This window comes from Halobacillus sp. B23F22_1, assembly GCF_043497005.1.
In the GTDB taxonomy this organism is placed as follows: domain Bacteria; phylum Bacillota; class Bacilli; order Bacillales; family Halobacillaceae; genus Halobacillus_A.
On sequence record NZ_JBIEKE010000003.1, the window covers coordinates 224905 to 282575 of the forward strand.

At 38.0% G+C, this 57671-nt stretch carries 57 protein-coding genes and 1 pseudogene (2 of these 58 only partly in view); 14 read left to right on the forward strand and 44 right to left on the reverse strand.

The window, feature by feature from the left end:
- Both ACGTNH_RS16265 and ACGTNH_RS16270 read right to left on the reverse strand, forming a co-directional pair.
- Positions 1 to 277 carry the beginning of an ABC transporter permease gene (locus tag ACGTNH_RS16265; protein ID WP_394588511.1) on the reverse strand. 629 nt of this gene lie to the left of the window's left edge, so the window shows 277 of its 906 coding nt (coding positions 1–277); the start codon lies at positions 275 to 277; its stop codon lies off the left edge, out of view.
- Positions 278 to 290: 13 nt separating this feature from the next.
- On the reverse strand, positions 291 to 1232 hold the full coding sequence (locus tag ACGTNH_RS16270) for an ABC transporter permease (RefSeq protein ID WP_394587987.1): 942 nt from the start codon (positions 1230 to 1232) through the stop codon (positions 291 to 293).
- A 311-nt stretch (positions 1233 to 1543) separates the two neighbouring features.
- On the opposite strand from ACGTNH_RS16270, the gene ACGTNH_RS16275 reads away from it, so the two are divergent.
- Positions 1544 to 2011, forward strand: a complete 468-nt coding sequence (locus ACGTNH_RS16275) for an Lrp/AsnC family transcriptional regulator (RefSeq protein ID WP_394587988.1) — start codon at positions 1544 to 1546, stop codon at positions 2009 to 2011.
- Positions 2012 to 2061: 50 nt separating this feature from the next.
- Here ACGTNH_RS16275 and ACGTNH_RS16280 read toward each other — a convergent pair whose 3' ends face one another.
- From ACGTNH_RS16280 to ACGTNH_RS16305, 6 genes are all read right to left on the reverse strand, one after another.
- Positions 2062 to 2517, reverse strand: a complete 456-nt coding sequence (locus ACGTNH_RS16280) for an NUDIX hydrolase (protein WP_394587989.1) — start codon at positions 2515 to 2517, stop codon at positions 2062 to 2064.
- Positions 2518 to 2544: 27 nt separating this feature from the next.
- Positions 2545 to 2979 (reverse strand): GNAT family N-acetyltransferase, encoded by a 435-nt coding sequence (locus ACGTNH_RS16285; RefSeq protein WP_394587990.1) that lies wholly within the window; start codon positions 2977 to 2979, stop codon positions 2545 to 2547.
- Positions 2980 to 3225: 246 nt separating this feature from the next.
- Positions 3226 to 3477, reverse strand: coding sequence for an HIT family protein (locus ACGTNH_RS16290; protein ID WP_394587991.1), 252 nt, complete (start codon positions 3475 to 3477; stop codon positions 3226 to 3228).
- Positions 3478 to 3618: 141 nt separating this feature from the next.
- A complete protein-coding gene (locus ACGTNH_RS16295; protein ID WP_394587992.1) occupies positions 3619 to 4050 on the reverse strand; it encodes a GNAT family N-acetyltransferase in 432 nt (143 codons plus the stop codon).
- Between the two features lie 279 nt (positions 4051 to 4329).
- Positions 4330 to 4611: a hypothetical protein gene (locus ACGTNH_RS16300; protein ID WP_394587993.1), complete on the reverse strand. Its 282-nt coding sequence runs from the start codon at positions 4609 to 4611 to the stop codon at positions 4330 to 4332.
- 159 nt (positions 4612 to 4770) lie between these two features.
- Positions 4771 to 5040, reverse strand: a complete 270-nt coding sequence (locus ACGTNH_RS16305) for a hypothetical protein (RefSeq protein ID WP_394587994.1) — start codon at positions 5038 to 5040, stop codon at positions 4771 to 4773.
- A 165-nt stretch (positions 5041 to 5205) separates the two neighbouring features.
- Here ACGTNH_RS16305 and ACGTNH_RS16310 point away from each other — a divergent pair, with 165 nt between their 5' ends.
- On the forward strand, positions 5206 to 6168 hold the full coding sequence (locus tag ACGTNH_RS16310) for a bile acid:sodium symporter family protein (protein WP_394587995.1): 963 nt from the start codon (positions 5206 to 5208) through the stop codon (positions 6166 to 6168).
- 193 nt (positions 6169 to 6361) lie between these two features.
- Here the strand turns inward: ACGTNH_RS16310 and ACGTNH_RS16315 are convergent, their stop codons facing one another.
- Positions 6362 to 7051 (reverse strand): YqcI/YcgG family protein, encoded by a 690-nt coding sequence (locus ACGTNH_RS16315; RefSeq protein ID WP_394588513.1) that lies wholly within the window; start codon positions 7049 to 7051, stop codon positions 6362 to 6364.
- A gap of 136 nt (positions 7052 to 7187) precedes the next feature.
- Positions 7188 to 8429, reverse strand: a complete 1242-nt coding sequence (locus ACGTNH_RS16320) for a dicarboxylate/amino acid:cation symporter (RefSeq protein WP_394587996.1) — start codon at positions 8427 to 8429, stop codon at positions 7188 to 7190.
- Positions 8430 to 9147: 718 nt separating this feature from the next.
- On the opposite strand from ACGTNH_RS16320, the gene ACGTNH_RS16325 reads away from it, so the two are divergent.
- Positions 9148 to 9633, forward strand: coding sequence for a DinB family protein (locus tag ACGTNH_RS16325; RefSeq protein ID WP_394587997.1), 486 nt, complete (start codon positions 9148 to 9150; stop codon positions 9631 to 9633).
- 135 nt (positions 9634 to 9768) lie between these two features.
- Here ACGTNH_RS16325 and hepT read toward each other — a convergent pair whose 3' ends face one another.
- The 7 genes from hepT to ACGTNH_RS16360 form a co-directional block, all read right to left on the reverse strand.
- Positions 9769 to 10173 carry a type VII toxin-antitoxin system HepT family RNase toxin gene (gene hepT, locus ACGTNH_RS16330; protein ID WP_394587998.1) on the reverse strand — a complete coding sequence of 135 codons (405 nt, stop codon included), beginning with the start codon at positions 10171 to 10173 and terminating at the stop codon, positions 9769 to 9771.
- Positions 10174 to 10175: 2 nt separating this feature from the next.
- The gene (mntA, locus tag ACGTNH_RS16335; protein WP_394587999.1) at positions 10176 to 10568 is read right to left on the reverse strand and encodes a type VII toxin-antitoxin system MntA family adenylyltransferase antitoxin; all 393 of its coding nucleotides are present in this window, start codon (positions 10566 to 10568) and stop codon (positions 10176 to 10178) included.
- Between the two features lie 287 nt (positions 10569 to 10855).
- A complete protein-coding gene (locus ACGTNH_RS16340; RefSeq protein ID WP_394588001.1) occupies positions 10856 to 11926 on the reverse strand; it encodes a C45 family autoproteolytic acyltransferase/hydrolase in 1071 nt (356 codons plus the stop codon).
- 298 nt (positions 11927 to 12224) lie between these two features.
- On the reverse strand, positions 12225 to 12962 hold the full coding sequence (locus ACGTNH_RS16345; RefSeq protein ID WP_394588002.1) for an amino acid ABC transporter ATP-binding protein: 738 nt from the start codon (positions 12960 to 12962) through the stop codon (positions 12225 to 12227).
- A 13-nt stretch (positions 12963 to 12975) separates the two neighbouring features.
- Positions 12976 to 13680, reverse strand: a complete 705-nt coding sequence (locus ACGTNH_RS16350; RefSeq protein ID WP_394588003.1) for an amino acid ABC transporter permease — start codon at positions 13678 to 13680, stop codon at positions 12976 to 12978.
- Positions 13658 to 14470 (reverse strand): amino acid ABC transporter substrate-binding protein, encoded by an 813-nt coding sequence (locus ACGTNH_RS16355; protein WP_394588004.1) that lies wholly within the window; start codon positions 14468 to 14470, stop codon positions 13658 to 13660. Before ACGTNH_RS16355 ends, ACGTNH_RS16350 begins: the two co-directional genes overlap by 23 nt.
- A 274-nt stretch (positions 14471 to 14744) precedes the next feature.
- Positions 14745 to 16121: a Glu/Leu/Phe/Val family dehydrogenase gene (locus ACGTNH_RS16360; RefSeq protein WP_394588005.1), complete on the reverse strand. Its 1377-nt coding sequence runs from the start codon at positions 16119 to 16121 to the stop codon at positions 14745 to 14747.
- Positions 16122 to 16382: 261 nt separating this feature from the next.
- On the opposite strand from ACGTNH_RS16360, the gene ACGTNH_RS16365 reads away from it, so the two are divergent.
- Positions 16383 to 17444 carry an NAD(P)/FAD-dependent oxidoreductase gene (locus tag ACGTNH_RS16365; protein ID WP_394588006.1) on the forward strand — a complete coding sequence of 354 codons (1062 nt, stop codon included), beginning with the start codon at positions 16383 to 16385 and terminating at the stop codon, positions 17442 to 17444.
- Between the two features lie 164 nt (positions 17445 to 17608).
- Here the strand turns inward: ACGTNH_RS16365 and ACGTNH_RS16370 are convergent, their stop codons facing one another.
- The 3 genes from ACGTNH_RS16370 to ACGTNH_RS16380 all read right to left on the reverse strand — a co-directional run bounded on the left by ACGTNH_RS16370 (position 17609) and on the right by ACGTNH_RS16380 (position 21029).
- The gene (locus ACGTNH_RS16370) at positions 17609 to 18295 is read right to left on the reverse strand and encodes a response regulator transcription factor (RefSeq protein ID WP_394588007.1); all 687 of its coding nucleotides are present in this window, start codon (positions 18293 to 18295) and stop codon (positions 17609 to 17611) included.
- On the reverse strand, positions 18292 to 19674 hold the full coding sequence (locus ACGTNH_RS16375; RefSeq protein WP_394588008.1) for a sensor histidine kinase: 1383 nt from the start codon (positions 19672 to 19674) through the stop codon (positions 18292 to 18294). Before ACGTNH_RS16375 ends, ACGTNH_RS16370 begins: the two co-directional genes overlap by 4 nt.
- A gap of 392 nt (positions 19675 to 20066) precedes the next feature.
- Positions 20067 to 21029: an ATP-grasp domain-containing protein gene (locus ACGTNH_RS16380; protein WP_394588009.1), complete on the reverse strand. Its 963-nt coding sequence runs from the start codon at positions 21027 to 21029 to the stop codon at positions 20067 to 20069.
- A 135-nt stretch (positions 21030 to 21164) separates the two neighbouring features.
- Between ACGTNH_RS16380 and ACGTNH_RS16385 the strand changes: the two genes are divergently transcribed.
- Entirely contained in the window at positions 21165 to 21944 is a 780-nt protein-coding gene (locus ACGTNH_RS16385; RefSeq protein WP_394588010.1) for a TatD family hydrolase, read from the forward strand.
- Positions 21945 to 21983: 39 nt separating this feature from the next.
- Here ACGTNH_RS16385 and ACGTNH_RS16390 read toward each other — a convergent pair whose 3' ends face one another.
- From ACGTNH_RS16390 to ACGTNH_RS16400, 3 genes are all read right to left on the reverse strand, one after another.
- Complete coding sequence (locus tag ACGTNH_RS16390) at positions 21984 to 22340, reverse strand: DUF2512 family protein (RefSeq protein WP_394588011.1); 357 nt, start codon at positions 22338 to 22340, stop codon at positions 21984 to 21986.
- A gap of 78 nt (positions 22341 to 22418) precedes the next feature.
- On the reverse strand, positions 22419 to 23669 hold the full coding sequence (cypC, locus tag ACGTNH_RS16395; RefSeq protein WP_394588012.1) for a CYP152 family fatty-acid peroxygenase CypC: 1251 nt from the start codon (positions 23667 to 23669) through the stop codon (positions 22419 to 22421).
- A 228-nt stretch (positions 23670 to 23897) separates the two neighbouring features.
- Positions 23898 to 24527: a flavodoxin family protein gene (locus tag ACGTNH_RS16400; RefSeq protein ID WP_394588013.1), complete on the reverse strand. Its 630-nt coding sequence runs from the start codon at positions 24525 to 24527 to the stop codon at positions 23898 to 23900.
- A 197-nt stretch (positions 24528 to 24724) separates the two neighbouring features.
- On the opposite strand from ACGTNH_RS16400, the gene ACGTNH_RS16405 reads away from it, so the two are divergent.
- Both ACGTNH_RS16405 and ACGTNH_RS16410 read left to right on the forward strand, forming a co-directional pair.
- Positions 24725 to 25834 carry an oxidoreductase gene (locus tag ACGTNH_RS16405; protein WP_394588014.1) on the forward strand — a complete coding sequence of 370 codons (1110 nt, stop codon included), beginning with the start codon at positions 24725 to 24727 and terminating at the stop codon, positions 25832 to 25834.
- A 492-nt stretch (positions 25835 to 26326) separates the two neighbouring features.
- On the forward strand, positions 26327 to 28366 hold the full coding sequence (locus ACGTNH_RS16410) for a bifunctional metallophosphatase/5'-nucleotidase (protein WP_394588015.1): 2040 nt from the start codon (positions 26327 to 26329) through the stop codon (positions 28364 to 28366).
- 69 nt (positions 28367 to 28435) lie between these two features.
- Here the strand turns inward: ACGTNH_RS16410 and ACGTNH_RS16415 are convergent, their stop codons facing one another.
- Positions 28436 to 29101, reverse strand: coding sequence for a VC0807 family protein (locus ACGTNH_RS16415; RefSeq protein WP_394588016.1), 666 nt, complete (start codon positions 29099 to 29101; stop codon positions 28436 to 28438).
- A gap of 72 nt (positions 29102 to 29173) precedes the next feature.
- Here ACGTNH_RS16415 and ACGTNH_RS16420 point away from each other — a divergent pair, with 72 nt between their 5' ends.
- The 4 genes from ACGTNH_RS16420 to ACGTNH_RS16435 all read left to right on the forward strand — a co-directional run bounded on the left by ACGTNH_RS16420 (position 29174) and on the right by ACGTNH_RS16435 (position 30356).
- Positions 29174 to 29362: a hypothetical protein gene (locus tag ACGTNH_RS16420; RefSeq protein WP_394588017.1), complete on the forward strand. Its 189-nt coding sequence runs from the start codon at positions 29174 to 29176 to the stop codon at positions 29360 to 29362.
- A gap of 118 nt (positions 29363 to 29480) precedes the next feature.
- On the forward strand, positions 29481 to 29993 hold the full coding sequence (locus tag ACGTNH_RS16425; RefSeq protein ID WP_394588018.1) for a sigma-70 family RNA polymerase sigma factor: 513 nt from the start codon (positions 29481 to 29483) through the stop codon (positions 29991 to 29993).
- Positions 29984 to 30136, forward strand: a complete 153-nt coding sequence (locus ACGTNH_RS16430; protein WP_394588019.1) for a YvrJ family protein — start codon at positions 29984 to 29986, stop codon at positions 30134 to 30136. The genes ACGTNH_RS16425 and ACGTNH_RS16430 overlap by 10 nt, the downstream gene beginning before the upstream one ends.
- Positions 30126 to 30356, forward strand: a complete 231-nt coding sequence (locus tag ACGTNH_RS16435; protein ID WP_394588020.1) for a helix-turn-helix domain-containing protein — start codon at positions 30126 to 30128, stop codon at positions 30354 to 30356. Before ACGTNH_RS16430 ends, ACGTNH_RS16435 begins: the two co-directional genes overlap by 11 nt.
- 72 nt (positions 30357 to 30428) lie before the next feature.
- Here ACGTNH_RS16435 and ACGTNH_RS16440 read toward each other — a convergent pair whose 3' ends face one another.
- The 3 genes from ACGTNH_RS16440 to ACGTNH_RS16450 form a co-directional block, all read right to left on the reverse strand.
- Positions 30429 to 31883 (reverse strand): carbon starvation CstA family protein, encoded by a 1455-nt coding sequence (locus tag ACGTNH_RS16440; RefSeq protein ID WP_394588021.1) that lies wholly within the window; start codon positions 31881 to 31883, stop codon positions 30429 to 30431.
- 300 nt (positions 31884 to 32183) lie between these two features.
- Positions 32184 to 32915: a hypothetical protein gene (locus tag ACGTNH_RS16445; protein ID WP_394588022.1), complete on the reverse strand. Its 732-nt coding sequence runs from the start codon at positions 32913 to 32915 to the stop codon at positions 32184 to 32186.
- 1 nt (position 32916) lies between these two features.
- On the reverse strand, positions 32917 to 33627 hold the full coding sequence (locus ACGTNH_RS16450) for a hypothetical protein (protein ID WP_394588023.1): 711 nt from the start codon (positions 33625 to 33627) through the stop codon (positions 32917 to 32919).
- Positions 33628 to 33712: 85 nt separating this feature from the next.
- On the opposite strand from ACGTNH_RS16450, the gene ACGTNH_RS16455 reads away from it, so the two are divergent.
- The 3 genes from ACGTNH_RS16455 (at position 33713) to ACGTNH_RS16465 (ending at position 36909) form a co-directional block, all read left to right on the forward strand.
- Positions 33713 to 34675 carry a nuclease-related domain-containing protein gene (locus tag ACGTNH_RS16455; RefSeq protein ID WP_394588024.1) on the forward strand — a complete coding sequence of 321 codons (963 nt, stop codon included), beginning with the start codon at positions 33713 to 33715 and terminating at the stop codon, positions 34673 to 34675.
- A gap of 341 nt (positions 34676 to 35016) precedes the next feature.
- Positions 35017 to 35823: an alpha/beta fold hydrolase gene (locus ACGTNH_RS16460; RefSeq protein ID WP_394588025.1), complete on the forward strand. Its 807-nt coding sequence runs from the start codon at positions 35017 to 35019 to the stop codon at positions 35821 to 35823.
- A 24-nt stretch (positions 35824 to 35847) separates the two neighbouring features.
- The gene (locus ACGTNH_RS16465) at positions 35848 to 36909 is read left to right on the forward strand and encodes an SDR family oxidoreductase (protein WP_394588026.1); all 1062 of its coding nucleotides are present in this window, start codon (positions 35848 to 35850) and stop codon (positions 36907 to 36909) included.
- A 37-nt stretch (positions 36910 to 36946) separates the two neighbouring features.
- On the opposite strand, the gene ACGTNH_RS16470 is transcribed toward ACGTNH_RS16465, so the two are convergent.
- The 17 genes and pseudogenes from ACGTNH_RS16470 to ACGTNH_RS16550 all read right to left on the reverse strand — a co-directional run.
- A complete protein-coding gene (locus tag ACGTNH_RS16470; protein ID WP_394588027.1) occupies positions 36947 to 38128 on the reverse strand; it encodes an MFS transporter in 1182 nt (393 codons plus the stop codon).
- 559 nt (positions 38129 to 38687) lie between these two features.
- On the reverse strand, positions 38688 to 39680 hold the full coding sequence (locus ACGTNH_RS16475) for a metallophosphoesterase (RefSeq protein ID WP_394588028.1): 993 nt from the start codon (positions 39678 to 39680) through the stop codon (positions 38688 to 38690).
- Between the two features lie 12 nt (positions 39681 to 39692).
- On the reverse strand, positions 39693 to 41483 hold the full coding sequence (locus tag ACGTNH_RS16480; protein WP_394588029.1) for an ABC transporter ATP-binding protein: 1791 nt from the start codon (positions 41481 to 41483) through the stop codon (positions 39693 to 39695).
- A gap of 18 nt (positions 41484 to 41501) precedes the next feature.
- On the reverse strand, positions 41502 to 42671 hold the full coding sequence (locus tag ACGTNH_RS16485) for a nucleotidyltransferase domain-containing protein (RefSeq protein ID WP_394588030.1): 1170 nt from the start codon (positions 42669 to 42671) through the stop codon (positions 41502 to 41504).
- Entirely contained in the window at positions 42646 to 43119 is a 474-nt protein-coding gene (locus tag ACGTNH_RS16490) for a lasso peptide biosynthesis B2 protein (protein ID WP_394588031.1), read from the reverse strand. The genes ACGTNH_RS16485 and ACGTNH_RS16490 overlap by 26 nt, the downstream gene beginning before the upstream one ends.
- A 24-nt stretch (positions 43120 to 43143) precedes the next feature.
- Positions 43144 to 43437 (reverse strand): lasso peptide biosynthesis PqqD family chaperone, encoded by a 294-nt coding sequence (locus tag ACGTNH_RS16495; RefSeq protein ID WP_394588032.1) that lies wholly within the window; start codon positions 43435 to 43437, stop codon positions 43144 to 43146.
- Complete coding sequence (locus ACGTNH_RS16500; protein WP_394588033.1) at positions 43388 to 44356, reverse strand: phosphoenolpyruvate carboxykinase (ATP); 969 nt, start codon at positions 44354 to 44356, stop codon at positions 43388 to 43390. Before ACGTNH_RS16500 ends, ACGTNH_RS16495 begins: the two co-directional genes overlap by 50 nt.
- Before the next feature lie 138 nt (positions 44357 to 44494).
- Positions 44495 to 44578: pseudogene (locus ACGTNH_RS16505) on the reverse strand (paeninodin family lasso peptide); the annotation flags it as partial.
- Positions 44572 to 46533 carry an asparagine synthase-related protein gene (locus tag ACGTNH_RS16510; protein WP_394588034.1) on the reverse strand — a complete coding sequence of 654 codons (1962 nt, stop codon included), beginning with the start codon at positions 46531 to 46533 and terminating at the stop codon, positions 44572 to 44574. The gene ACGTNH_RS16510 and the pseudogene ACGTNH_RS16505, both read right to left, overlap by 7 nt.
- A gap of 82 nt (positions 46534 to 46615) precedes the next feature.
- The gene (locus ACGTNH_RS16515) at positions 46616 to 46747 is read right to left on the reverse strand and encodes a paeninodin family lasso peptide (RefSeq protein ID WP_394588035.1); all 132 of its coding nucleotides are present in this window, start codon (positions 46745 to 46747) and stop codon (positions 46616 to 46618) included.
- Complete coding sequence (locus ACGTNH_RS16520; protein WP_394588036.1) at positions 46744 to 48696, reverse strand: asparagine synthase-related protein; 1953 nt, start codon at positions 48694 to 48696, stop codon at positions 46744 to 46746. Before ACGTNH_RS16520 ends, ACGTNH_RS16515 begins: the two co-directional genes overlap by 4 nt.
- Before the next feature lie 259 nt (positions 48697 to 48955).
- Entirely contained in the window at positions 48956 to 51556 is a 2601-nt protein-coding gene (locus ACGTNH_RS16525) for a hypothetical protein (protein ID WP_394588037.1), read from the reverse strand.
- A 15-nt stretch (positions 51557 to 51571) separates the two neighbouring features.
- On the reverse strand, positions 51572 to 52492 hold the full coding sequence (locus ACGTNH_RS16530; protein ID WP_394588038.1) for a fibronectin type III domain-containing protein: 921 nt from the start codon (positions 52490 to 52492) through the stop codon (positions 51572 to 51574).
- Positions 52493 to 52681: 189 nt separating this feature from the next.
- On the reverse strand, positions 52682 to 54460 hold the full coding sequence (locus ACGTNH_RS16535; RefSeq protein ID WP_394588039.1) for an ABC transporter ATP-binding protein: 1779 nt from the start codon (positions 54458 to 54460) through the stop codon (positions 52682 to 52684).
- A gap of 601 nt (positions 54461 to 55061) precedes the next feature.
- A complete protein-coding gene (locus tag ACGTNH_RS16540) occupies positions 55062 to 55499 on the reverse strand; it encodes a glycosyltransferase family 2 protein (RefSeq protein WP_394588040.1) in 438 nt (145 codons plus the stop codon).
- Positions 55500 to 55570: 71 nt separating this feature from the next.
- Entirely contained in the window at positions 55571 to 56704 is a 1134-nt protein-coding gene (locus ACGTNH_RS16545; protein WP_394588041.1) for a glycosyltransferase, read from the reverse strand.
- A gap of 40 nt (positions 56705 to 56744) precedes the next feature.
- On the reverse strand, positions 56745 to 57671 hold the 3' portion of the coding sequence (locus tag ACGTNH_RS16550; RefSeq protein ID WP_394588042.1) for a glycosyltransferase. 261 nt of this gene lie beyond the right edge of the window; only the last 927 of its 1188 coding nucleotides appear in the window; its start codon lies beyond the right edge, outside the window — the gene reads right to left on this strand; its stop codon occupies positions 56745 to 56747.

Sequence of the window (57671 nt, forward strand, 5' to 3'; positions counted from 1 at the left end):
GGGACCATACATCACGTCCGTAATTATCCGTACCTAACCAATGGCCCTCAGCTCCTATTCCAAGTTCACTGTTTGCTAAATTCTGTTCTCCTGGCCCATAGCCGGCAAACCAAGGAGCAAACACAGCTAGAGCGAGCTGAATAAAAATAATGATTAAGCCAAAAACGGCAAGCTTATTTATTAGTAGTCTTTTTGCTATTTTAATATATTCTTTATTTTTCTTCTTCTGCGTTTCAGTTGCCTCATCTTTACTTTGTAAAGCTTCAGAGCCAGACATCATCTCCCTCCTCCTAGTCATAGCTAATTCTTGGGTCTACCAGTGCGTAAATAATATCCACCAATAAATTGACAACTACAAATAATGCGGCAACTAATAGTACTGTTCCTTGAACAACAGGAAAATCACGGGCAGCAATAGCATCAATCATAAGTCTTCCTACTCCATTAATGGCGAAAACCTGCTCTGTGATTATCGTACCGCCAAGTAAAAAGCCAAAATTAAGACCAATGACTGTGATAACAGGAATCATTGCATTTCTAAGACCGTGAATCCAAATTACCGTTGTAGTCTTAGCTCCTTTGGCCCTTGCAGTTCTAATATAATCTGCCCTAATAACTTCTAACATGGCTGACCTGCTCATTCTAGCAATCATAGCTGCTGAAGCTGTACCTAATGTGATTGCAGGTAAAATCAACTGTCTAATTCCCTCAATTGTCCAGAAAGGAGCATTTAATCCGCCAACAGGCAGCCATTGAAGCTCCACAGCAAAAATTAAAATTAACATCGTTCCCAGCCAGAAATTTGGAATGGATACTCCTAACAAAGCAACTGTGGTACTAGAAACGTCAAACCAGGAATTTTGTTTAATAGCTGAAATAATTCCGGCCGGAACTCCAATTAAAACTGCTACAAACATACTGGCAATAGCCAGATTTAAAGTCTGAGGAAACCTCTCGACAATAGCACTAGAGACTTGCTGATTGTTTTGGAAGGAATAACCCAGATCACCTTGAACTACTCCTATTATGTAGTCGAAATATTGAACAAGTACTGGTTTATTTAAACCAAGCTCTTCACTAATTGCTTGAAGGTCTGATTCAGTTGCAGTAGGTCCTCCAATAATAGTTGCTGGATTACCAGGCGCTATATGCATACTCATAAATACTAAAAAAGAAATACCTATCAAGAGTAAGAGTAACTGCAAGAAACGATTCACTATTAATCCAAACATTTCATCCCCTCCTCTCGTATAAGATTCAACTTTTAATACATTTACTTTTCATTAATATAAGACCCCTAAACCTTCAATAGTTAACTAAAAATAAAAAATTAATTAACAAATGTTTTATTGTTCCTGATTATAAGTGAATATTCAAAAAAATTAAACCCTATTTTACAAAAAATATTATTTTTCATATTATTTAAAAAATAATGTCGATTTGAAACCTTAATTTCTTCGTGATAATATTTTTGTCATAAGCGAATTACAAAAATTGAATGACACACAGTAGAAACCTACTATTATAGATAGGTGGTCGTGATATGGAAAAGAGCCAAAATTTAAAAATTGATGAAACAGATAAAAAAATATTAGAGTTGTTAATTGAAGATGGAAGACTATCCTATGCAGAAATAGGTAAAGAACTGGAACTTTCCCGCGTAGCTGTCCGTTCCAGAGTAAATCAGTTAATAGAATGTGGAGTGATTGAAAAGTTCACTGCGGTAGTAAACAGTGAAAAAGTTGGTAAAGAAGTTTCCGCCTTCTTTGAAGTAGATTGCGAGCCTAGAGCTTTGGTAGAAGTTGCAGAAAACCTGGCAAACAACCCTTATGTAGCAAGCTGTTACCAAATGACAGGACCAAGTACGTTACATATGCACGTATTGGTCAGTGACTTTACTGAACTTGAATCTTTTATTAACAAAGAACTTTACGCTCTGCAAGGAATCACCCGAGTAGAAAGCCATATTTTACTGAGACGCTTTAAGAGTAGAAGTGGTTTAAAATTATAAAAAGGCAAGGTCTCAATTTGAGACCTTGCCTTTTTATATGGAACTACCCTTTATTTTACTTTTTTCAATACGTCCTGAATCATCTGACTGTGGCTGCCTATGATTCTTTTTGGAAGTAGATCCTCCGAGAAAAATTGGCATTGATAAGACTCTTCTTTACTTGCTATCAGGTGACCATGATATTCATCTGTATAGTACGCTGCAGTTACAGAGAAAAATTTATCTCCATTTTTAGCAACAGTAAAAAATTCTTGACCTGAATACACATCAATCAGCTGTAAGGTTTTAACTTGCAAATTTGTTTCTTCAAAGACTTCTCGCTTGGCTGTGTCCTCCGTAGATTCACCCAATTCCATAAGTCCCCCAGGCAGACCCCATACACCTTCAGGAAACGTACGCTGCTGGAGCAGTATTTGTTTCTGTTCATTGAAAATGACTACGACGGATCCCACAAGTATTAATGGACGATGCCCTACTAAACTCCTTAAATCTTCTACGTACCCCAAAAAAACGACCTTCCTTCTCCGCTGATGTTACAATGTTTTCTTTAGTGTATAAAAGTTTGTGCCAGGGAAATAGTCTTTGATTTCTCCTACCACTTTATAACCGTTAGCTACATAGAACTTTTTTGTTCTTTGTTCAAAGGTGGTCAGCATGGAGTAATCAGCGCCTCTTTTTCTCGCCATATTCTCTACAGTTCTCAGCAATTCTGTGCCGATTCCCTGCCCCCGATACTGCTCATAAACCCAACAATCATTAATTTCAAGCCAATTCCAGTACAGTTCAGAAGAAATTCCACCCATCCATTTTTGTTCTTCATTAGAGACCATCATATTAATGGGGTGAACTGATTCTTTATTTTTTGCTAAATAGTTCGGATACCCTTCCTTACACTGTTCCAGCTTTTGGTAAATATAATTAGAAAACTCCCCTCGCCCTTCCATATCAATTGTCACATTATAGTTCACTTTTTTTCTGTCACCTCTAGTTAAATGTAATAAAATAAATCATGTCGAATCCATGATGACTTCATAACCACAAAAGATATTTTAGCATAAACAGGAAATCTTTAGAACTTTTATCCAATTCAATTCATAAAAAAGCTTTACCATTTACCTATGAAGTTAGACGACTAGCCTTCTAAAAAAGTTTTAAGATTCATCAAAAAAATGGGTTTTTTCTCAATTTTCAATGAATAATTTTTAATAAGAAATTTATTTTTTCACTCTTTTATTTTCAGGCTGCTTCAACCAATACCGAATCCCTTTTCCAGCATAAGGCTTATCAGCAAATCTGGGAATAACATGCAGGTGAGCATGCGGAATCGATTGTCCTCCTACTTCTCCATTATTCCAACCCACACTATATCCTTCAGGAGAATGAAGGTGCTCTAACCTTTGTTTTACTTTTAAAAGTAAGTCCTGAGTGTCTTCCCACTCTTGCTTCGTCAAAGAAAACACATTCATTTTATGTGCCTTAGATTAATCCGCTTCCTATTAACACTTCCTGCTCTGAAGCTTTTTGAATAAAAAACAGGTTTCATTTTTTTCTATACTCGATTGTTCCTCATCATTGAATAAACCGCATAACATACACTCTTTCATTCTTTACCGCTTCAAATCTTTCTTAAATACAAAGCTAACGCGATCGTAGTTCATTTTTTGTTCGTAAAAACAATGAGCATTTTCACGTTGAAGACCCGATGATAGAGCAGCTTTTTCATAACCTTCTTCCTTCGCCCACTGGTGAACAAATGATAAGAGTTTTTCACCATACCCTAATGACCGTTTGTCTTCTCGGACCACTAAGTCACAAACCCAAACGAATCGACCATAATATAGAGTAATCATAGGTTTAAAACCAGTGACTGCCACAATCTCTTCCCCTTTAAACAACCCAAATAACCGGTACATGTCTTTTTCTTTCGCTTCTTTAACTAAAGCTACATATGCTTCTTCGTCTAGATGATTTCTTAACTGTTTCATAACAGGAAATGCATCCCTTATTTGTCGTTCCTGCTCCAACTCTCGAATTTCCATTATAGCTATTCCCCTTTAATTATGTAAAATCTTTTAAATTAACAAATAAGGCTTGATTAATCTCAAATTAACAATTTTTCATTATTTAACTTGAAACTTTCATCCCTCTTATTATATTGATTTCTATAAATTGTAAGTATCCCTGGCTCTTAATGCGTATCATTTTGAACTACATACCCTATGATCCAGTTGAATGACTGTTCATTCACCATGTGGGCAACTTTCCCGGAAAACATCTACTATTATTTTACAGGAAAGTTCAGTAAATTCAAGATAAGCTTATATCATCCCTATTATAAAGGCTAAAAAGATAGCAAAAGGAACAACAAAAGTAATTGTATTTATCGCTTGTAATATGCTTAATCCTCTACTCACAGCGGTTCGTCTTCTCTGCTGCCCCCTTATAAAATGAAAAGACAGAAATGATAAAAATGGAACAAAAAACCCCACTCCACCTTGCTTATGAGACAATGCTCCCGCGATTTCCAATAATAAAATGCTAAGTAAAACCATGTTCGTAAAAAATATGGCCATAGGGATAAGATACGAACGAATAATCAAGAAGCTCCCTCCTTCTTCTCTAAGTTGTAATTTTCTAATTGAAGTATGTACCATATTCCTCCTGGTTCTATTCACTTTATCACAGGTTTTAGAAGAATGACGATTACGATTCCTTTACAAAATATTAAAACCAACCTATGAGCTAGGTTGGTTTTAATTTTATTGAGGATTAATATATTTTTGATATCTCCGTTCATTTATCCACCACGTGATCACACCGAAGAAGACACCACCAATTACTGCAATAATAATCTTTTCTACAATGATAGAACTCGTAATTCCATCACCGAAAAAAGTGTCCATCATAAGTGAGAATAAAAGAAAAATTGTACCATACGCTACAATTCCATAATAACCAATGTACTTCATCTTTCCCATTTCGCGGGTTTTCTTCCATCGTTCATTTACTAATTTTTGTCTTTCATTCATTCTTACCCCTCCCTTTAAAATTCTCTCATGAACCTACAGAAAAATAAATATAAGGTTGTCAAAAGAGAGTGAACTTCTTTTCATTTTTTTCTATACATTACACCTTCCTTTTGTCTGAAAATAACGTATAATCTGAAATTATATTTACATCAAGGAGGTTACACAATGAGAACATTAGACAGAATTAGCAATTTTGTAGGAAGTACTTTTGCCATATGGGTGTTATTGTTTGCGGTCTTAGCCTTTATCTTCCCATCAGGCTTTACGTGGATCGCTCCTTATATCGTTCCTCTACTTGGAATCATTATGTTTGGAATGGGACTAACCTTAACAAAGGATGATTTCAAAGAAGTTTTCCGTCGTCCGAAAGATGTAGCGGTAGGAGTAGGTGCACAGTTTATTATCATGCCTCTGCTTGCATTTTTGCTCGTCACACTTTTACCCGTTTCTCCCGAAGTAGCAGTAGGTGTTATTTTAGTTGGTTGCTGTCCCGGTGGCACAGCGTCTAATGTGATGACTTACTTATCAAAAGGAGATACAGCTTTATCGGTTGCTATTACTTCGGTTTCCACGTTGTTGGCACCTATCGTTACTCCAGCACTTATGCTGTTATTTGCCAGTCAATGGCTTCCTGTATCAGCAATTGATATGTTTTTTTCTATCGTAAACGTCGTTCTCATCCCTATTATCCTAGGATTAATTGTACGTGCTGTTCTTGGATCTAAAGTAGAAGCAGGGATAAAATCTGTTCCGCTGATCTCTGTAGTTGCAATCGTAGCCATTGTGGCAGCCGTGATCGGCGCAAATCAACAACAAATCATAGAAACGGGACTTATTATCTTCGCAATTATTGTACTGCATAATATTCTTGGCTACTTTACAGGTTATGGATTAGGAAAATTATTCAAAATGGGACCATCTAAACAACAAGCTGTTTCTATAGAAGTTGGGATGCAAAATTCCGGTCTAGGGGCATCTTTAGCATCTGTTCATTTCAGCCCTGTAGCAGCTGTTCCCAGCGCCATTTTCAGTGTTTGGCATAATATTTCCGGGCCTATCATTGCAACGATTTATCGAAAGAAACAAGAGAAACAACAATCATCCACATCTGTTCAAAGAGCTTCATAGTAGAAAGAGGACGAGGCAAAACTGAATACAACATAAAATCATCCGAACGATTTCATTAAATCAGTTCGGATGATTTATGTGAATGAAAAGTTTTTTACTATCGCTCCGTCAAAATACTTCGCTAATGATCTGCTTTTTTGTTATTTAAATTTCCTCATTCGTTTTTGACACCATTTGGTTTTCCCGGCAGCTTTTATTTATGCTTAAAAGGACACTGCCCTCTAATAGGTTCAACATCGTCGCCAATAAAGTATTGTTTCCACTCCCGGTGATTTGGATCGCCATAGTGGCTGATATTCGGATGCTTCGGCAGTTGGTCCCATTTCTCCACACGCTCTCTCACTTTATCACGTGACATGATGCCGCCATCTGAGGTGCCTTCTAGCCCTTCAAAAATACGTCTTGGCTGAAAACCCAAGACCAGGCTGTTCCCTAAGTCTCTTGTCTTTCTCTGTTTATAGGCAGGCGCATTTCCAAAAGCAAAGAACGGTTCTCCTGCAAATGAGAAGGCCCATAGATGATGATCCGGATCCGCCGGGTAATCTTTCGGCCAAGGCACTTGATCATGGTTGTGTAAGTACTGCAAGATTTCCCAGAAATATTTTCTATAATAAGGGATTGATTTTTCCTGCTTTTCTGGTTCTACGAATAAAAAGAAACCATGCCTAATCATCCTCTTTTGATCATCGAATAAACGGAGGAACGATTCTAACGTATCAGGGAGGTGTTCCCAATTATCATGAGTTATATAGGAATACCTTAGTTCTCCACGTTTCTCTCCTGACATTCCGAAGTAACAAGGAAATGTTTTATCAGTTACGACATCTCGGAAAGTTTCGTACTCTCTCGTCACCCAGGAAGGAACTTTATCTATATTTGTCATATCTTTCTTCGTAAACAAAAAACTCAACGGAACATTCACCTCTCTAGCACATAATATTTCTTTTATACCCTTCCACCATCTTAGCAAAACAGAATATAAAAAAGGAGCTTACTTCAATAAGTAAGCTCCTTAATCATTACAAAGGTTTTTCCACTGTATGATGGGGTTCTTCTTTATTTTTTTCTGACTTATCAACCGCTACAGCACAAGCCGCATCTCCTGTGATGTTTACCGCTGTACGCGCCATATCAAGTACACGGTCTATTCCGAGAATCAGGGCAATGCCCTCCACTGGAAGAGAAACCTGAGTTAATACCATCGCCAGCATGATTAATCCGACACCTGGTACCCCAGCTGTACCAATACTTGCAAGAACGGCTGTTAATACAACCATGACTAACTGAGCGAAGGATAAATCACTGCCATACACTTGAGCAATGAACAAAGTAGCTACCCCTTGCATAATCGCCGTTCCATCCATATTTACGGTTGCGCCCAACGGCTGTACGAAACTGCTCACTGGTTTAGATACGCCGAGTCGCTCCTGTGCTGTCTTCATAGAAATAGGGAGCACAGCACTACTGCTTGACGTACTGAAAGCGACAGTCATAGCAGGGAAGAAGTTTTTGAAGAAAAAGATGGGATTCATCTTTCCTATGAAGTAAACAATAGAACCATAGAAAAGAGCACCATGAATAACTAATCCAGCAATGACGAGGACCATGTAGGCAAACATCGCTCTCATACCATCAATTCCCATTTCACCGATGGCAGAAGCAAGTAAGCCAAATGCACCATATGGAGCAAAGCGCATAATCAAGTTAACAAGCCACATCATAATTTCATTACCCTGCTCAATCAAGTTGAATATCCCAGCTGTTTTCTGGCCTAGCATGGCTAAAGCCAATCCTATGAAAATGGAGAACGTAATAATTTGCAGCATATTTTCTTCTGCCATAGACTGCAGCGGGTTCTCCGGAATAATGTTTGTAAATGTATCGACTACACCCGGTGCTTCTTCCTGCTGCTCATAATTAGCACCTGATGGATCTATGTTCGCATTGCCTGGCTCAAATATAAAGGCTAATAGTAAAGCGATCGTAATGGCAACGGTGGTGGATATTAAAAAGAATCCTATTGTTTTCCCACCAATTCTCCCCAGCTTCTTTGGGTCACCTAATGAAGCCGTCCCAAGCGTAATGGAAAAGAACACAATCGGAACAACAAGCATTTTAATTAAATTAAGAAAAATAGTCCCTAATGGATCAAATAAATACGTATCTAATTGAGTAAATAAATCTGGTGAAGTAAGGTTTAAAACTAATCCAATAACGGCACCTAAAATTAAACCTATGAATATTTTAATCGTTAAGTTCATGTAACTTTCGCCTCCTTGCTTTTAGTTGTAAAAGCTCGTTTACTCCTATATATGAGCGATTATAGGAGTTTATGTGTCGGAAAATTCAGCCAACTCATTGTTGGCGGGGTCATTTAGTGTGGAAAGGTCCTTTTCTAAATTATCAGACCAAAGAATAAAAGCAAATACGACAAATAACCTATATTATTGCCGTATTTTGCTATAAAAAAGAGATAACGTGCGTACCTTCCACACATTACCTCTATTTTATCGGAATTTTTACGACAAATGTATGGGGATATCCTTTCATTTGCAGTTTTAACTCCCCTTCATGACGCTCCATTATATCTTTACTTATAGCCTAAACCTAAACCTAAACCAGCCCCACCTTCCTATCTACTCATAGGCGTATCCACCCGATAGAATCGATCAAATACTTTATTTTTTTCTTCGATTGGAATAGATTGAAAAAATGATGTACTCTTCATGCAAATTCTAACCTTTAATTATATTGGATTCGTTTCCTTTAATGATAGGCTATGGCATTGTCGATGAAATAAGAAAAGCGATCAAAAATGACAGAACTCTTAAGTCTCAGGCAGGTTGTGCAATCATAAGATTAACTCCGTTCGGCTTGGTGGCTAGAAATAGGGTGAGCGCATTGAGAAAGGTTTATAAAGAAACGCAGCAAGTGATATGGTAAAATCAAACCATTCTATAGTAGAAAGGATGAACAGTGATGTACGGGATTGAAGAAAAACGCGAGGATTTAATTACTTTTTTGAAAGAAGTACCAAATGATGATGCGCAGCAAAAGCCGGACAAAGACTCCTGGTCCATTCTTGAAATTGCTGAACACCTTTATTTAATGGAACAACTCATCAGCTACCAAATCGGCCAACAGCTTGAAGAAGGATCACCTCAAGAAACAGCTGAGAAGCCAATTCATAAAACAACTAATCGAGACTTTAAAGTTGAAGCACCTGAAGTCGTTCAACCAAAAGGTGAATTCAATTCCGTAGAAGAGTTAAGTGATGCTTTAGCCAAAAGCCGTGAAACGACTTTATTTCTTATCCACAATAAAGAAAAGGAAACATTAGAGAAATACGCTTTCCCTCATCCTTCTTTTGGAGACATGTCACTAAAGCAGTGGGTAGAGTTTATCGGATGGCATGAGCTTCGTCATCTTGATCAAATGAAAGAGGTTTATTCATCAATTAAATAGCTTTTTTTCTTTCCGCCAGCCCATCCCTTTTCAAAATGCCCCTGAAATTTAATTCAGGGTAATAAGATAAAAAATAAGACTGTAGAGAACGTTCTCTACAGTCTAAGACAGCTTGGTTAAGTTGTCTTTTTCTAGTTAATATTTTAGTATTTCTTTTCCCAGCAGGGACAAATCTTTTAAATCATTTTCTACAGTTCTCTTAAGGAAATTGAGGTTTATCTTCTTACTATCATCTACAGCGATATGTCTAAACTCTTCCATGTTTTTTAATTTTAATTTTAATGATTGATTAATGATTCCTTTTTCATATAGAATATCGAATGAATCTCTAAAGCTTTGTGGAACCCCGAGGTGGTATTCAGCAATTATGTGGATGGATAAATCAATAGCTGCTTTGCAGGCTCGGTGAATATTAAGCACAATGGAATCTTGTTTAATCGTGTCTAGAAGCTCATTAGGATTATCATCATACACTGTATATACTTTTTGAATACTTCGTTCCATTGAGTTAACTTTTCTAATGATTACCTCATCCTTCATTCTTATGCCCTTCTTTCATCGATGCTATTAGCGATAAACGACTGTTCCTCATTTAATAGTGCATACATACTATAAGCTTTCATCTGCATGCCCATACGTAATAAATCATTTTCAGAATAAATAACTGTTCCTCTAGAAAAAATTTGAGCTTGAAAAATATGAGATGCATTACGCAGATCTATAAGATTTACTTCAATATCAATTAGTTCAGCCAGTTGTTGAGCAATTAAGAAAAGTTTATAGGAAGATAGCTTTTGATCGCTGCAAAAGGCTAAATCAATATCACTTTCACCTCTTTCAGATCCTTTTTGATAAGAACCGAACATCACAATAAAAGAAGGTTCTAATTTCATAGTTAAAAACGCTCTCATATACGGAATGATATTACTATGCAAGTCATCATCACCCCTTTTTCATAGTGTGCCCTCCAAGCCAACAAAAAGAGCTGACATCAAGCCAGCTCTTTCCGTTACAACCTTACCATTCTATCCTTCAAGTGTATTCTTCATATCATACAGAAAGCTGCAGAGCTAAACCTTCTACTAATCTATCCCTTGCTTATATTAAGCAGTTCCTCATCTGTAGCCTTCCTAAACATCTTTTTTCTAGAATTAGTAAAATTCCTGTACTCATGTCAGATGTGGTAAGCATGGGTAAAAATGGAAAAACAGCCCCCATGGCGCTATTTATCTTTCCCTGTCCAATATGCTCTTTCATCCATATGAACAAAAGGTAGTTCCGTATCAACTTTTCCTGTAATTTGCGTGAAAGTAAAGTCTTCTCCTGATAACCAATGGGAAAAATCAAACTCAACAGGTGTCTGGTCTCCTCCTAGAGCAAACCATGTTTTCATTTCATTAGGTAAATACCCGGATGTATGTATGGTACCTGCCCAATTGTTATACTGCTTTGAGAATACTCCTTGATCCGTATCATTCATCAGACGAAACGCCTCATACGCATTATTTAACCGGTGACGTGCCCCATTAATCGCATCTAGTCTTTTCATAGAATCAACGAGATGATTTCGATTTTCTTTTTTCATAATTTCGAAATGGTTGGTACACACATCAGAAGTACGAACTTCAACTCCACGGGGAGAAGCTTCTACTACAAATGTTTGGCTGCTCCGGTCAAATACAACGTAACTAAACGAATGACGATGAGGAATTTCTTTTAACATTCGAACGGCTTCTTCTACGTTAGCACATGCCTCTAAAACCAGGCGTCCAATCATGCAGCAAATGAATCCATCGCCTGGCTTTTTCCGATGCATAAAATTGTACCCTAAGACGAGACCATGTTCATTCATCCCATCCATTCGACCTGTGATTCGCTGTGATGGTCCTGCAATTGAATAGCCGCCGTCTGTCGGCTGGAAGAATACATACCTGCCTTCATAGGTTTTTGGCATGTAGTCATAGTTTCGAATAAAATACCCGTCACCTGTCATAATCGAACAGCCTGAACGTTTATAATCGATACGATAACCGCCATACTCCATCATCACTCGTTCCATGGGCCATTCCAATGCATCCCGTAAGCCCAGCAGTTCCTCCCATAACCAGGGAGCAAACCGAGTGAGTGCTTCTTTGACTTCGTCTTCTTGTACAATGAATCGAGGTCTGCGCACCTTCCATTGGTGCTCTCGATTTTTAACCGTTAAGGAGTTTTTCAACAATTGACCTTGCTTGTAACCAAAATTATAATGCGTGCCTCTAAACTGTAAAATATCACTATGTATATGCTTCATGTTATACCCTCTTTTACGACTAGTATTCTTCATAGTTTAATCGACAATCCCGAGTGGATAAAGTGATTAAACTTAATAAAGGTCGGAACATAAGTAAAGCAGGGCAGTCAAAAACGAAAGATTGTATAAACGCAGATCCTTAGCGTAGTCAAAATGCGAAGACTCCTGTGGGAACAGCGTGAGCCGATTTTGACGGAGCGATGGCGTGGAGTCTCATTAACATAAATAATCCGAACTGATTTCACCAGAATCGTTCGGATTATTTATATTTTATTTAATTATGTCACAGTCTCTTCTATTATTGATTAATTAAACTCAAAAATTCTTTCGTTCTTTGCTCTTTTGGTTGTGAAAACAATTCTTCCGGTTTACCGCGCTCCACAATTTTTCCATTATCCATAAAAATGACTTCATCGGCCACGTCTTTGGCAAATTTCATTTCATGAGTGACCACCACCATGGTTCTTCCTTCTTCAGCCAGCTGCTTCATGACCAGCAGCACTTCTCCAACTAATTCAGGATCAAGGGCAGATGTAGGTTCATCAAACAACATTACTTTAGGATCTATAGCCATAGCCCGTGCGATTCCAACTCTTTGCTGCTGTCCGCCTGACAACTGATAAGGATACACATCTAACTTCTCCGAGAGACCCACTTTCTCTAAAAGCTCGACAGCTCTTTTTCTCGCCTTTGCTTTGTTAACTCCTTGAACAGTGACAGGCCCCTCCATCACATTTTCTAGTGCAGTAAAGTGAGGAAACAAATTGTATGTCTGAAAGACCATTCCCGACTGTTTTCTGAAGGAGAGGATCTCTTTTTTATTCACTTTCTTTGAGAAATCCACAGTTTGTTGGTCAATTGTTATTAATCCTTGTTCAGGCTGTTCGAGAATATTTAAGCAGCGGAGCAGTGTCGTTTTACCAGAGCCGGAAGGTCCAATCACTACAACCACTTTCCCTTGTTTCACCTCTAAGTTGATGTCTTTTAAAACGACTAAATCACCAAATTGTTTACTTACTTTATTCATAGTAATCATACTGCAATACTCCTTACGTTTTCACATAACGATTCAATCGAATCTCAATCCGTTCTTGTATTAATGATAACACTAAGCAAATCATCCAATAAATAGCTGCAGCTTCTACATAGACAAGTAAAGGGGTGTAAGTAGTAGCTACAATCTCTTGAGCCTTTCTAAACATTTCACTAACCAATATTGTAGAAGCTAAAGAAGTTTCTTTTACCAAACCAATAAATGAATTCGATAGGGGCGGAATAGACACTCTAGTTGCTTGAGGCAGAATGACTCTTTTTAAAGATTGAAAGTACGACATTCCAATGGATGACGAAGCTTCCCACTGCCCTTTTTCAATTGACAAAATAGAAGCTCGAATAATTTCTGAAGCATAAGCACCGGTATTTAAGGAGAAAGCGATGACCGCACCGGTAAACGGTTCAAATTTCAGTGCTTCTATTCCCAGATTTCCTAATCCAAAGAACACAATAAACAGTTGAACGAGCAGAGGGGTGCCCCTAATAATAGAAACATACACTCGAGCTATACCTGATAGTATCTTTATCCCGGAAATACGAAATACCGCTGTTACTACAGCAATCACGATTCCAATAAAGAATGAAATTAACGTCAGTGGAATGGTATAGGACAAGACTCCTTTCAAAAGAGGAAGAAAGGAGTCTTGTAAAATTTCTATATTCTGTGCACTAAAGAAGCTATTCAACAGATACATCTTCATCAAACCATTCTTTAGAAATCTCTTCTAGTGTACCGTCTTCTTTCATCTCTTCTAGAGCTCCGTTCACCGCTTCAACAAGCTCCGGGTTGTCTTGGCGGAACATCATGGCGGTTTCAGATGCATTGTCTTCTTGATCGACAATTTCTACTTGGGCATTATCTCCTGTTTGTTTTAGATAATCCAATACAGATAACCGATCATTAACGGTCGAATCTACACGATCATTTCTAAGCAGTTCGATCGCAGGGTTAAATCCTTCTACACTTTCAATTTCAGCTCCATATTCTTCTGCAATTTCTGCGTAATTACTTGTCAGTGATTGAGCTGATAAAGCACCTTCTAAGTCGTCGAAGCTTTGAATATTCTCATTATCTTTTTTTGCAACAAGCACAGCTGCAGTGTAAGTATAAGGTTCAGAGAAGCTATACTTTTCTTCGCGATCAGGTTTAATACCTACCTGGTTCGCAATCATATCAAACCGTTCACTATTTAATCCTGCAAACATTGAATCCCATTTTGTTTCTTCGAATTTAATTTCCAGTCCCAAACGTTCACCAATTTCTTTAGCCACTTCTACATCATAGCCTGTTAATTCATCATTTTCATCATGAAACGTATATGGCGCATACGTTCCCTCAGTGCCAACCGTAAGGACACCTTCTTCCTGGATTTGTTCATACAGATTCTGCTCACCATCGGAAGCATCTCCGCTTTCAGATTCATCAGATCCGCACGCTGAAAGAGTAAGTATAAATAAAGACAAAACAAACAATAAAGCTATTTTTTTCATGTGAAATCCCCTTCCTTATTTAAACCCAACCGTTTTCATCGGGATAGTAGTCTTGTAGATCATACAAGGTCTTCCCTTCGACGTCAATACTTTTGCAAATAATAGAGAGCTGTTCTTTTATTCATAATAAACAGTCTGGACCAAAAAAACATAAAATAACCCGAGCAATTTTATAGAAAACAATTCGGATTATTTATGTTTAGGCAAATGCCTTCGTTTTCATAAGACACGGTCTCAGAAAGCAAAGGAAGCTTTCCTGCGTGCGAATCGCCCTTTAATAAAGTTTTCCCTGCTTAAACAGTACGGTTGACAGCTTCATGACCGAATGAATGTAACAGTTTTGGCGTAGAGGAAAAGGATCACCAAAGAATTGAGGAAGAATGGTATCCATCGTACTTTGCATTTTATTATATAGCAGCTCATAAATTTCTTCTTCTTTATAAAACTGGGTATCTCTCCCTTGAATCCATTCTAAATAAGAAACGATTACGCCTCCAGCGTTTGCGAGAATATCAGGAACAATTAATACTCCCTTATCACTAAGGTACTCATCCGCCTCTTCTGTAATCGGGGCATTTGCTCCTTCTACTATAATCTCTGCTTTAATATTTTCCATGTTATCTTTATGAATTTGGTTTTCCAAAGCAGCCATAAGTAAGACGTCTACGTCGATTTCTAATAGATTGTCCCGTTCTTTAACTACAGCTTTTATTTCGTTTTCTGATAGAGCTTCTTCCGTTTGGGGCAGATCCCCTTCGTGCTCTTCTGCGTATCTTATTAACGCTGGTATATCTAGTCCGTCTGAATTATACAGCATCACATTTGCATCACTAACAGCTACTATAATGTTCTGCAGTTCATTGCATTTAAAAGCTTCTCTAGCCGCTACAGCTCCTAAATTACCAAAACCTTGAACAGCCATCGTTAACTTTTTGTCCACCTTACGTAACGCCGCCTCCGCAAAACGATGCTCCTGTTCACTCAGCCATCTCTCGTTATCCTTGACGAAATTGTGCATTAAGTATTTAAAGGTGAAATATACACCTTTACCAGTTGCTTCTTTCCGTCCTAAAGATCCCCCATTAATAATACTCTTGCCGGTGAAACTTCCCCGGTAAGGCTCACCAGGATGAATGTTTTTGTACTCAGCCATCATCCAGTCCATTTCCCGCTCTCCCGTTCCTGCATCAGGAGCAGGAATGTCTTTATCCGGTCCAAGAATATCATTAAAGTATTGCACATATTTTTTGCAGATCAAGTTTAATTCCTTCACGCTGTACTCCCTTGGATTAATAATAACACCGCCTTTACCTCCGCCAAAAGGAAGCTCGTGAAGTGCATTTTTTAATGTCATCAGACGTGCTAAATTCGATACTTCACCCTCGTTGACTGATTCATGAAATCGGATTCCGCCCTTATACGGCCCTAATGTATCATTATGCTGGACGCGAAAAGATGGGATCCTAACAATCGTCCCATTCTCCAGCGCCACCCTTAAAAAGGATTTATGTATATGGTTTGGTGTTGATAAAATAGCAACTAGAGACTTGAACGCCTGATCTCTCGTTTGAGCTTTCAGGTCCGGCAAAAAGCTTTCGTCTTCCAAAAGTGCTGTTAAGGATTGTTCGATTACGTTATTATTTTCACTCATTACATACCCTCCATCTGTCTTGTGTCTAAATGACTATATAGTATTTACGTACCCTCCTTTAAAGGTTTGAAACTTAGTCATCTATATCTGATTATGATGGTATATAGTATGAAAAAAATCGAATAATCATATACTTTTTCTAGTCTTATGACCTGTTTTTTGGTAGGCTATTAGTGGAAAGTAAACCGAAAGCGTTTTCTGATGGATAAACGTCCTGAAAGTTTCACACTCTAACTAAAGCAGCATAAGGTGGTGTCACGATTGAAACGATTAGTCATACTTGGTGGCGGATACGGTGGTCTTAAAGCCTTACTGACTTTGATTGATCAAGGTTTGCCAAAAGACGTACATATTACCGTTATAGACCGCAACCCCTATCACTCATTGAAAACTGAATTTTACACGATTGCAGCTGGAACTGAAGCAGATAAAAATGTGAGAATGGAATTCCCTAAGCACGACCAGGTTCATTATGTCTATACAGAAATTAATAAAATTGATATAGAAGATGAACAGATTTTAATAAAAGATTTCAAGGAAGCAATTCCTTATGATTATTTAATCATCGGGCTTGGCTGTGAAGATAACTATCACGGCATTGAAGGTGCGAAAGAGTTTACCGAAAGTGTACAAACCTTTGAAAAGGCAAGAAGCGCTGGGTTTTCTGTAGGAAACTTAAAAGCGTACGGTAAAGTAACTGTAGTAGGAGCAGGGTTAAGCGGTATTGAAGTAGCCTCTGAAATCAGGGAGAGCCGTCCCGATTTAAACATTCGATTATTAGATCGCGGAGAAACGGTATTACGTGCTTTCGATAAAAAAATACAAGACTACGTTGAAGAATGGTTTGCGAGTAACGATGTTGAAGTACTACACAAGGCGAGTGTTGATTACGTAGAAAAAGATGGGGTTTGTAATAACGGGATCTGCTACTTAAATGACGTGACCATCTGGACAGCCGGTGTCCGACCTAACTATTTAGTACGTGAGCTTCCTTTTGAACAGGACGAGCAGGATAAAGTTATTATTAATGAATTCTATCAAGTGCCCGCACGTCAAAATGTATATATTGTGGGAGATTGTGCTTCATCAACATTTTCTCCAAGTGCTCAACTAGCTGGTCAGCAAGGCGAGCAAATAGGAGAAATTCTGGCTGATCTGCTAAATGATAAAGAGCCGGGCAAACCTAAAGAAATTAAGCTGAAAGGTACATTAGGATCTTTAGGAAAATCCGATGGTTTCGGTAATATGATGCAGCAGCCTGTTACAGGACGACTGCCTCGCTTAGCTAAATCCGGGGTCCTTTGGTTAAATAAACGACATTAAAGAACCTGGTACAAAACTGAAGAAGCCATAATATAATCCGAACGATTCTATTGAAATCAGTTCGGATTGTTTATGTGCCAAAAAAATTTTACCAACGCACCGTCAAAACATTTTTCTTTCCTGATTAACTCAGACTGTTCCCCAGGAAGCTGCATATTTCCACATCACGGCTCTTTCTTTTTTCCGACTTCCCATTTGTAACCTACTCCCCAAATAGTTTTCAAGTAATCATCAACCGGAAATCCATAAATCCTGATTTTATCGCGAATGTTCCTGACATGAGAATCAATCGTGCGGCTTTCTGTATATGAATCCACTCCCCAAATTAGTTCTATTAAATGATCTCTCTCGAACACTCTTCCGGGGTGCTTCATCAGTAACCCCATTAATTGAAATTCCTTAGGGGTCAGACTAATTTCTTTTTCATGATAAAGCAGCTGATGCTTTTCTTCTCTCCACTCCAGTCCTTCGTATTTAATATTCAATCCATTTTCTTGACGGCGGAGAAGTACATTAATTCTCGCTAATAAAATATCTTCGTCAAAAGGCTTTGTAATATAATCATCTGCGCCTAAACGAAAGCCCTGCAATATATCCTGTTTTTGATCTCGAGCCGTAACCATAATGATCGGAGTATCTGTCCTTTTCCTAATGTACTTACACGTCTCAAATCCATTCATATCCTTCATCATAATATCTAATAGAATAACGTGATACGCTTGCTTATTCAATAGCTCAAGTGCTTCTTTACCACTACGTACAGTCTCACACTTGTAACCATGAGGCTCTAAGTATAATTTCAGAAGGTCAAGCATCCTTTGTTCATCATCTACTAACAATATACGTTTCACTTCCGCTCCTCCTTTGGCCACTTCATGGTAACAATCAGCCCTTGCTGGGTTCCATTTTGTGCTCGGACGTCTCCTCCATGGGCATGGATGATTTCCTTTACAATTGATAAACCAAGGCCGGCTCCTCCATGAGCTCGAGAGCGAGATTTATCTACACGGTAGAGACGATCAAATAAATGTTCTACAGCTTCTTCAGGAACCCCCGGCCCCTCATCTTGTACTCGTATGCTGGTATAACTAGTTTCATTTACCACATTAACCTGGACGGTAGTATAGGCTGGACTATAATGAATAGCATTATCAAGCACGTTCATGACCACTTGTTTAAAACGAGTCGGATCTATATGAGCATAGATATCCTCTTTACTAGATATGATTAAATTCATCTTTTTCTCTTCTAACATTGGATAAAGCCTGTCTTTTACTTGGTGAAGAAGAGGTATAACGTTTACGTTCTGCATCTCCATTGAAAAAGAATTATTATCCATTTTCGCTAACTCAAATAGTTCTTGAACCATATGAGTCAAATGAACAGATTCTTCTTTAATGATCTTAATGTATTTTACTTTCTGGTCTTCACTTACCCCAGCCTTTGAAACAATGTCAGCATACCCCTTTAAATAAGTTAACGGAGTCCGTAATTCATGCGCAATCGCTGAAAGGAATTCACTTCGTTCTTCCTTTAATCGCCCAAGGTCTTCAGCCAGTTTTTGAATGGATTGAGCCAGGACCCCTAGTTCATCTTTATTGTTGTACTGCAGCTCTACATCCGTTTTCCCTTGGCTGATTAACTCTGTCTGCTCCTTCATTTTTATTAAAGGTTTGGTAATAAATTTTGTGAGAATCATTACACTTATCATCGTGAAAACTACCGTTATGGCAACAGCAAGCATGAATTGTCGAGCTAATTGTGAAATAATATCAGAAATCTGTTCAGATGGGGAAAACATATAAACGTATCCCCTTACCTGGTCATTAATATGAATCGGGGAGATGGTCGCTACGTACGGTTCCGTTTCCCATCGCTCTTCTACCATTTCCTCTGATTCATGATTCATTGCTTGATGAGTTTCAATTATCGCTTGTTTTTCTTCTCTAACTTCCGTGGATGCAGCCAAAATTTCTGAATTCTCCCCTAGTATGACCACATCTGTGCTTGCTTCAGATTCCATCAAGGCTACATGATCTAACGTAGAATCGTTAAAGTTCTTTTCTAATACATCCCGATGACTATTACCTCTCGCTAACAGCTGTTCCATTACCTCGTCGATCCGATCATTTGAAATACTTGTATATAGAATGACAAACAAAATAAACTCAACAAGTAAAATGAGAATAAAAAAGAGCAGACCTAACTTCACCGAGATCTTATTTCTCATTCAAGCGCCTCCAATATTTAAGAGTCTTTTTTCGAAAGTTCATTGTATCGTAACTTTTTCGAGAAATTATGAAGATCTACAAAAAAACTGAGCGAATAAATCACTCAGTTTAGAAAGCTATAGGTCCTTATAAAGAAGCCAACCCATTTTTATTAAAAAAGCACCCCTCTTACTCATGATAGAAGAATGGAGGGTTACTTTTTTCTATTTGTTTCCCTGATGATCGCTAATACAATCTTTACAATCCCAATCAAAACAAGGTTTGATGTGAGGACGACCATCACCATTTCATAATCTGTCAACTCACCACCTCCCTTCCAAAGGGAGATGGTCAACCACTTTTGGAAATCCTATAGCTGCACTATTATTTTATCATGTACGGAAGACTACAACTATCCGGCATTCGTTTGTTTTTCACAAAGTCTATTCAGTTCCGCTTCTAGAAAACGAGCCAATTCCAGCATGCCATAGACTCCTGCGACAGCTTCCGCTTCTGAATTATAATTGGTGTTGGTATTTACATCATACGTATACAACTCCCCGTTCTTATCTTGAATAGCTTCAATCCCCGCTACTTGAATATCATTTGCTTGGATAAACTCTTCATATTTCTTTAAAAGGGGATGGTAGTACCCGTCTAAGATTTGAAATTTAGCCCCTTTCGCTATGTCAGGCTGCTCAGCCGGACAATTTAAATCCTCAATGGAGCAAGCATCAGCAGGACATAGTTCAAAGCCTTCAGATGTATCAACTTTCACCGCATAGGCAAATCGGCCTCCAATAAACTCATGACGAACAATATAAGGTTCAGGGGCTTCAATATACTGCTGAATAAGGGTGATCCCGTCAACTGGTTCATCAAATCGATCGCCATAAACGTACTCGCGTAAAGCTTCCATCGAATGAAAGAGCTGAACCCCCTGCCCCTTTCCAGCACGGTTATGCTTCGTTATAAAAGAAGGTTCATTCAATCTTTCTGCCGCTTCGATAATATGTTCTTTTCCAACAGAACTGAGCGTTTTTGGAGTCGTAATCCCTGATTGATTCAAAGCCATATATTGATTGACTTTACTTACTTCCAGGCGTAGAGCACGGCTTCCATTAATCACTTTTCGGTCATGTCTTTCCAGCCACGCAAGTACAGCTTCCGCAAATTCTGGCGCATATCGATGATCTCTCGTGTGAGAAGAAGCACTCATTCGATTATAAAATACGCCCGCTGGCGGCTCACTATTCAAATCAATGATTCCCTCTTTCAAATGCCAGAGTTCAAAAGGAAGTTCAAGTTCCTTTAAATGTTTAGTTAAATGTTCAGTCCATTCATCATTTTCATGGATCACGTAGATTTTCGGCATTTATATGCTCCTTTCCAGGCTGCTCGATTTCTTTCTCAGAGTATAACATATAATACACAGCAGCTTACTATGCATTGCTTTCTGCTCCGTAAATTACGTTATACTAGAGATCTAAATAAGGTGAAGGAGGTAATTATGTCTCATAGGATTATAGATGCTCATATCCACTTAGATTGGTATGATAAATCAAAAAGGGAGCAAATCTTAAACGAACTCAGCCGTTATCATATTGAAGGATTAATTACGGTCTCAAGCGACTTTCCTTCTTCTTCGCACAATCTCCAATTAGCGAAAAACCACCCTCGTGTGCATACAGCAGCCGGTTTCCACCCGGAACAGCAGCTCCATACTGGAAACAAAATAGATGAGCTTTTTTCGTTCATCGATAAGTATAAAGAGGATCTAACAGCAATCGGCGAAGTGGGCCTTCCTTATTACCTTCGTCAGGAAGACCCTTCTCTTTCTTTAAAACCGTATATAGAGCTGCTGGAAAAATTCATAAAGAAATCTGCGTATTATAATAAACCAATTGTGCTTCACGCCATCTATGAAGATGCTGGAATAGCATGTGACTTATTAGAACAACACAATGTAAAAAAAGCACATTTCCATTGGTTCAAAGGGAATTCAGCTGCCGTCCATCGTTTGAAACAAAACGGTTATCATGTTTCTGTCACTCCCGATTGCCTTTATAAAGAGAGAACTCATCAATTGATCCAGGATTATCCGCTGGAATTACTAATGGTGGAAACTGACGGACCTTGGGATTTCAAACAAGCTGAATGGACCCATCCTCGAATGATTCATGACTCCGTGAAAACCATCAGTGAAATCAAAAAGGTAAGCGTCGAAACAGTATATAAACAGCTCCTGTCAAACACAATAAACTTTTATCAGCTGTCTCATCCAGAATAAGAATGAGCCGCAGAAGATCAAATCCTCTGCGGCTCATTCTTATTCCGTTGCAGCGTTATGGGTATTCATTTTCAATATATGGTGATGAAGAAAATATTCACAAAGACCAATAATGAGAGATAAGATTAAAGCTCCTGTAAACGTTACTTCCGCCGTTCCAAACATATTCGACATCCCCCATATAATGAAGAATGCACTGATCACATCCATTAGTACACTGCCCCAAAGATTACCGCCGCGCACCCATTTCTTCTCCATAGGTAAACCAACTATAATCAGGACTAAAGCAACTAGAAGAGGCTGCCAGATTGCTCCATATTGTACACTATCCAAGAAGTACATCGCCAATACTAATAAGCTTGGCAAGGCAAACACTTTAACTAATAGGCTCGTCATAAGATTCCTTCTTTCTTTTCACAAGAAGCTGAGGTGATTATTAGTCTTTCGCAATTTCTCACCTCTATGCGAGCACCATTAAGGTTTTATTCTTATATTTGTTAAAACTACACCGCTCTTCGGTAAAGATGGCATTCTCGTCACGCTATAGCTTAAATCCTGGGAAGGAACATCATACTCTAATTCATTCGTTAAGAATCTCATACTGGATTTAATGGCTTCTATCGTAATCCATTCTCCCGGACAACGATGTCCAGTGTAGTGTTCCCCTCCTCCTTGAGGAATGAGATCAAATAGACCTCCCTTCCAATCTCGAAACCGTTCAGGCTTAAATTCGTGAGGATGTTCCCATAACCGGGAGTCATGATCAGTCCCATGAATATCAAGAAGCACTAAACGTCCCTTTTTAAAATGAAACCCATTCCAAATAAATCCCCGGCGGACACGCGCTCCCAAAAAAGGTACGAAAGGAAATAATCTTCTAATTTCCTGAGTAAACATTTCAATGTAAACGGAGTCAGCACCTCTTACTTTTGCTTCCTGCTCTTGGTCCTCATGTAAAGCTAAAGCACCAAATGCCACATAAGCTGCGACTGCTACCGTTGGTCTAATCACGTTTAGGAGTTCAACTGCTGCGATTTGGGAATCTAAATAGTTTCCTTCTGTATCTTTGTGAAAAGCCATTTGATATAAAGCTGTATCCTCGGAAGCCTGTAACCGCTGTTCACGTACATCAAGGATTTTCTTTTCCATCCACTTTTCTGATTCTGCACGCGCCTTTCTCCCTTTCCAATGTCTAGGTCCTACCGCTCCGAACGCATCAACCATAGACCATAACTGTTCTGCTCTTTCAGTAACTTCATTCTCTTCTAATGGAATACCAGCCCATTTACAAGCTGCTCTGCACAATACTTCTTTCGCCTCTTCAAAAAGTACGATTTCTTCGTCAGGTGCCCATTCCCCTGCTTTTTTTCTCCACTGCTCCGTTGTCATCTGACTAAGGCGCTCTAAATGTTCTGTAGTCATTAATGACATAAACAAAAGTTTTCGATGTTGATGCGGATTCCCGTCCATCCCTTGTATCGCATTCTCACCAAACAATGATTTCTCGATTCTTTTAGGAAGAGCGCCTTTTCGTTGAAACTTTTCTTTATCATAAAACAACCTGGCACCTTCTTCCCCCGTAACACATATGACTTTTTCAGCAAGTAAAGTAGTCTGAAAGATATCGGTATGTAGCCGTTCAAATCGCGCAGGTAAAAAACGATATCCTTCACGTAAAACATTAATGCTTTGGTCAAAGCGTCCGTCTCTTGGGATTTTGTTCATGGCGATTCTCCTTTTCTATATAGCTTACAATTTTATTGTTTCAATTCCTTTACATTCATAGTCCTCAGATTCCACGTAAAGCACAGACCGCTTTCCTGCGGGAGTTTCAACTCAAGCAATTCCCACAGGAATCTACGGATACTCATTACGATAATGATCTGAGATTATACGATTCTATTTTTTTATTTGGCGTAAGGCTTTGCTTATCGCCCGGATTCTTTTTTACATTTACTCCTCTACCACATTTCCCTCGGCAGGAATAGGATGTTCTTTGAAAATTTTAGCTAAATGCATCGTATTATAAGCAAGCATCTCCACATGCTTTTTCGTAAACTCATTTTCTTGACCGCCTTCTTCCAAATAGGACGGCCCCGGTCCGGCTTCTCCTACCCAGTAGGCATCCGCATTTGGCGGAATGACAAATCCTAAATGAGAAAGACCATATAACAAAGAAGATGCTACATGCTTAGCCCCATCTTCATTCCCTGTAATAACGACTCCAGCCACCTTATTATAATAAATCGCCTGCCCCTTTTCGTTTGTTTCTCCGCTGCTGCCATTTAAGCGTTCCATTGCTACAGTAGCAAGGCTGCTTTTTTCTCCAAGCCAAATCGGTGAAGAAAGAATAACAATATCGGCCTCTTTTACTTTATCGAATATTTGAGGCCACTCATCCCCTTCTCCCATATCTTTTTCGATCCCGTAAGGAATTTGATAATCGGCAAGTCGTATGACTTCACTCTCGATCCCTTCTTTTAAATAGTGCTCAATGACCTCCTGGGCCAATCCTTCAGTATTAGATGGTTCATTTGAACTCTTCAATGAAGCATTCAGAAATAAAGCTTTTAATGCTGACATTTTTATCCTCCTTTAATTGAAAGTATTGAAAATATTCCCTTATAGTTAAGGTCGCAAACAAAAGAACATCTTTTTAGATTCTCAAAAAACGGGTAAGGATAAGACAAGGGTGTAGAATAGCATCCAAGCATTTATCTTGAATATGAGATTTCAGACAGATAGGATAGTGATTAGAATTACATTCAGGAGGTTATACCGTGAATTATCATCAACTGTATTCCACATTTAATTTGAAAGATAAAACAATAGACAACCGATTCGTCGTGGCGCCGATGACGAGGATCAGCGCGGAAGATGACGGACGTGCGAACATTACGATGAAAAAGTATTATGAACGTTATGCCAAGGGAGGTTTTAACACCGTCATTTCAGAAGGAATATATCCTGACGATAAAAACAGTCAAGGATATTACAACCAGCCAGGACTAGCGAACGGAAGTCACACAGAGTCCTGGAAACCAGTCGTAGAAGCCGTTCAAGATAACGGAGCTTTGTTCATCGCTCAAATAATGCACGCCGGCGGTCAGAGTCAAGGAAATCCTTATACAAATGAAACGATCGCCCCGTCTGCAGTAGCTCCAAAAGGCGAACAACTGGAGTTTTATGGAGGAAAAGGATCCTTCCCTGAACCGCGAGCAATGACAGAAGAGGAAATTAGGCAGACAAAAGAAGCCTTTGTGCAAAGCTGCCTGCGTGCTAAAGAAGCGGGATTTGATGGTGTTGAATTACACGGAGCTAATGGCTACTTGCTTGATCAGTTCCTTACCGATTATTTAAATCAGCGTGATGATCAATATGGAGGTTCTGTTGATAACCGTTTACGCCTTATAGTTGAGCTTATAGAGGACGTACGGGAGGCTGTTGGCAATGATTATATTTTGGGGATTAGAATTTCCCAGGCAAAAGTTGCTGATGGTGAGCACAAATGGGCTGAAGGCGAAAAAGAGGCTGAACATATCTTCACAAAGCTCGGAGTAACTTCCCTGGACTATATACATGTTACTGATGCTGATGGGACTCAGCCTTCATTCGGCGAAGCAACTCGTACATTAGCACAGGCGGCAAAAGAATTTAGTCATCTGCCTGTTATTGCTAACGGTCAGCTTGGCGATCCGGAAACAGCTGAAACAGTATTAAGCAACAATGAAGCTGACTTAATTTCTATTGGGACAGGCGCCTTAGCAAACCCTGACCTCCCTCATAAAGTAAAAAAAGGAATGAAATTAGAAGCATTTGATTTTCAGAATACGTTACTTCCTAAAGCTTACGTAAAAGAACACGAACTTGAAAAAGAACTCACACCATAAAAAAACAGCACCCGTCTCCATAAATAGGAGACGGCTTATTTATGACAAATGAACCATGCACATCAACCTAATCAACTAATTACTTTTTATTTAAAGATCTTCTTAATTGTCTTTCCTGCTGCTTTCCCTGCTGCTCTCCGACCAACTCTCTTACCTATTTTCCCCTTCCGGACTGCATCTACATCATTCCATATTCTTAAAATTTTATAAATAGTAGATTTAAGACTCAAGTCGCACATCCTTTCTAAGTTTATAGATGAATAGACCTACCTCTTAAATTCCTTAGGCAAATTATCACAACATTCAAATAGTAAAACAATCAAAAAGGTACCCAATATGAACAAAATAGTCCTAATTACATATTTAGACATAATCTCCAAATATACCTGCCGATGTATGAAAAAAATTAGATAGATTGGTTGATTCCTAATTTGTAATCATTTTGTTACATTTAAGACGGTTTACTACTACAAATTAAGGGGAGAGCAATCTATGAAAAAGAGCCAATTCTTAACCGTGCTCGCCGTTCCTATTATGGCACTTTCGCTTTACCAAGCCGATTCAGTACAAGCGGATACAAATACTGATGCCGTGAACATGAGTGCTACAGAGTTAATGATCGATCAAGAGATCATGCAGGAAAAAGGTAATGGGAAAGTACATAATAATAACGAGATTACCAGAAATGAAGTGAAGAAGATGCTGCAGCGCGCAGATGAAATGGAAGGCCTGAGCCCTAAAGATATTTTCTTCTCTGATTCATCAAATAAAGGCAAAGGAGCGAACCCTAACGAACCTATTACAAAAGTAGATATGGCTAAAGTATTTACTCTGGCTATGAATAATGGAGAAAAACCCGATGTAGATTTAGAGGTTTTAAACAATTTTAATGATGTTGATTCAATCCCTGCAGAAGCGAAGCCTTATGTGGCCTATGCTACGCTTGCCGGGGCATTTGATATTTCCTTTGAAGATGAATTTAACCCTACAGAGCCTATGTCTCGAGAAGAAGTAGCTGAATCTTTCAAGCCGCTCGTATTTGATGTTATTGATATTCTATCAACGAACGATATTCACGGGAACATAGAACAGGACACAGAATATGAACAAGGCGGAATGGCTCTCGTCGGCGGCATCATTGAAGATTTTCGCTCCGTAAATGAGGAAGGTACAGTCGTTGTTGATGGCGGAGATACGATGCAGGGCACCTTGATCTCTAATTCATTCGACGGATTGTCTACCATTGAAACATTAAATGATATAGGTTATGACGCTGGTGCTATCGGCAACCATGAATTTGATTGGGGCGTCGATGTTTTACAGGACCGTCTGGAAGATGCAAACTACCCGATTCTAGGGGCCAATATTTTTGAAGAAGAAACTGGAGAACGTCCAGAATGGGCAGAGCCTTATACAATAGTTGAAGTTGCCGGCTATAAGCTGGGAATTATTGGGTTTGCTACAACAGAAACTCCAGAAACGACACTCTCCACCCACGTAGAAGGATTAGAATTCCCTACACCAGCACCGATTGCTGAAGAGCTTACAGCTGAACTTAAAGAGCAAGGCGCTGATATGGTGATGGTAACTTCCCATCTCCCTGGATGGCATGAGGAAACAACAGACGAAATTATGGGTGAGCTAGCTGACCTGGCCGGTGCTGAAAATGGCGGACTCGATGCCCTGGTAGGCGGGCATTCTCATGAACGTGTAGCTGGCCATATCAATAACATACCTGTGGTTGAGGCTGATGAATATACAAATGCAATTGGCCACATTCAATTCTTTGTTGATCGTGATTCAAAGGAAATCTATGATTCTGAAGTAGGTATGCTGGAAACCTATTCACACTTAGCGGGAGAAGATGAAAGTGTTAGAGAAATCGTAGAATACTATCAAGGCGAAGTCGAGGAAATTACAAGCGAAGTCGTTTCTACTACAGAAGGACCGATTACACGTGATCGCAAGTATGGGGACCTTGGTGTCAGCCAGTTAGGGAATATGATTACAGACGCTATGCGTGAAAGAGCTGAGACGGATATTGCTTTCCAAAATAGTGGAGGAATCCGTAATAATATAAGCGCCGGTGAAATTACGTATGGAGACGTCTTTGAAGTATTGCCATTTGATAACTATAACGTAACAGCTGACATGACAGGCGAACAAATTAAAGAAATTCTAGAAGGCCCGGCAGAAGATGATTCGAACTTCATGCAAATTCAGTTCTCCGGGATGAACGTTGTATATGATCCTTCTCAAGCTGATGGAGAGCGGGTATCTTCCATTGAACTTTGGGATGGAACACCTGTTTACACAGAAGGCGAATCCAATGACGAGACGTTCTCTGTAGTAACGAACAACTTCTTGTCTACAGGCTCAGGAGACGGATATTACACATTTGGTGAAGTCGAGTGGGAGTCAGATCCTGACTTCCAGCGTGAACTATTTGCCGACTATTTACGTGATATTCGTGACCGCGGAGAAACGATTAATCCAGATGACGCATTTGATGATCGTTTAATAGAAGAATAATTAAAGAAATCCAGCAGAGTGGGGGCTCTGCTGGATTTTATTTTAAAGTAATTCTCTACTCCCTATACTTCAACCGCTTAATTCCTCCTCTTCTTCTTCCAATTCTCTTTTCACCTTTTCAATTAATTCCGGGGACTCGTTTATGACCTTTCCTATGTAAAAAAATCCGCCCATAATTATAAATGTCAGCCCCCAATTAATAACTTGACGAATAATAATACCTTTATCAAATGCCTCTACACCGTATGCTGAAATGAGCCAGGCTTTGATTGTAGCCAATATTATATCTTGGAAAGCGAAGCCAACGACAATCCATGCAAAAATCCGATAAATTTTCTTTTGATAAAATAAACGCTTGCTGAACGCTCGATCATGCCCTTGAAGTTCAACGAAGTCTAGTCCAAAATAGAGAGCAATCGGTTTCTTAATAATAAGGGTAAATAAAAAGATGGCAGCTATGACGTAAGAATAAATCACGTTGTTCCACAATAGACGGATGGCGTTTCCCGAGAGAACATCGACGAGCGTTCCTGCGACCAGCGTTGAAATAATATAGAGGCCGAACACATTGACCTTTTTCAAGGCTATAAATCGAAAAATTGTATAGATGATGCCAGGAACAGAAGATAACAGCATCGCGTAGTAATCGCCGAGGGAATCGCGGGTAAGGTTCCAGATAGCCAGCGGGAAGACAACGTAAAAAATCAAATCAAGCAGCACAAAGTTATTCTTCATCACCCAACCTCCGATTAAATCAACATACATTTATTGTAAACTAACAAAACATAAGATTAAAGGAGATTATCTATGAGAAAGTGGCAAGTTTACGTCTATCCTGTACTAACCGGAGTACTAAGCGTTGTCTTGTACTATTTATTACGAACGGCACAAGATGCACCGTTTGATTGGCCAATCCCTACAGTTCTATTTATCAGCCTCACAGGCGCCCAATTTTTTCTCTACCGAAGAGCTTATTACAAACAATTCGAATCATAGCTGCGTCCCCTTCTTTGTAAAAAGGGGTATTTTTTTACACAAAAACACGAACACTAGTTCGTAAGTAGGTTGTGAATTTTAATGAACAACCCTTATTCTTTAGTAAGGAGGGTGGCAAATGAGGAAAGAAATTGAAAAACCGCTTCAATCTTTTTTGGAAAAAAACAGGAATAAATCCGCTGTTACGACTGCCTTAAAAAAGCCTTCGCCTAAAAACCGCAGCTACGTCAATCACTTGTTCTATCAATACCAAATTGAAGCGCGCTTTGTAAATTATGTAAACACCGCACTATGGCGGCAAGCGAAAGATTATCATAAAAAAAGAAAAAGCCAGCCGCTATTAATCGCTCTAGAAAATGTAGAGATTATTTCTGAGCAGCAAGATGTACTAAGTCATTTAACAGAACGAGATTTATTTGAAGCACTGGAAAGCAAGACATTATACTTGGCAGTCAAAAAACTCACGAACAGGCAGCAGTTTATTTTGTATGCCTATGCTGTAGAAATGTTTACTTTTCAAGAGATTGCAGACCAGCTGGGTATTTCCCAGCAATCCGCATCCAAAACATATCAGCGAGTTATGGTAAAACTAAGACAAACTTTAAAAGGAGCGAATCAATCATGGGATTAGACTTATGGGTACAAGCCGTTGAAAGCTTTGGATTTCCGATCGTGATCGCCTCCTTTATTTTATTTCGATTAGATAAAAGCATCCAACGATTAGAAGAAAGTGTGGCAGAGCTTATTGAGGAGGAAAAAGAAAGTGGAGAATAAACTGTACGAGTTATTACTGCGTGCGAAGGAAAACGATGAACAAGCCAAGGCCGAGGTGATTCAACGATTTGAACCAAAGATTAAGAAACTAAGTTCGACCCTGCCTTCATGGGAAAGAGACGATTTAGAACAAGAACTGCGCATTCAGCTCGTCCATTCCATTGAAAAATTTAATGTTAACCATCTCGTGGCCTTTTGGAAGTATTATGAAGAACAGTAACCTGCCTTTCGAAAGCGATGGGCAGGTTTTTTCACTAAAAAAGCCTGTCTCGAAAACGAGACAGGCTTTTATTTAACTAGCTTCTGTTGCGACTACTGGACGATTTCTCTTAACAGATTTACTTTTCACTACCTGAGTGATGAACCAGCCTAGAACAGCCATCCATATGATACCACCAATAATCATGGATACATCATAAGGTAATCCAAACCCTTCAGGGGCATAGAAAATATACGTGCTTACTACGGCTGTCATAAATAACGCAGGAACACTGCAGATCCAATGAAATTTCTTCTGCTGCAATAGATACATGGCTCCCGCCCACAACATGACCGTCGCTACAACCTGGTTCGACCAGCCGACATATCTCCACAGGAAGTTATAATCAATCGTAGATAAATAGAAAGCCGGAGTCGCTACGACCAATACGATAAGCCCGCTTTTCAATTTACTTGGGGAAGCTTGTTCACTCGTATCTTTCTTTTTCAATAATTCACTAAGCATCATACGGGAAGAACGCAGGGCAGTGTCCCCTGTGGTAATCGGTAAAATAATGACACCGAGAACAGCCAAGATTCCGCCGAATGTGCCTAATGTGGTCGAGCTGATCTCGTTCACAACACCAGCAGGCCCTCCTGCATCAAGTGCCGCCTGCAGGCCGCCTGTACTACCGAAAAAGGCCATCCCTGCGGCAGCCCATATGAGAGCAATGATCCCTTCAGCAATCATCGCACCATAAAATACTTTACGGCCTTCACTTTCCTTTTTCAGCGTACGTGCAAGAATAGGACTTTGTGTACTATGGAAACCTGAAATGGCTCCACAAGAGATCGTAACCATAAGAAGAGGCCACATTGGGAGTTCACCCGGGTGCAAGTTGCTGACCGTTAAGTTAGGGACTGGATTTTCAAAGAAAAATAACCCGATACCGATCGATAGCGCCATAAAGATCAGCACAGCCCCTAAGAACGGATAAATTCTTCCTATGATTTTATGAACTGGCAGCATCGTCGCCACCAGGAAATAAGCAAAAATGATAATAAGTGCTGTAATAAAGCTAAGCGGCGTCACTTGAGCCATAAGTTCTGCAGGGCCTGCCGTAAATGCAGCCGCTACAAGAATCATTAAAGCAATCGATAGTAAATTAATCACTTTAGCTACATTTTTTCCTAAATACTTCCCGACAATCGTAGGATACTGTGCCCCTTTATGGCGCACGGACATCATACCACTGAAGTAATCATGAACGGCCCCGGCAAAAATACAGCCGATGACTATCCATATAAAAGCAACCGGACCATATAAAGCGCCCATTACAGCTCCGAAGATCGGTCCAAGCCCAGCGATATTGAGCAGTTGAATCAGGCTCGCTCTCCACCAGCTCATAGGGGTGTAGTCGAAGCCGTCTTTATGTGTATAGGCAGGCGTTGGATTTTCGTCATTAATGCCGAAAATTCGCTCGACCACCTTTGCGTATATAAAATAACCTGCTAGTAAAAATAAGATGGATGCAACAAATGTAAGCATCGCTGAGCCTCCTCTCAAAAATGAATGTAAGGAGTATTCTATAACGGTTGTTTCCCAATAACAACCTTTATTCTGAAAATTATATATTTTTTCTTTTTTCTCTATATTGTGAAGCGTTTTCACTGTAATGACAGGGATTTACAGGATTATTTTGGAATAAAAAAAGCGAGATTCTATTGTTTAGAATCTCGCTTTTCTATGTAACCTGCCACCTCAGTAGAGAATGGTTAAGTTCCCGCAGTCGTTTTGCGCTGAGGTGGCATTAATTTAAAAATAGCATATGGGGGTGTTGGAATCAAGCTAGTGTACTTGTTCTTCTTCAAGCTCAAGAGGATCCATCCATATAATAAAATCCGTCTGCTCTCCATTTGAAAATGATTGATTTCCTAGTGTCTGTTCTAACCTTGTATGTTCTCCCTCATCGTCATACGACACATAGGATGTTTGTATTTGCTGGTTAGGATTGCTGATTGAGAACGTTGGAGTTAAAGCTCCCAATTGATTGTATAATTTTCTCCATATTTCAGGAACAGGCTGAACCCCATAATCCCGGCTTACCTCAACTTCTTCTTTCGCCATGATTTGAGGAACATAGCTCTGATGTTCTCCTGTCACATGGTAATTGCGTTCCCTTTTCATATAAAAGTCGATCTTATCCACATCATCATCAGGATGTAAATGATAGATGATGTAAAACGTGTCAGGGTCCTCAGGGTCGATTTTCCATAATGATGGTTCGCCTCCATTATCCGAAGCCCCTATTGTCCATTTACCGTTCTCAACTTTCCACACACTCATCCCCCGATGACCATCATCCGTAAGAAAAGGAAAAAAAGCGTGGTCGTCACCGACTTGCTGACGATCAACGATTTCTTCTATTCTCACTCCGTCAAGGGAGGACTCTATTTCCTCTTTAATGGCGCTGTTTTCAGGCAGGTCGCCCGGTCCTGGAGAATTGAATGTAAAAATAATTACAGCGGTCAGTACAACAACTAACAGGAGGGTACCAATTATAAGTTTTTTCTTCTTCATGTTATTCGCCCTCCTTTAGTACCGACTGCTCTGTTCTTACATATAGCTGGTCTTCCGCTGTTTGAATGAGAAGACCTTTCCCGTCTTTCTCCACAAAAGTGACCGCTTTCAAATTGCTTCCTGATTTAGACTCGAATCTCGATAAAATATAAGGGAACCTCTCTTTCTCCTCACGATCCTCTATTTCCCGGTGCCACCTCATACTGTCAAACTCTTTAACCTGAGCATTCTCCATTTCCATTTCTAATCGTTCATTATGTAAGTTTCTTTGGTCCGCTGATTCATGAGTCAGGTGAACTTCTGCGTCCACTGTGTTAGCTAAATATGTTGATGGATCACTTTTATCATACATAAGGTTGAATACGAGCGGTGTATGCAATCCTGTTAATAAAAAAACGTAGTTAGCCAGAAATCCTACCCATGCATAACGGCGATATACGAGCCACCTGTCTTCGTTCCTTCGTTTAATGAAAAAATAAAGGATGCCAACGCCAAGAGGCAATATCGCCAGGCTCACAGAATGCCCTTGAAACTGAAAATTAATGGAAAAAGAAAAAATCCCCACCATTGCAGCTAGAACTGCTTTTCCCATGTGAGGTTTTTCAGACTGTTTCTTATAAATGATAAGCAGCAAAGAGATAATTAGAACACAGGAAATGATTTGAAGAATAAGTTCAGGAAGGTTCCACGACCACTCAAAATTAGATATCATACCTATCCCCTCCTTTCTTCTGATTATTTTACCAGAAATGTCCTGTACGATTGAGCTATAATTAAGAAAAAGGAGGTCATATATTTTGCAAGCAGCTATATATCATGAACAGGTAGAAGCCTTACTTAGGCGTTTACCCCTGGTTCATCCCCAACGCAGCGCTGTTGAATCCATTCTTAAAAGGCAGGAAGCTGGATCTTACGGTGAAGATTCACTGCGATACTGGCTCACTCACCTCTCCCCTGATGAATTCCACTCGATTTACTACGACGTACGTCTCCCTTTACTCAATGATTCTGTTGTCCAAATTGATGCGCTTCTTTTGAATGAAAAATATATCCTTTTATTAGAAGCTAAAAACCTGGCTGGAAAAAATATATTTGATCTCGATCATCAGCAGTTAGTTCGTGTGGTGGACGGAGTGGAAAGCGGCATGCCAAGCCCTTTAACTCAGGCCGATCGGCAGCTCGCCCATCTTAAAAATTGGCTGCTTGAGCAGGGAATTCCGCTGCCGCCAATGGAAGCACTCGTCGTTTTTACTAATAAAGGAGCAATCATTGATTTTACAGATAAGAGTGATCCTAAAGTCAAGCGGGTGGTTCGTGTAGAAAATTTACCGTGGCGAGTCCGCGATTTTGCGAATAGCTGTTTAGAAGTCGTGTTAAGCAGAAGGGATCTGAATCTTATAGAAAAAGCCATTGTGAATCAACCACCCGAACAAAAGAAGAAAGTATTAAGGAAATTCAAGATTGAGCAGCATGAACTAATACGAGGTGTCATTTGCCCTGAGTGTCAATTTGCAGGAATGAAGCGGCTGCCGGCTAGGTGGTGCTGCCAACGTTGCAGTCATATATCTAAATCCGCTCAACTGGAGGCTTTACGTGATTATGAACTTCTAATCGGAGATCGAATTACTAACCGTCAGCTGAGAGAATGGCTGCTGCTTTCTTCAGCTGATACAGCCAGGAGGATTTTAGTGGGGTTGGGATTGAAGTCGGGAGGTGCAGATAAGAATAGATACTATTGTCTCGAAAGCTTTAAAAAGTAAAGTCGCGGCTATATTTTGATTTTCGCGGCGATACTAAAAAAATCGCGTCCAATTTCTAATTTTCGCGGCTATTTTTTAAAAAAAGCGGGCAAATCAAAATTTTCGCGGCTAACCTTTCTCCATCGCTTCTCCCCAAACCAAAAAATTCCCTTCTATTACCATAATCCTCCATAATTCCCCTTTATATTCACAAAGTTCACAAAAAAATTAAGAATTCGCCCATTAAGGCTAGCACCTTGAGCTTCTATGCTTTACTATGAGAAGGGGCAGACTATTCTGTCCAACTTAAATAAATGATTATTATTTGAAACCATCATAGATCGAATTTCAGGAGGGTCCACGTGTTAGAATATAAAGTATACAGCAAAGTCAGTGGCAAAGAAGATTTAGTGCTGCTTCACGGCATGGGCGGGAATTCTAACATTTTCTATAAACAGTTGAAGTATTATCGAGAGCATTTTAACGTGATCACGATTCACTTACCAGGACATGGAAAATCACCAGGGTTACACACCTATGGAGAAGGCGCCTTTTCACAAGAGCTTGCAGCCCAAGAAGTGATTAAAACACTTGATCATTTAAATATTCAAAAAGCTCATTTTGTCGGCGTGTCTCTTGGTTCTATTATTCTTCACCATATGATGAAGAGTCACCCAGAGCGAATTGCGAGTGCCGTTCTTTCAGGAGCCATTACCCGGTTTAATCTTTTTTCAAAGTTTCTTCTCTTTGTTGGACGTACGATTAAATCCATTACGCCGCATTTGTGGATTTATTATCTTTTCGCTCATATTATTATGCCTAGAGCAAATCATAAGGCTTCAAGAGATATTTTTATAAAAGAAGCTAGAAAAATGAAGCGGGAGGATTTTATTGGTTGGTTTAATTCGGTAAATAAAGTTGCCCGTAGTTATGACCTGGTACCAAAACTAGCTAAAAGTATTCCAAAGCTTTATGTTTCCGGCAGTGAGGATCATTTATTCATTAAGAACCTTAAAAAAGATATAAAGCATGATATAAATGCCACTTTCAAATTAATTGAAAAATGTGGTCACGTTTGTAATATTGAGCGCTATAAGGAATTTAATCAGGTTACCCTTGATTTTCTAAAAGGAAATCAAAGTGTAAAGTCTACGAAGCAAATTTCTTAAAGTACAGCTCCAGGAGTGAAGAATTTGAATTTATTTTTAACAGGATCGACTGGTTTTCTCGGTGGTAAGCTTATTAGTAATCTAATGCAAGATACGGACCACCATGTCTATGTATTAGTACGAAACGTTGAAAAAGGTCAACGCTTAATCAGCCAATTTACTGAAGAAAAACAAAACAGAATTCATCTGATTAAGGGCGATATTACCGCGCCTTATTGTGGTCTCTCTGAAGAATCCTTTAAAAATCTTCAGGACCAGGGCATGGATGGCTTTTATCATTCAGCAGCACTCGTTAAATTTGATGTGGAACTGAGTGATGAGCTGTTTGAAATTAATTATGAAGGTACAAAGCACACTCTTGAACTGGCAAAACTGTTAGGCGTGAAAAAGTTTTTCTACATTAGTACCGCTTATACAGTTGGCAAGAGCAGTCAAGGAGTTGAAGAACTCTATCCATTGGACGCAGAGTATCATAACCCATATGAAGCGAGTAAAGTACAATCGGAGCACTTAGTTTTTTCTTACAAGAATGAAATGGACGTCTTTATTTTCCGTCCGGCGATCATCGTTGGAGACTCAAAAACAGGTGAAGCTGATTCAGAATTTACGCTCTACGGGTTTATGCGGGCCCTTCACATTTTCAAACGACGAGTTGCACGAAAAAACCGAGGCGATGATATCATTAAGTATCGTGTCATCGCTAAGGAAGAAGGTACATCTAATTTCGTTCCCGTGGATTATGTAGCTGACATTCTTAGTTTAGCCGTACAAAAAGCAGAACCTAATAAAATCTATAACATCACAAACCCGAATCCTCCGACAAATACGGAAATTCTTAATATGTTTAAGTCCGCATTAAGTTTTAAAGAACTAGACCTTGTCGATCATGCAAAAAACATGGAGGATTTAACAGAAGAAGAACAGCAGCTTAACGCGATGATTAACATTTTCCGTGTCTATTTAGCTGGTGATGTTACCTTTGATGATTACAATACGCAAGAGCTTATCAAAGGGACGAACGTTGAACATCTCAACCTATCCCCAGAAACGCTGCAAATGATTATTGATGCCTACTTTAAACATTAAAAAACTCGAAGAATCATAAAGATTCTTCGAGTTTTTATTATGAGGAAGCATACCCTTCCTGAGTCGATTTCTTACTGTTTAAGAATAAAGAAGTAATCAGCATCATAACTAAGAAAATCAGTACAATACTAAATCCGCCTTTCTGACCAAATATATCAGAAGCCAGTCCTACAATATAACCTGCTATACCTCCGCCGATACCAGATGCAATATAGATTAGCCCTAATGCAGAACCACTTGTTTTAGAAAGCTGGGTCCCAAAGGCCGTCGCAGTTGGGAACAGCGTGGAGAAGAACAAACCAGCACCCGCAAACAAATATGGAAAGCTATCTGCAAATAAGAAACTAATGCCTACCATTGCTACAGATCCGGCAGAGAACGTAATCAAAATCATACGCTCATTAATCCAATTGGATAGATAAGCTACAGCCAGCCGGCCAATCATGAAAAAAACAGAGAACAATGAAAGGATGGCGGCTACCATATCGTCTTTTTCCGCAGTTGACAATCCACCTAAATCAAGCGACTTCAAATAGGTTGGGAAAAAGTTCGTAAATGAAACTTCTGCTGACACTTGAAGCATAAGGAATCCCATAAGAAATACAAACTGAGCATCCTTCAACATCGGAATAAAAGCCTTCAAATCAATGCGCTCGGCTCTGCCTGAAGGGAATGCTACCGATGTTACATAAATAATAACCGCCACTAAACACACGGCAATGCCGATGTAAAACACACGCCAAGAAGCAAATTGAAACATGAAGTTTAATAACTGCGGGAACAGAACCATCCCTAAACCATAAACTCCCATAGCATAGTTAAACATTTGCCGCTGCTTATCTGGATACGCTGCAGGAACGATGGCATTAGATGCTACGCCTAACGACCCTAAACCAAAACCAACAATCATATAAAACCCTAAGAAGAACATAATATTAGGTGCTAACCCTGTACCCAGGAAACCAAGTCCCATAATGATGGAACCGACAATTGTCATTGCCCTAAGACCTTTTTTATCGGTGTAATAACCAATAATGACACTGGCTAACGTGAACCCAAGTTGGAAAATGAACACGATTAGTCCGAACTCGTCCATATTCAATCCAATATCTTGTTCTACCTTATCTAATACAATACCTTTCGTATTCGTTACTCCACCGGAAATAAATTGAGTAAACATAAGAATAATTAAAGCATGTATACTTTTTCCTTTAGTCATGATGACTACCTCCTGAATGGTTCTACTTTACTGTATAAAAATAATTCCATTCGGAGAGATACCCGATCATTATATTAGTAAAACGATGATTCTTTATGTAAGCGTTACTTTATAAAAGTTCTATTTTTCAAAAAAATCTGCCCTGGGTAGAGGAGCCACTGAAAGAGTCCTTTTTCATCCAAAAGAGCTTTTAAAGCATGTAGGGGAACCCCTCAAATTGCTTGCCAGTGGATGCTTGCCGCGGGCACGGCCTCAGTGGTCAAGAAGATCCCTTGACCAAGTGGATCTTCGGCTCGCGCTGTTCCTGCGACGCACCGGACGTGCTAGTGTCGATGTTGGCCATAGGACGTGGCCGGTTTTATTAATCGACCATGCGTCACCACCGAACGCTCCTGATGGCATCAACAGAAATCAATCTAAAAACCATTCATATGTACAAGGTGCGATACCGATTTTCAGAGCTATGTAAGAGGAAAAGCGGTCTGTGTGGAAATTAAATTCTACACAAACCCCTTTTTAAAATTTCAGCTTTCTTCGTCCTACAGTGTTTGAATGGTCTTTAGGAAGAGGACAGATTTTTAAAGGTAATTAAGTTTATTTCCGGTGTATTAAACACTCGAAAATTTAAAAAAGGTATAAAATTACTTGCCCCAAGACCGCGGCTTACATATTGCTGTGTATCTTCATACTCCCACAGCCCACTCACCCTGTCACTTGACGGCAGCAGTCCTCCCCTGGAATGCCAAGGCTCAGGGACAAACAGTGCTCCTATAAAAGGAACCCTTATCTGCCCGCCGTGATAATGACCAGCCATGATTAAATCAAAATCCCGCCACACATATCGCCCACTCTGCAATTGTTCAATTCTCTCATCGACTACTGGATAATGATTTAAAGCAACTAACAAATCGTGATTCTCCTCATCCAACGTGTGGATTTCTTCCGCCAAACGGCTATGATGCTCGCGATATTCACGCGTGTGAGCATATTGCGGAAGCACTCTTCCTTCCGCAACCACAACTCCCTGATCAGGATGTAATATCGACATTTCAAACATATCAAACCTTACTCTTGCCCCGTCCTTTTCAAAATAAGAAGCAGATTCAAGCAGGGAAACTCCACGTTCTTCCATCCCCTGTACAAATTCATTCAACACATAATTGTTTTCAGAATCGATGTAGTAATTTTCAGGATCAGCATTTCCCGGGACATAAAGTGCAAATTCCTTATTATCAATTCCCTCAATCAGGTTGTAAAAAGGTTTGTAATTCGTGCTGTCTTCCCCATTTAGCATATCCCCAGTAAAAACAATAACATCATATTCTAAACGATTAATTGATTGAATAATTTTTTCTTGATTTTGTCCAAAGTTTTTCTCATGTAAGTCCGTGATTTGGAGAATCGTAAGACCTTCTAATTCGCTGGCCAGGTCTTGTATTTCTACTGTTTGTTCAACCACTTTAACTCGTTGGTTATCCCATATGAGATAAATAGCTGAGACAAGTATTAACACAGTTACGATCATTAGCATTTTTCGCACGACCTTTTTCACTTTACAGTACTCCTAATGAGTTGCTTTTAATTGGTTTTGCAATAAATGACTGAACATGCTTCGTTTTTGTTCAGCTAATTGAGTAAAACCGCCTCTTTGTACAACTTTACCTTCGTCCAATACTACCACTTGATCCGCACTTCTTATAGTAGAAAGACGATGAGCAATTACGATAATAGTCATCTTACCTTTCAGCTTTTCAATTGCTTTTTGAATATTCGCCTCATTTTCTGTATCAAGGGCACTAGTTGCTTCATCCAGGACTAAAATAGATGGTTTTCTAAGAATCGCGCGCGCTAACACAAGCCGCTGCCTCTCCCCACCGGATAATTTAATCCCGCGATCCCCTATTAATGTATCGAGTCCTTGAGGTAACGACCTGACAAAATCAGCCGCAGAAGCGAACTCCAGCGCTTCCCACAGTTCATATTCCTTTGCTTCAGGTAATACAAGCGTGAGATTCTCTCTTATACTAATATTAAATAAAAACGGATCCTGTGGTACATAACTTATCGCCTGTCGTAGCGATAACAAATTATCGCTTGTTAACGGCTGATCATCTAAGATTACTTCACCTTGCTCAGGTTGATTTAATCCCATTAACAAATCAATAAGCGTACTTTTCCCTGCTCCCGAACGCCCCACAAAAGCCGTCATTTGGTTTGCCGGAATGGTAATATTGATATCTTTAAGTGCACAATCTGATTGATCTTGATACCGAAAGGATACATCACGGCATTCTATTCTCTCGCTTACAATTAAAGGACTTACACTAGATAAATCTGTAGTGTGTTCACAAGCCTGCCTGCATTCCTGCTGAAGAGCTTCTACTGCTCTTAAAGATGGTAAACTAGTGAAAATCTGCTCCAAAGAAGCCTGGATACCTGCAACCTTAGGCCACAATCTGGAGAAGATTACAATTACCATCATCAATTGAGCTGCCTGGGCATTAAACATGGTAAAAGCAAAGTAAATAAAAGAAGCAATAATTACAGCTGATGCTGCTTTATAATAAAATTGAGAAGTCGTTTTAAGGTGAGTATACTCAACCTGTTCCTTTTTAATTTGTTCCGTAATAGATTCATACCAATTCATCCGAGATTTTTCTAATGTATTACTTTTAACATCTTTTATCCCATTAATCTGCTCTGTGATCCCCCCGATATATCGGCGGCCAAGTTCGAAGTTTCGGTTACCTAATGCTAAAGATCTCTTAAGAAATCGACGATTAAAAAATAACAGGACTAATCCACAAAATAACACGAAGATCGTAATGTTAGGAGAAAGAATAAATGCCAAACCAATTTGAATACATGTAAAAATAAGCGAAGCTAGAAACTGGAGAACAGAATGGGTACCTGCATTAGCCCGGCCAATTTCAGTTGTCAATATATTAATAAGATCAGACTTTCTGTTACGAATAAAAAAACTCCAATTGGAATTTAAAATCGAACGATAGGTTTTCACGCGCAAATGCCTTAAAAATCCTTGTTGTATAATGGCATTTCGCACAGCAATCCTGCGGTTAATCAGATTTTGACTGATCACGATCAGTACAAAAACAGCTAAGATTAGAGGCAGACCAATAGATTCAGGGATACCATCTAAGAATGTAAACAATCCGGCAAACGGTAAGTTCCCCGTTCCAAGATCAATAATTCCACTCATACTAATCATAGGAACCAGCAGTAAAATTCCTACCCCTTCAAGCAGGCCAATACCAGCCATAGCCAGCATGTTAACGTATAGTATCTTGCCAGAAAAATCATGGATTTGCTTTAAGAAATAAAGAACGTGGTTCATAAAATACCCTCCCTTCACTTAAACTAGACTTCTTGTTTTTCTCCATCCCCATAAGAATGGACGCAATGGAAAGTATAAAAAATGAAGATTTTTCGGCAATGGCAATGTTTTTGCATCTTGGGGATAAGGATATAAAAAACTTAAAATAAAATACACTCTTTGCTGAAAAGACATCAATGCAAATAAATGGCGTTTGTGATATTTAGCTACCTCTATATCCAATGGTTCAGAATGTAGATTAATCATAGACTCGAAATAGTAAACAGCCTGTTGCGCTAATTTACGGGATTTATTTGTTTTCTGTTTAGGAAGAGTTTTACTAGAATTAAGAAATAATTGTTCCACTAATTGTATTGCTTGAAAACCTATATGCTTATTTCCATATTTCTTAAGCAATGTAGACGTTTTTTCCCCTTCAAGCTCCATTTTCATCATTTGATGTATATCTACGATCCAACGCAGACGAGACCACCCATGTCTTGCCCCATGAGATGCAAGAAATACAAACAGATCCTCTTTGCTAAGTATGTGAATTGGATGCTTCGAAAAGTTCATACTTCTCTTGCGATCCCATAATTCCGAAAATCCTGGTTCTCTTCCAGGCCCCGGGTTTAGACGCCAATGAACTTCTACTTTTACTCTCGTCACAGGATGTATATAAGTAACATGGTGATGCCGCCATTTCCAATCATTTAAGATCGTTTCAATATAATCATCTTTCTGATACCCTAAGTCTAGTAATAACTTTTCAGCCTCAGGTAATTGATTAATAGGAACTAGTACATCTAAATCGTTGGATGTACGTAAAGATAAGTCACCATATAAATCTAATGCGAGTTGAGGACCTTTAAGAAATAGAATTTTCAGCTGTTTTGCTGAGAAGAGTTTACTCAACTGCCCCATAACATTACTTAAATGGAGCATCTGAAAGGTATTTCTCTTATAATCAGCAGCCACAGTTTGTACCACGCGCTCAGGTACTATTTCGGCCTTGCACCACTGTAACTTTTTATAAAGAACAGGATAAATACGGTGATGTCTAGTCTGTTTTATAAATACATCCCAGTTAATGCCATGAAAAAGAGATCGGTCCATGTTTTCGACTTGGTCAGAAGTCTCACATTCAACAAGACTGATAATGAGTTTAAGTTCGATGGGCACTTTAGATAAATTCAGACTTTGCCTCATGGTGACGTCCTCCTACCCGCTTAGCAAATTTACCTACTACTGTATACTTCTCCATTCCCTCAGCTCCAGTAATATAATAAGCACCACAACGGAGCCAGGCATGTGCAATCATTTCACCACTTTCATCACGAGCTGTACCGAAGTATAACGTACTGCTCAACTGACGCCGTTCCAGCATCTTCATACCCGCAATCGCTTTAACCATACACTGACTTTCCCAAAAAGTATATCGACTAACGATTTGAATAGATTGAGAGATTTTTGCCAGTTCTCTTCGTTCGAATAATGAGTCAGTGCTTGTCTCTTCTGAAGCTAACCCAAGAGTAGGCGCCAGCCTTTCAAAAGGAATGCTTTTTTGGTAGCGAGCCCAGGCAAGAAAAAGATAAGCTTCTATCATAAGCTTTTTACTACTGAACTCCATTTGTAGAAACGCTCTCAACTTGTTCATCTTATAATTCCCTTCTAGAAAAAGTTATCGATGGACTTCAATTAATCCCTCTTCATCTAGTTTGTTTATAAAAGCGGTGACCTGGCCTTCGCACTCAGTGCGCTCTACCTCATATTGAGCGAGTAAAGAATCAACAACTTCTTCTATTGCCACAGGGGATTCAATTAATTCCCAAATCACTCCCCCCATTTCTCCCAAGTTATAATATTTACCATTCTCAATACTTAACATGACTTTCTCATTCCCCATATCACTCACTATATTTCCTTCAGATTGACTGACTAATAGGTTCAGTGGCAGTTCCAATTGTTTTTCCAACTGTAGTCACCTCCAGTTTTGATAAAAGCAGATCGGTTATTTCATGAGCAGTAAATCTCGAATTAGGTCGCTTCAAAGTATATAAGTCTGTGTAACTGCAGATTTGCGCAGTTACGCTGAAATGCCAATCCAGCAACCCCATTCGTGAAATCATAAAATTCCGATACGTGTGATTAAAAATAGTGTGTAAACCTTGAAGTTTTTCAATGTGATCCAGCTGAATACATTCGCCATCCACTTTCTCTAACTCTATTATCCCTGCTAAAGGAAGCTTTTTTGAATAAAACTTATCTTGCACTGGTATCGCAAATTTGGATTCTCTATTAATTATTGGCTGATATCCTGATGAATTTATGCCAAAACCATCTAGACTCTCCTGCCACAACTTCTGCTGCGGATAAGCGGGCGTTACCATAGGCACTCCTTCTTCTACAGTCACAGGTATAACGTCATCACTAACTAATTGAAACCCTTTATTCAAAAACGCTGAAGCCGTTGTCGATTTTCCTGCCCCAGAATGACCTACGATAGCAAAAGCTTTCCCATCTATCTCTATAGCACTTCCATGTAACGGAAGGATATTGCGCTGCATGAGTAAACTCCCCATACATGTACCTAAAATATAAAGACGGAGTTGATCCTCTTCTGCCTCTTCAAAAGCATGGAAATAAATGCGCTCACCATTCTCAATCTTAAAAATGGCTACATTAGGTATTCTAAAAAGGCACTCTTTTGGCTCAACTAAAAAATTTCGATTGGGAATCGTTTTCTCATTCCATTCATCTAATAATTCTTTTTGTTGAATGTAAAGATCAATGTCGGCTTTATGATTAATTTCCGATAGCTCCGGAAAAGATAGTTCACTCATTATATTAAATCCGAAAGCCGTGTACATTATTTGTTTCGAAGTGACAGGCATGACGGCTCACTCCTCCTCTTTTAGGAAGTGCCCCTACCCTCACAAGAGCAGGGCACATAATCCTTAACTACCTAAGCAACTAGCGTTTGATTGCCCGGGATGTGTTTCCCCCCTAGGTGCTTCCCCTATGTCAAAGCAATCAGCATTGGCATTACCCGGACCATTCATTGTCATATTGACATCTAATACTTCTAATAATGGCTGTTTCCATTCTTTCAAAATTCCATCACCTCCTTTCTTTCTATCGATTTAATAAACCTTGATACAATTAAGCTGCGAGTGAGGAGTTTAAAGTCTTCTTCAAATACCATTTCCGGCCTAGGAATAGTTCCCAGCCTATTCCTCGCTTCTCTAATAAGCTTTATATTTAGAATTCCTGTTAATTCAGAGTTGCTGCAAATACAATCAACTTCATGCAGAAACTCTCTCCAACTATCAGCCATTCGATGAATCGTATCTGCCCCCTGCAATCCCCGTACATGATAATTCAACCTCACTTTTTCAGGAAGAATGCTCTTAGTAGCTTCACGTATAAATGAACGATCCACCCCATTCCTCACATACAGTTCATGTGGTAAAGATAAGCAAAATTTAATAACATTAATGTCGTTTGTAGGATCGCGGTTCCAGAGCCCATAGCGTAAAGATAAATTTGTTTCTGCTACACCGCTTTTATTCCATACATACGGCTTTTGAAAATAATCTTTTCTGTATTTAGTCAGGTCTTTTATAGACTCAGGATATACACTGTTGTTGTAATCGAATAAGCGATTATGAATGTCTGTTTTTTCGGCTAGTGAAGGATTAATTAGTGAAGATAATAGACTTTCTGGCTCTGGGCGTTTAGATGGGTTAGGAATAGCTTTTCTTGCTAAAATAGGCAATATATTTGATTTCCCGGTCTTATAAGTCTGAGTAAACTCATCAAGCTCTCTATAAAGCTTTTTCCATTTCCCTCCCTTTAGTAATGAAGTGTAATATTCCATATTTAAGTTCCACGACCCCCAGGAGATGGAGTGATTCCCTCTAGCTCCATTCAACAGAACCTTAATCCCTCTTTTTTGCGCCTCTTCATTAATCCCTTTAAGCCAATACGTATTTTCAAAGAATTTATAAGGCATTTCCATTAATTCAACAAATTGATCTACTTCAGATAAAGGACCTCTTCCCGCAAACTGAAGAAAATGAGAATCGATGTTACCTACATGGTTTATCGTTTCGTTTATTAAATCTTCTTCATTCGGCATGTAATAATTAGGCGTCCAATCTTCAAAAGTACTTTCTGGAATATAACTAAATGTATGGAGCACCTTGTCTTCTTTTTTTAACTCTCTAGCCGCAAAGCTAACGACGGATCCAGAATCCAGCCCTCCGCTTAATTGAGATCCCACGCTCCCAAAGGTTCTTAAACGCTCTTTAACAGCACGTTCAAAAACTTCATGAAATGCCTCAGTATAGTCCTTTGGAGAATTTAATTTTAATTCTTCAACCTCACCAATAGCGTCATATTTCTTAAGCGCTACGTTCCCATCTTGAACAGTAATACTATGCGAAGGAGGTACTTGGTGTATAGATGTATAGACAGTAGAAGTCATATCCACCGCTTCTATCATAGTAGGTATGGAAAGAAACTCACCCAACCAAACCTCATTTATCTCCTTCTTCACAAATGGCAGTAAGAACAAAGGATCCATAGTTGTAGAAAATCCAACTCTCTCTAAGTCATTGTAAAAGTAAAGGGTTCGAGAACCAGAAAAATCTCTAGCCCCAAACAGCTTCTGCTCTGTTTCATCCCAAATCATAAATGCAAAATCACCAACCAAATGTCGGGGCAATTCTTCTTTCCACTTGCTATAAGCTAACAGAATGAGTTGACTATCCGAAATCAGCTTTCCTTCTGTTTGGGGAATTCCTAACTTGGCAAAAAGCTCATTTCGATTATCAATAATGGCATCAGCTGTTATAGCTAGTTTTCTTTCGTAATCGTAATAAGGTACGACTTCATTTATAGATTCAGGAGTTATCCATTGAGCGTGGCAGCCGAGAAAAACGTTGTCCTTTACCCAAGTTCTTGTATCATCTGCTGGGTATTTTCGGAAGTTATTCATGATATTTAGAACCTGGTTTTTTAATATAAGCTGGTTATTGAAGTGAATTAGTCCTGCTATTGCGCTCATTGAATAAACCCCTCTCTATATACAGATATCCAAATGAAAATATAGGCCCTGCTAAGAGGGCCTGCTCAACATATCCAGCCACTTAACTGTAGTGGTCTGCGTCTTCTGGATCAGGGTCATTTTGCTCTGTGTCTTCTATACGCAACCCAGGCCCAGCCATTGTTTGATTAATTTCTAACTCTTCCAATAACGGCTCTTTCCATCTTTTTCTCACATTATCACCTCCTTTAATTTGATTTGTTTTAAGAATCTATAAATGATTAAACATCTCATCAATACCTTAAAATCAAAGTCAAAAATCAATTCAGGTTTTGGCTCCCGTTTAACTCTGTTAAATGAGTGACTTAATACTTTCAAGTCAACATATTCACCCATAATAGGATCTTTAAGTAAAGTTTTAATTTCACCCTTAAAGACACTCCACTCAGGAGCCATTCTTAACACTCCATCTGCACCTTGTACACCACGGTATTTAGAATTCAATCGGACATTATCAGGTAATATACCTTTAGTAGATCTGCGAACGATAGAACGTCCAACCCCTTTTTGGACATACTGTGAATCCGGTAGTGATAAGCAAAACTGAATAACGCGCACATCATTCGTTGGATCACGGTTCCATAAACAATGCTGTAGAGAGAGCTTTGTAGCGCTAGTACCGTTTCCCCAATAGTAAAGCTTTTTAAATTGATTGAATCTCGCTTCATACGTGTCAGGGATCATTTCTCCAGTAATGCTGATATTTTCTGCTCTAAGACGATCAAATACACCAGTTCTATCAGCAAAATCTTGGCTAATAACCATAGGAAAAGAATAGGATTCCATACTATTTAGTTTATTATTTATGGTGGGAAAAGCTCTTTTTAATAAAATAGAGAGAGTTTTTCTATTACCAGTTTCCTTAACAAATCTATATTGGTTTATTTCTTTAATAAGATTGACCCATTTGAATCTTTTCAATAGTTTAGTGTAATAATCAAGCGGGCTTCCCCACGATATCGTATAGTTCCCTCGCGCTCCGTTTAGTAAAGTACTAACCCCCTGTTTACCAGCCATTTTATATATTCCAGACATCCAATACGAATTACCAAAAAATTTATAAGGCATCTCTAGGGTGTCCAGCCAATAATTCATATCTGTTAAAGGACTATCATGTCGAAAACTGAAATAATTGTCATTAATATTTCCAACGTGCTTTACAGTGGAGTGGATAAATGGTCTTTCGTCTGCTATTCTGCTTTTCGGAGTCCAATCGTTAAAATTATCAATGGGGACATAACTAAATGTGTGCAGGGTTTTACCTTTGGCTTTTAAGGAATTAGCAGCGAACCCTGCAACTGTTCCAGAATCTAATCCTCCACTTAAATGAGCACCCACTTCCTTAGTAGATCTTAACCTTGCATCCACCGCTTCATTAAATACTTCTCTAAACGCTTCTTCGTATTCTTCATTAGAATTTAACCTTAGCTTCTTAATTGAATTGAAATGATCATATTTCTTAAAGGATGTTTTCAATTTAGTTATTGTAATAGTATGTGAAGGTGGGATTTGATTAACTTGATTGTAGACTGTTGAAAACAAATCTACAGAGTTAAACATATCAGGAATCGCCAGATAATCAGCTATCCAGTCTTCGTTAATATCCCTTTCTACATAAGGTAAGGCTAGTAGTGGATGAATTGTGGTACAAAAAGCAGACCTATAGTGATCCTGAAAATAATACAACGTTCGAGATCCTGAAAAATCCCTAGCCCCAAATAGCTTCTTCTCTCGCTCATCCCAAATCATAAAAGCAAAATCACCTATTAAATACTTTGGAGAATCATCTCCCCATTTGTGATAAGCAAGTAAGATTAATTTACTGTCCGGCATATTTGTTCTAAGTGCTTTGCTCACACCTAAGGCATTAAATAATTCTTCACGGTTATCAATAATAGCATCAGCTGTTATACATAATTTTCGGTCTGAATCATAAAATGGTAACTTCTCACCCACCTGTTCAGGAGTAATCCATTGAGCATGGCAGCCTAAGAAGATATTGTGATCATGCCACTTTTGCACATCATCAGCAGGATATTTTTGTAACGATTCCATCATGGAATTACTATGCATCGTAGATATCGGATCATTATTAAAATTTAAAATTCCAGCAATAGCACTCATAGGAATCCCCACTTTTTTATAAATAAATTAAATTCTTTATAACGAACGATTGTGTGTAATAATTTGTTTATTACAGTATTTAAATCACGTTTCACATACTTTCATTCTATATAAAGAACTTATCATACTTTTATAAAGAACACAATATTAAAAACTAATATTTCTTGTTATTTTTTCAAAATTTGCACAAATAATATAGAATATAAAACATGAAAAAAAGTACTGAGATTTCAGTACTCTCTTTCATGTTTTAAATACTTCAATCTGCAATTAGACCGTACGGTTTAAAGACAGCTTTTTGACTTTTATATTCCCAAGTAACCTCCCCATCTTCCTCATTTCCCGATGTGTGTGTCGGAGCTGAACCGGATGAGGTCCCTGCATTCACTGCTTCATAAACAAGGCCGTTATGGTGGATTATACTTCCAGCATTATAATTCGTAGAAGGCTGCCAACTTAAATCAGTTGCTGTCCCCTCCTGGATACAAATCCACCCTATATACCCGCCAGGCTCTAAGTTTGCCTCTTCTAACTTTTGTCTATATCTAAAGTATCCCGACGTGGGTGCTGAAGAAACAATAAAGTAAGGATCTTTAATTCCATTGATCAAATTATTACATAATATAAGATTTTGGTTGTTAGGATTTATCGTTGTGTTTTCTAAAACATTATCCCTAAACTGAAAATCAGGTATCGGGAATTCCGATAAAGGCATGACTTGCATTGATAAACCTGACGAAGTAAAAGTATTGTCTTTTACAAGAAACTTTTCACATGAAACAAATCGTGAAGTAAGCAGCGAGATAATATTGTCTGGATTATCATCGGAAGGGGCCATATTAAAGCGGTTATTAATAAATTCCACTTTCCCATTCATATCACGAAAATATACAAATCTATTCTGAGTACTGTTAATCTCACACTGTTCAAACCTTAAAAGGTCCATTGGTTGATCATAGCTTGCGAAAAATTGTGCTTCATTAAATATACAGTCTTTGAATTCATATTTGTAACCACTTGAATTAACTCTGAATTGTAATGGTGAATCCAGGTCTGCACAGTCAAAGTAGCACCCTCTATACATGCCTGGAGCAATAGTTACCCCTAATGTTCCAGGTATAATCTTTAAAAAATTGTTGATAAACATCCAACCATTTTGATCTGAATAATTGTAGATTCGTGCTTCATCTAAAATATTGTCTTGAATCATCTGAGGAGTTCCCGAAGTCTGTAAATTATTACTATCACTTGAATCCGAAATGTTATTGGAATCTCTAAAAAAATAATTTGAATTCACTAGCGATGTATAAGCTATTTTTTTATCTAAGCCTAAAGAACTGTTATAGAAATAATTATTGCTAATTAGATGTCTCCCTGAACTCCTTGAACCGACTGAAGAGTGAAACATTGTATTTCCGCTAAAAAGTGCTTCCCCCTGAAGATCCCAGCTAGAAGAATTAATGATATTATCTTTTATATGAACTTGCCTGCACTCACCCCAGACAGTACTTTGCCCCAACCTTTCCATATAATTGCCATAGAAGTAAACATGTTGCGTGCTAACAAATGCAACTCCAATTCTGGAATCATAAAAGTGATTATTGTAGATTCTAATGTTTTGGTTTAACCCGTAACCATCCTCCACATCTATAATACAACCTGGAGAAGCTCCCCTGATGTGGTGAATTTTATTTTCGCTAATATACAAATGCTTCCCTGTGGGAACGACTCCACATCTGCGAGCATGATGAAGATCACATTTTTCAATATATACATACCTTGGACATAAAGATACACATAAACTTAACGCTGTTCCATCTTCGTCTGACGGAAGTGTACCTTGATAGTAAGACAACTTGATCTTTGTAGCACCTTCAGGGATTTCAATATCATCAAATACTTTAGCCCTCGTTAAGGAATCAACAAAGTTGTTATTTTCATCATAAAAAATGACATCAAAGGTTTCACTCTCTATATCACGGCCAAAATCTCCCCAACTATTCCCACATACGTTAAAAAAACCATAATTATTAATGGCTGCATTTGGTAAAGAGATATAACCATTGCTTCTAATCCTTGAAGATTCGCTTACCAATTCACCATTATTCGTATTAATACTCCCTTGCTCCCAATGATCAAATGCCCTCATATCGTAGAAATTAGGTAACGCTTCTGTATAGATACAGTCACCTGTAAAATTGTAGATATTAAGAAAGTCGATATGAATATATCTTGAGTGGTGTTCGACTGTAATCCCCATCCCCCACTCGTGAGTTCCTGAGACAGTTTCATAATCGTGAGTGTATCTATCGCCTTCAATTTCTCCATTGGTTATCCTAATAAAATCAGAGTTATTTTCAATCAAGATAACAGTATACCTTTCAAGACCATTATCCTGTATACGAAGTTTTGAGCCACCTAAGTTAAACGTCATTCGGCTGGGTATTAATATTGGATTATTTTCATCAATCAGATAAGTCCCATCCGGTAAAACAAATTCATCGTACCCCATTTGACTTGCCCATTGAAGAGCATCATTTAAGTGTTGAGAAGTATTAACAGCATCTGTTCCCTCGTTAGATACTTCCCATTTCTCTAATTCAAGAGTATAACTGTTGGTAATGTCGGGAACAACCTTCCAACTACCGTTTTGATATGCAATTAGTCCTCGCTCATTAACATCACTAAAATCAACATCCTTAATATCTTCTATTGAAAAGTCTGCGAACTTTTGGTCAATACCTGCTAATTTACTCTGTAGGTTTTGAGTCTCATTTACATACACAGCTTTTGAAACAGTTAAAGGATAAATAAACTTGTCATCACAATTATCTTTTAAGCGATTAATTTTCCCTAGCACATCTTCACCCCTGGATTAGTCGATCTCAACAAAGCTGTGAGATCCATTTATTGAAGCATCATGACCATTGCCTGATTGATCCAAAACATTGCCTTCCGAAGTATCATATTCAGCAATTAATACATCATCATGAAAAACTTCAATATTATAGATATTTCCCGGCATTGAATTAGAGCTATTCGAGCCAAATAAGGTAAAGCTGCCACTTTTTGGTGTACTTAAATAATGTGCAATTTCACAATATTCTCCAATTGGAACGTAGTTACCTAAGTTACCCGGAATTTCATTTCCGTTAATTACAATTTTTTCTATATTTCGTTTAGCTCCTGACATGACTGAGTAACTTCCAGAACCTGAATAAAATAAATCTCCGTTATCCTTAACTGAAATAAGTGCATTTACCACAATTTTATTGTACAGCGGAAGAGAAGACGGTGCCCTAAAGAAGCTATCGACTCCTGACATTTGCAAGTAAAATTCTACAGAAGCTGTTCTTACTGTAAAACTAACCCCTGAAGACTCATTGTTATCTTGGTCAACTGCTTTAATAAAAAATGTGTACTCTGTATCAGCATTTAAAGATGTAACTTGAAAGCTTAAGGATGAAGTTGTTCCTAACAAGTTCTCTTGCAAATATATGTTATATTCTTTAACGTCACTGGAATTGCTAGCAGTCCAGTGCAAAGTCAGGCTTTCTTGGAGTACATTTGTAACATAGATATTATCCACTTCATTAGGTGGCTGTGAGTCCTCTATTTCCACCAATTCTGATCCTTCCACCCAGTTTAAAGTAGAAATATCATTACATACGGTTGAATCCAATTCCTCTTCTGTAATGTTAAAATTATTATTTGTAATGCTCCCATTTTTGTCTGAAATTTCTTTATCTGTTTTGCCTTTGTTCAACCAATCAGTTACAGAATTTAAAATTCTCATTTAACCTCTCCCACATCCTTTTGAACCAATTAGTTTCAGTATATGAATGCAGCGGTTATATGAGAATTATTTTTAACTATGACAAGCCTATCCTTTATCCATTAAATTGTGAATTAATGACAATATAATAGGTATACCTAAAAATTATAATTAAGGTAATAAATATTCATCTTTATTATAATATGGTGACTACATTACTGATTTCTTTTGTTTAGATTGGGTAGAAACCAAATGGCCTCCATTAATTTCAAAAGTTGTATCACAATTTTTAATTGTACTTAGTCTGTGAGCTATAATAATTAATGTTTTTTCACCTTTTAAACCATCAATCGCTTTCATAATTTCTTTTTCTGTTTCATTATCTAATGCGGAGGTGGCTTCATCCATAAATAAAATTTCCGGATTATGATATAGAGCTCTAGCTATACCGATACGTTGGCGTTGACCGCCGGATAGCCTTACTCCATTCTCCCCTACCGTTGTATTTAACTGTTCGGGAAGGTCTTTCACAAACTCCTTTAACTGAGCTTGTTCTAATGCCCTCCAAACTTCTTTATCATTTATTTTTTCACATTCAATTCCAAAAGCTACATTTCCTCTGATGGTATCATCTGATAGATAAATAGATTGGGGAATATAACCAATTTTTTGCTGCCATAAAGATTTTTGACTCTTTAAGCTTTCTCCATCAATTTTTACTTCCCCTTTTTCAGGTTGTAATATCCCTAAAATTATATCAACTAATGTAGTCTTTCCAGCACCAGAGGGACCTACAAAAGCTACTGAATCTCCAATAGGAATATTTAGTGACACATTCTCTACGCAATAATTATCTTGTCCTGGATATTTAAAAGAAATCTTCTCTAATTTAATTAACTTTTTATAAGTTCTTTCTCCTCTATTAATAACATCATTTCTAATTCCTAATTCACTTATAGAAGATTTATCATCTTTCTCTCCCAGTAAATCATTATAAACCACCGATAGAGCAGGTTGGCTGTATCTAATAGCAGTAACCATCGCTACTACACGTGTTATTGAAGGCATTAACCTAAATGCAGCCATAGCAAATAAGGCCATCGTTGATATAATTTCAGATGTATTCTTACCTTGAAGTATAATAATAACCATAGTAATAAGCACTACAAAAACTAGTAAAGTTTCTATAAATAATCGCGGGACTTGTTCTAACAATTTCATATACCGACTATTGTTTGCTTTAATCTGACTTTGCCCTTTATATGCATTTATAAAAAAACTTTCTTTACCTGTTACCTTAACTACTTTACTTGCTCCCAAACCTTGGTTTACCCACTTGATCATCTTACCTGAAACTTTTTGCTGTTCATTACCTAAAGAAGATATTTTTTTTCGAAAAACTCTAAAGAAAATAAAAACGCTTACACTCAATAAAGTAAAAGCTGTTATTGTTGCAATTGGAGATGTTATAAATAGTAAAGTTAACACACAAACAATTACTAATATTTCAGTAAACAGTTGAAAACTAGACATAATTATACCTTGAAATACTTTTGGTACTTCTGAATTAATATTTCTAAGTAAATCGGAAGTGTTACGTTTCAAATGAAAAGTATATGGTTTTGTCAGATATTCTTGAAATAAATCTGCTGACAATTTAACTTGCTGATTTAATATTACTCGAAATTGTGTGTAGTTAAACAATAATAAATATAAGTTTTTCGATACAAATACTAATAAAAGTACGATAACTGAAAAAATAATAAATGTATTATTACTATTAAAATTAAACAAATCATATAAGTATCCAAGTATGAATTGGTCGTGTATTAGATCTGGACTAGTTACGATTCCTACAAAGGGTACAATTAAACCTATTCCTATGGTTTCTACTATTGCTGCAATTATCATCATTCCAAATAGTAATAAAAACTTCTTTTTCTCATGTCTATTAAATAAAGTTTGTAATTTCCTAAAATTCTTTAACATCTATTTCACTCCCGTAAGAAATGTTATTTCTTCAACTAAAAATAGTAAGTCTCAGCTTAATAATTTTCCTATTTTAACTTTTAGCCTGATTAGATAATATACTAGCTTTTCCCTTCTTAACTGGCACATAATTTTCAATAACTTTGTAAATATAGAAGAACATAGGTAATACGGTATATCGTTAATAAATTCTCCCTCGTTAACTATTTTTGAGATCATTTGTAACTTTTTGTAGGTTGGAAGTGAACTATTCACAATATTTTCCAAAAGCAATAGTGTAATACCTACATATTGGTCCCTTATATTTTCTTGGGCACTAAATAAAATAACTTTAATTCACAACACCTATCTAAGAAAAGCTACCTATTAAATACGATGTAATCATAAAATTATTCTCTAAAATTTTGAGTTAATGAATCTTCTCTTCTAACGAAATAGTTATATAAAAGGTTGAGGAGTGAAAACTGGACTATTTAGTAAAGGTAGTAGCCTAAAATTTAAAATCATATAATCATATCTTCACTGTGATTTTTATCTTCATCGAACCCTTTATTGTGGTTACTAAATAATGATTTTTTGTATAACTTGTTTACACTAGAAACTAAGCTATATTTTTTTGTTTTACAATTGATGGTATGATAATGTTTTTCTCAATATCAGGTTTACTATATAGTCCTTCTGCTTTAGTCCAAATAGATGATATGGTTTCTGTGTTATTAAAAAAATTCACTGTTCTAATAGGACAGACAATCATCTCAGCATCTTTTTCTTTAGCCATTAAATACATAATCTCACCATTAGCAATATCTAGTCCTCTATTCCTGGCAGAGGATACTCCAGCATTTTTTTGATGGACTACTATTACTCTATTGTCTTGTAATGCATACTTTTCACAAATTTCTCCGCAGTTATCTTCTGAACCATCATTAATAAGTATAACTTCTATATCATAGAACGATTGGGTTAATATCGAATCTAAGCAAGCAGCCAAATATGGCTCAACATTATAAATTGGTACTAGAACACTAAAACTAGGCATGTATTGCTTTACTCCTCCTTTTTCGAACGAGCACCCTCATAACTAAGAATTATCCATATCATTAATTTTCACTAAAATTGTACGTACTCAATTTGATAATTTTTTAATTCCTTAATTTTCTTTAGAATCATTTCTTCCAGTTGGTCTTCATCAAAATCGATAATTACACCTTTCTTCTCAGGAACCAACTGTTCATATGCTCCTGAGAATTTTGTGCTAATAATTGGTTTGTTAAAGCATATTGCTTCAGCTAAGGTAATACAGAATCCTTCATGACGCGATGGCTGAATATATATATCGCAATCCTTCATATATGGATATGGATTAGCTTTTGCTCCCATCAATATAAAGTCTTCGCAAAGCCCATAATGTTCAATTAATTTTTCATAATTTTTACGATCAATTCCTTCTCCTATACAATACCACCTAACATGAGTACCTTTTGCCTTCAATTTTGCAAGTACTTTTATAATTAAATCCTGGCCTTTTTCTCTACTGAGTCTTCCAACAGTCAGTAGTCTGATGCCATTAAAACCATCTTGAAATCCACTCCCTCTTTCAGCCATATCGTGAATAATATTTTTGGATATAACATTAGGAAATAAAAAGATTTTATGTGATATATTCGGTAATATTTCTTTTAACTTTTGTTGACTTTCTTTTGAGACTACAAAAATTTTATTGAATTCCCTATAACTCTTTAGAGCATGTACAGGATTAAATCCTATTTTAGTGACATCAAAATGTATCCACTGGATCTTTTTGGTTGCTGCAACTTTATTTAAAATAAAATAGCTTATGAAGTCCATGGGACCTGCATAAGCTACAGCGATATCATATTCTTTATTGTCATAACGAATGTATTTAGCTAAATGCCTTAAATATATATCTTTATTTCTGAATATTTTCGATAAAAAATAGAAATAAGAAAAACTAAAAGATTTTAATATACTCCCCTCTTTCAATAATGAGATAGCTGTTTGTTTAGGAGGATGATTTATCATCCGCTTTATTTTTGAAAAACCTTTTAGAACTTCTACTTCAACATACGGAGGTATATGTTTCAGAAATTCACCTTTTTCTTCCATCATTAAAATCGTAATATCATACCTGTCTTCTGACATTTCAGAGATCATATTTAAAAGAGCTTTTTCTGTACCACCAATGTTCATGTTTTTAACCATAAAAATAACACTTCTTTTCACTAACTCACCTTCTTTTTAATTAAGAAGTAAATTTCATATATTAATTTATTAATTCATAAAACTTATAAACCTCTTCACAATTACCTTTCTTCTCAGTCTTCAGAAAACTAATTACTCGTTCCTTTAAAAGTGGTTCTTCTAAATATCTTTTAATTCCCTTATAAACACTCTCACCATCCATACTTACAACTACCCCATTCTCATCGTCTATCATTTGGTTGTAAACAGCATCAAACCGTGTAGTAACAACAGGAACATTTAACATTCTTGCTTCAGCTAAAGCTAACCCAAAACCTTCATACTTAGAAGTCTGCACATATAAGTCAGAAGCTTTTATATAAGGATAAGGATTAGATTTGACTCCCAGCAAAATAAAGTTATTACTTAAATTCCTTTTAATAATTTCTCTTTCAATTTCCTCTTTTAATGGTCCTTTACCTAACACATACCATTTAAAATCTATTCCGTTATTCTTTAATTTTTCACATGCCTCTAGCGCTATATCATAGCCTTTTTGTCTTGCTAATCTCCCAATTGTTAAAATACGCAGGCCCTTAAAGTTATCCTCGTAGCCATATTCAAGATTCGCCATATTTTTAATTAATTCAGGGTGATTTATGTCATAAATCACTTCTAACTTGTTCTTAAACTGAGGAAAAGTTTTGTTAAAAACGTCCTTAGTAGAGTTGGAAACTGCAATAATATTATTAAATTCCTGGTAGTATTTTTGTTGAAAATTTTTTTCTCTTTGGTTCAAATGATAGCTGACATTCACCCAAGCGAATTTTTTTTTTGCTCTAACTTTTTCTGCAACGTAAAAAGTTGGGACTCCCTGTGAGTAGCTTATAGCTATGTCATACTCACCTTGATTACTTTCAATTAAATTTGAAACCGTTTGCCAATATATTCTTGCTTTTTCAGGATTACTATATTTTTTCAGACGAATCTTTGTTGAGAATTTAACCCT

Coding starts and splice junctions, on each gene's coding strand:
- ACGTNH_RS16530 (WP_394588038.1), bottom strand. CDS start 52,492: ATGAGAATTTTAAATTCTGTAACTGATTGGTTGAACAAAGGCAAAACA.
- ACGTNH_RS16275 (WP_394587988.1), top strand. CDS start 1,544: ATGGAAAAGAGCCAAAATTTAAAAATTGATGAAACAGATAAAAAAATA.
- ACGTNH_RS16320 (WP_394587996.1), bottom strand. CDS start 8,429: ATGAACTTAACGATTAAAATATTCATAGGTTTAATTTTAGGTGCCGTT.
- ACGTNH_RS16385 (WP_394588010.1), top strand. CDS start 21,165: ATGTCTCATAGGATTATAGATGCTCATATCCACTTAGATTGGTATGAT.
- ACGTNH_RS16415 (WP_394588016.1), bottom strand. CDS start 29,101: ATGAAGAATAACTTTGTGCTGCTTGATTTGATTTTTTACGTTGTCTTC.
- ACGTNH_RS16270 (WP_394587987.1), bottom strand. CDS start 1,232: ATGTTTGGATTAATAGTGAATCGTTTCTTGCAGTTACTCTTACTCTTG.
- ACGTNH_RS16295 (WP_394587992.1), bottom strand. CDS start 4,050: ATGGAAATTCGAGAGTTGGAGCAGGAACGACAAATAAGGGATGCATTT.
- ACGTNH_RS16480 (WP_394588029.1), bottom strand. CDS start 41,483: ATGAACCACGTTCTTTATTTCTTAAAGCAAATCCATGATTTTTCTGGC.
- ACGTNH_RS16290 (WP_394587991.1), bottom strand. CDS start 3,477: ATGAATGTGTTTTCTTTGACGAAGCAAGAGTGGGAAGACACTCAGGAC.
- ACGTNH_RS16500 (WP_394588033.1), bottom strand. CDS start 44,356: ATGCCTGTCACTTCGAAACAAATAATGTACACGGCTTTCGGATTTAAT.
- ACGTNH_RS16305 (WP_394587994.1), bottom strand. CDS start 5,040: ATGAATGAAAGACAAAAATTAGTAAATGAACGATGGAAGAAAACCCGC.
- ACGTNH_RS16350 (WP_394588003.1), bottom strand. CDS start 13,680: ATGAAGATGTATCTGTTGAATAGCTTCTTTAGTGCACAGAATATAGAA.
- hepT (WP_394587998.1), bottom strand. CDS start 10,173: ATGAAGGATGAGGTAATCATTAGAAAAGTTAACTCAATGGAACGAAGT.
- ACGTNH_RS16410 (WP_394588015.1), top strand. CDS start 26,327: ATGAAAAAGAGCCAATTCTTAACCGTGCTCGCCGTTCCTATTATGGCA.
- ACGTNH_RS16490 (WP_394588031.1), bottom strand. CDS start 43,119: ATGAACAAGTTGAGAGCGTTTCTACAAATGGAGTTCAGTAGTAAAAAG.
- cypC (WP_394588012.1), bottom strand. CDS start 23,669: ATGAACAAAATCCCAAGAGACGGACGCTTTGACCAAAGCATTAATGTT.
- ACGTNH_RS16520 (WP_394588036.1), bottom strand. CDS start 48,696: ATGAGTGCTATTGCTGGAATTTTAAATTTTAATAATGATCCGATATCT.
- ACGTNH_RS16430 (WP_394588019.1), top strand. CDS start 29,984: ATGGGATTAGACTTATGGGTACAAGCCGTTGAAAGCTTTGGATTTCCG.
- ACGTNH_RS16470 (WP_394588027.1), bottom strand. CDS start 38,128: ATGACTAAAGGAAAAAGTATACATGCTTTAATTATTCTTATGTTTACT.
- ACGTNH_RS16400 (WP_394588013.1), bottom strand. CDS start 24,527: ATGTCAGCATTAAAAGCTTTATTTCTGAATGCTTCATTGAAGAGTTCA.
- ACGTNH_RS16510 (WP_394588034.1), bottom strand. CDS start 46,533: ATGAGCGCAATAGCAGGACTAATTCACTTCAATAACCAGCTTATATTA.
- ACGTNH_RS16340 (WP_394588001.1), bottom strand. CDS start 11,926: ATGAAGCATATACATAGTGATATTTTACAGTTTAGAGGCACGCATTAT.
- ACGTNH_RS16360 (WP_394588005.1), bottom strand. CDS start 16,121: ATGAGTGAAAATAATAACGTAATCGAACAATCCTTAACAGCACTTTTG.
- ACGTNH_RS16380 (WP_394588009.1), bottom strand. CDS start 21,029: ATGCCGAAAATCTACGTGATCCATGAAAATGATGAATGGACTGAACAT.
- ACGTNH_RS16390 (WP_394588011.1), bottom strand. CDS start 22,340: ATGACGAGCCTATTAGTTAAAGTGTTTGCCTTGCCAAGCTTATTAGTA.
- ACGTNH_RS16540 (WP_394588040.1), bottom strand. CDS start 55,499: ATGCCTAGTTTTAGTGTTCTAGTACCAATTTATAATGTTGAGCCATAT.
- ACGTNH_RS16345 (WP_394588002.1), bottom strand. CDS start 12,962: ATGATTACTATGAATAAAGTAAGTAAACAATTTGGTGATTTAGTCGTT.
- ACGTNH_RS16375 (WP_394588008.1), bottom strand. CDS start 19,674: ATGAGAAATAAGATCTCGGTGAAGTTAGGTCTGCTCTTTTTTATTCTC.
- ACGTNH_RS16310 (WP_394587995.1), top strand. CDS start 5,206: ATGAGAACATTAGACAGAATTAGCAATTTTGTAGGAAGTACTTTTGCC.
- ACGTNH_RS16425 (WP_394588018.1), top strand. CDS start 29,481: ATGAGGAAAGAAATTGAAAAACCGCTTCAATCTTTTTTGGAAAAAAAC.
- ACGTNH_RS16445 (WP_394588022.1), bottom strand. CDS start 32,915: ATGAAGAAGAAAAAACTTATAATTGGTACCCTCCTGTTAGTTGTTGTA.
- ACGTNH_RS16355 (WP_394588004.1), bottom strand. CDS start 14,470: ATGAAAAAAATAGCTTTATTGTTTGTTTTGTCTTTATTTATACTTACT.
- ACGTNH_RS16535 (WP_394588039.1), bottom strand. CDS start 54,460: ATGTTAAAGAATTTTAGGAAATTACAAACTTTATTTAATAGACATGAG.
- ACGTNH_RS16315 (WP_394588513.1), bottom strand. CDS start 7,051: ATGACAAATATAGATAAAGTTCCTTCCTGGGTGACGAGAGAGTACGAA.
- ACGTNH_RS16450 (WP_394588023.1), bottom strand. CDS start 33,627: ATGATATCTAATTTTGAGTGGTCGTGGAACCTTCCTGAACTTATTCTT.
- ACGTNH_RS16420 (WP_394588017.1), top strand. CDS start 29,174: ATGAGAAAGTGGCAAGTTTACGTCTATCCTGTACTAACCGGAGTACTA.
- ACGTNH_RS16440 (WP_394588021.1), bottom strand. CDS start 31,883: ATGCTTACATTTGTTGCATCCATCTTATTTTTACTAGCAGGTTATTTT.
- ACGTNH_RS16485 (WP_394588030.1), bottom strand. CDS start 42,671: ATGAGGCAAAGTCTGAATTTATCTAAAGTGCCCATCGAACTTAAACTC.
- ACGTNH_RS16325 (WP_394587997.1), top strand. CDS start 9,148: ATGTACGGGATTGAAGAAAAACGCGAGGATTTAATTACTTTTTTGAAA.